This is a genomic window from Aeromonas sp. V90_14 (assembly GCF_029967615.1).
Lineage (GTDB): Bacteria > Pseudomonadota > Gammaproteobacteria > Enterobacterales > Aeromonadaceae > Aeromonas > Aeromonas hydrophila.
The window spans coordinates 1-57,056 of the sequence record NZ_JASCAS010000004.1 but is presented as its reverse complement, the minus strand read 5'-3'; the positions used below and the strand labels follow the sequence as shown (position 1 = coordinate 57,056).

The window sequence follows — 57,056 nt, the reverse complement described above, 5'->3', positions numbered from 1 at the left end:
ACATCCGCAGCAGGGTGGGCGCCAGACGGTTGGCGAGCCGGTCGCGCAGGCCATGGGGCACCAGCGCCAGCAGACAGAGCAGACCGAGCGCCAGCCAGCTGCCCCACCAGCGCGGATGCAGCAGACGGGGATGAAATGAGGTGTCAAAAACCGGATCGTGTGAGGACATGGCCGCCATCAAGTCATAGAAAATAAACGGTTATTTTAATTATCCTGACAAATTTTTCCACTTTGGCGGCCACGCCCCCCGTCTACCGGGCTGGCAGGCAAGGAAGCCCTCCCCCCATGACGGGTCACCATCGCCAATAAGAATGGCCCCGCAGGGCCATATGACATAAAGGCGTGTCGCCTCAGGGCAGCGGCTGCAAGCCACTGCGGATGCGCTGGATCCCCGCCTCGTAGCGACCATCCAGGCCCACCTGATCTTCGCGGGTATCGAAGATCTTGAGGAACCACATGTACTGACCTGGGTCGCGGCAGAGCTGCTGCTGCACCATGTCGTTCATCCGGCAGGTGTCGGCCATCACGTCCTCGGTGGGATAGTTGTCAAACGGCGCGTCGATCTCCAGCCGGTAGCAGTGCTTGGCCTCGTCATAGCAAGCCAGCAGCGGCACCGCCTTGGCCCCGCTCACCTGCACCAGGCGTGGCAACGCCGGCAGCGTCGCCTTGGGGTGCCCGAAGAAGGGGGCAAAGATGCTCTTCTCGCGGCCATGATCCTGATCCGGCAGATAGAAGAAGCTGCGACCACCCTTGATGGTACGGATCACCGCCTTGATGCCGGCACTGCGCTCATAGACCCGGCAGCCGTTGCGGGCCCGGGCCCGATTGAGGTGCCAGTCAAAGACCGGGTTGCGTGCCCGCTTCATCATGGTGCACATGGGCACCCCGCGCCGGGTGAAATAGTAACCGGCCGCATCCACCGGCCAGCTGTGGGGCACCACCAGGATCACCGGTCGGCCGGCGGCCTGCTCCGCCTCGATATGTTCCCAGCCGCTGACCTGCATCCGGCTCATCAGATAGGCGGGGCTGCGCACGGAGAACTCGCCAAAGCCGAGCAGACTCTTGAGACCGACCCGGATCGAGGTCATCAGGATGGCGTCGCGTTCGGCCTCGCTCTTTTGCGGAAAACAGAGTGCCAGGTTGGTTCTGGCGATATAGATCTGCTTTTTCGAGATACGGAACACCAGCGGTGCCAGGGCGGCGGCGAGACGGTCGCGCAGACGGACCGGCACGAAGGCCAGCAGCATCAGTACGCCAAGCGCCAGCCAGCTGAGCCAATAGCGTGGATGCAGGAATCTGGCCTCGAAGCGGGTGTCAAACACGGGATCATGGGAAGACATGGATGGGGATCAAGCTAAGAAAATGGAGCTGCATTGTATTCGTCCTGACAGGTAATACCAGTGAAATTCATCATTGTCCCCCCAGGCTGGGCGCTGGCGCAAAAAACGGGGCACCAATGGGCATGAATGGCACCTTTTGCTGCCAGAACCGGTACAAAAAGCGCTTCACCCGAGGGTAAAGCGCTTGGTCATTATCCGGTTGATGGCCCCTGTCTGCCGCAAGGTTGCTCATCAACACCCCGTATCCCGGCTCTCGCCGTCTTTTTCTTAGCGACGAACCATGCCGTGCGCCACCTCGTCGCTGCCGCCAAGCGGCAGGAAGAACATCAGGTAGCGCAGGGCCACATAGCCGACGATCAGAGTGGCGGCGCCCAGTTCGAAGTGGGCCAGCAGCCGGATCTGTTCGACATACTCGGCCGCCTGGGGCCACTGCTCGACCAGGTGGCTCACCTTGAACAGGGCGGTGGCGCCGATCACTAGCGGGAAGGTGAAGGCGGCGTAGCCCGGTGAGAACGGCAGACGCAGCAGCTTGATGAAGGCCAGATAGATGATGCAGGTCATCAGTACCGCAATCCCCAGCAGCACGGCCACCAGCAGCAGGGAGGGTTCCTCGCTCACGGTCAGGTAACCGGCCAGTGACAGGCTGGCGGGGGCCGCCAGGATGGCGATGGTCGGTTTGGCGGCATCCGGCACTTCATGGCTGAAGATGAGGCGATAGAGCATCAGCGGCAGCATCAGACCATAGCAGAGCATGCCGAACCAGAGCAGGCCGTTGGCCAGCGCCGCAAACTGGCCGCCCGGGAAGGCGACGTCCGCGACGATGATCCCCACCGGCGGCACGAACCAGCTCGGCACCATGTGGTGGATTTCAAACTGTTTGGCCCGATGCCAGACGAAAGTGGCCAGGAACGCCAGGTGCAGCAGCACGGCAAACAGCCAGAGCCCCTCGCCCAGACCGGCGTCGAGCATGCCGACCGCCTTGGAAACCACCATGGTGCCCATGGCATAGGTGGGCACCACGCTGCCGACCACGGGGTGGGCCAGATCCTGCCACAGCAGGCGCGGGTGCAGCAGAAACTTGAAGGTCAGGATCACCAGCAGCACGGCGGCAATGGCGGCCCCCAGCAACTGCAGGCGGCCATCGAAGTGACCGGCATTTTCCCAGCACCAACCGAGACTGGCGATCCCGAGCGCCAGCCCTGCCATGGGAGTCGGGGCTTTGCCTAAGGATTGACGGGTTCTTGCGATCATGTCTGAAACCTCTGATGAGAGACGATGGGCATAGGATAATGGCCCCGTATCGTTTACGATATCTAAATGAATTAAATCAATCGTTCAGGATATCCAAACATGAAGCTGACCCTGCAACAACTCAAGGTCTTTGCCACCATCGCCCGTTACGGCAATCTGGGGCTGGCCGCCAATGAACTGTGCCTGAGCAAGGGCGCCGTCTCCCAGTCGTTGCAGGAGCTGGAGCGCCAGCTCGCCACCCCGCTGTTCGATCGCATTCACCCCAGATTGCAGCTCAACAACGAGGGGCGCCTGCTGCAACCGGCGGCCGAGGAGCTGCTGACCCGGATGCAGGACATCGAGACCCTGTTCAGCCCGGATGCCGAACCGAGCGGCCAGCTGCGCCTCGGCGCCAGTCAGACCATCGGCAACTACCTGCTGCCGGCCCTGCTCGCCACCAGCAAGCAGGAGCTGGGGCAACCGCCCCGGGTCACCATCACCAATACCCACCAGCTCTGCCACCTGCTGGCCAACTTCGAGCTGGATCTGGCGCTGATCGAGGGGGAGAACCACCACCCGGATCTGGTCAGCGAGCCCTGGCTCCACGACGAGATGCTGATCGTGGCCCAGCCCGCTCACCCCCTCGCCGGCCGCAGCCGTCTCTCCCTCGCCCAGCTGAGCGATGAGACCTGGGTGCTGCGCGAGCCCCAGTCCGGCAGCCGCGAGCAGTTCGAGCAGCAGATCCAGTCCGAACTGCCCCGTTGGCAGGCGGGGCTCGAGCTCAACACCCTGGAGGCGGTAATGCTGGCGGTCGAGAAGGGGCTCGGCATCTCCTTCATCTCCCACCTGGCGGTGTCGGATCGGTTGCAGGCTTGTCGTCTGGTGGCCCTGCCCCTGACCCGTCGCTTCCCCCGTCAGCTCTCCCTCATCTGGCACCGGCAGAAGTATCACTCCGCCACCCTGCGCCGCTTTCTGCAATTTTGCCGCGCCCAGGAGGATGTGCTCTCCAGCGAGGCCAGCAGCACCTGAGCCAATGGGATGATCGGGCAGCCTATTGTCCGGCACTACCCTTGCCACCAGGATATCGGTTGCAATAGAAGAGGGAGAGCCCAGGCTCTCCCTCTTTGTCATTCAGCCTTGTGACTCAGCGTTTCGCGGGCTGCAATCCCCGCTCGACCCAGCCCAGCACTTGTCTGCTCAGCGCCTGCGGCACCCAGGGCGAGTCGCTCAATCCTTGTCTGACGCAGGCGGCAAAGTGATCCGCCTCGTGCTGCATGCCGCCGCCCCCGACCGGCAGCGCGATGTCGTGTGGCCAGGCAGGCAGAGGATCGCCGCCACGCCACGCTATCTGCTGGGGATTCCACCACTTGCCCACCAGCTCCAGCGCCCAGCCGGGCCCGGACAGCCAGGCCGACTTGTCGAGGTCCGCCACGATGGAGGCGGTGAGTTCGGCCTTGAGCGGGCCGGAAAAATCAAAGCGGGCGGCTTCGTCCACCTCGCTCTCCTGGCGAGACAGCGTGACCTCGGGCTCACCCGCCGCCAGCCCGAGCTGGTGACACAGGGCGGCATAGAGCCAGAGCGGATAAACCCCCACATCCCAGGCGGCGCCGCCGGCCAGCGCCGGGTCGAACAGCTTGCCGTCCCGCGCCTGCACCGAACCAAAGGCGGCCCGCAGCCTGTCGGGGGCCGGCAGGGCGGCAAGCCGCCCCAGCAATTCACGCATGGCGGGGAAGCACATCACCTTCATCGCCTCCATCAACAGCAGGCCCCGCTCGGCGGCGAGCCGCACCAGCCGATCCCAGTCCGCCACCCGGGTCACCGCCGGTTTTTCCACCAGCACGTGCTTGCCCGCCAGCAGCATGAGTTCGATCAGGGCGGCGTGCTCCGGGTGGATCACCGCCACATAGACCGCCTCCACCTGGGGGCTGGCCGCCAGCGCCTGATAGCTGCCGTGGGCGTGGGGCAAGCCCTGCTCGTCGGCAAAGGCCTGCGCCCGCGCTTGATCACGGGCGGCGATCGCCACCACCCGGCCGCCACTGGCGTGCCCATTCACATCCTGACAAAAACGGCGGGCAATGGCCCCCGCCCCGGCAATGCCCCAGCGCAGCGGCTGGTCGCTTGATCTCTGCTGCATCCCTGTTTCCTTATGCTGTCTGCCGGTAGGTCATCATGCCTTTGCCAGGCTGCGCAACCAGCGGATCTCGTCGCCCCAGATGGACTCGTCAATGGTCTCCAGGATCAGCGGAATGCCATCGAAGCGATGGTCATTCATGATGTGATGGAACACCGCCTCCCCCAGGTTCCCCTCGCGCAGGCTGTGGTGACGATCAACCCGGCTGCCGAAGGTGCACTTGGCGCCGTTGATGTGCATCCCCTTCAGATAGTTGAAGCCCACCGTCTGTTCGAACTCGGCAAAGACGGCGGCGCAAGCCTCTGCGGTGCGCAGGTCATAACCGGCGGCAAAGGCGTGGCAGGTGTCAAAGCAGATGCCGACCCGGCTCTTGTCTTCCACCCCGTCGATGATGGTGGCCAGATGCTCGAACGACCAGCCGAGGTTGGTGCCCTGGCCGGCGGTGTTTTCGATCACCGCCGTCACCCCCTGGCTGCGCTCCAGCGCCCAGTTGATGGATTCGCTCACCAGCTTGAGGCTGGCCGCCTCCGGGATCTGCTTCAGGTGGCTGCCCGGATGAAAATTGAGGTAGCAGAGTCCCAGCTGTTCGCAGCGCTTCATTTCGTCCAGAAAGGCATCGCGAGACTTGGCGAGGCCGTCGGGGTCGGGATGACCCAGATTGATGAGGTAGCTGTCGTGGGGCAGGATCTGCTCGGGGCGAAAGCCCCCCTTCTTGCAGGCCAGCTTGAAGGCGCGGATGCTGGCCTCGGAGAGCGGCGCCGCCTGCCACTGGCGCTGGTTCTTGGTAAACAGGGCGAAGGCGTTGGCGCCGATGGCCTGGGCACGGGCGATGGTATTCTCCACCCCGCCGGCCGCACTGACGTGGGCTCCGATAAATTTCATCTCATCTCCTCTGCACTGTTGCTGGGTCTGGCCGCGCAGCAAAGAGGCGGCCAACATGGGGCGCCATTATGCCAAGCTGCCCTCCTTGCGCCAAACCGGGATTGTCGATGGCAACCATAGAGAGGCCCGCAGCACTGGCCGCCGATGAGAGTAACGTCAACGAGTTAATCGGCCGCGTCGCTCCCGACGCTTTGCTGCCCGCCATCGCACAGTCCGCCAGGCTCCAGTGCCGACGCCAGAATGCCGCTCAGCCAATGGATGAACGCCTGCACCCGGGGGGCCAGCTGACGGCGATGGGCATAGAGGGCGTGAATGGGCAGCGGCGGCGCCTGCCACTTTGGCAGGATGGCCACCAGCTCGCCGCTGGCCAGCAGTGGCTCCACCCCGACTCGCGGCAGCTGGATGATGCCAAGCCCGGCCAGCGCCGCCGCCAGATAGGATTCGCTGTCGTTCACCGTGAGCGCCCCGCTCATCGTCAACACGGCGCGCGAGCCATCCGCCTGCAGATACTCGAAACCGCTCTCTCTGGGCCCGCTGCCGCCACCGTAGTGCACCAGCCGATGGTCGCTCAGCTCGCTCAGGTTGCGTGGTGTCCCATGGTGGGCCAAGTAGGCAGCGCTGGCACAGTTGATCTGACGGTAGTGACCGAGGGGGCGTGCCACCAGGCTGGAGGGCTCGAGTGCCCCGACCCGGATCACGCAGTCAAAGCCCTCCCGCACCAGATCGACCCGCCGGTCCGTGCTGCTCAGCAGCAGTTGCAGGTCGGGGTGGGCCGCAAGCCAGGCGGGCAGCGCCGGGATCACCAGATGGCGGGCCATCCGGCTCGGCATGTCCACCCGCAGCTGGCCGCTCAGCTGCCCCTGCTGGCGAAACAGCGCGTTGAACTCCTCCATGTCCGCCAGCAGATCCTGGCAGCGGGCGTAACAGAGCTTGCCATCCGGGGTCAGTTGCACCCGCCGGGTGGTGCGTTGCAGCAAGCGGGTGCCCATCTGCTCCTCCAGCCGCCGAATGGTCGCCGAGAGCGTCGCCTTGGGGACTCCTAGCTGTTCGGCACTGCGGGTAAAGCTCTCCAGCTCCGCCACCCGCACAAACATCCTCATCGCATCCAGTTGATCCATGCCGCCATTGTCTCACCAATTGGAACAGTGCATTCATTATCACCTTATTTATCCAATCAACAACGGACAATAGAGTGATCACACCGGCTCATCCCGAGCGCATTACCCACAGACAGGAGTCCCCTCATGGCCCACCCCATCGCACTCATCACCGGCGCCAGCCGCGGCCTTGGCAAACAGGCGGCGCTGGCCCTCGCCGCCCGCGGCGTCGACCTCATCATCACCTATCGCAGTCAGGCCGATGACGCGGCCGCCGTGGTGGCCGAGGCGACCGCACTCGGCGTCAAGGCCCGTGCCCTGCCCCTCGATGTGACCGACAGCAGCAGCTTTGCCGCCTTCGCCAGCCAGGTGCAGGAGCAGCTGGGCGCATGGCAGCGCCAGCAGATCGATTTTCTGGTCAACAACGCCGGCATCGGCATTCACGCAGCCATAGAACAGACCACCGAACAGCAGTTCGATACCCTGTTCAACATTCACCTGAAGGGGGTGTTCTTTCTGACGCAACAGTTGCTGCCGCTGATCCGCGATGGCGGGCGCATCCTCAACCTGTCAAGCGGGCTCACCCGCTTTGCGCTGCCCGGTTATGCCGCCTATGCGGCCATGAAGGGGGGTGTCGAAGTGCTGACCCGCTATTTGGCCAAGGAGCTGGGGCCGCGCGGCATCGCCGTCAACGTGGTGGCGCCGGGGGCCATCGAGACCGACTTTGGCGGGGGTGTGGTGCGAGACAATCAGGCCGTCAACGACTTCATCGCCAGTCAGACCGCCCTGGGACGGGTGGGCCAACCGGAAGACATCGGCGGCGTGATTGCCGCCCTGCTCTCCCCTGACAGCCGCTGGATCAATGCCCAGCGCATCGAAGCCTCGGGCGGCATGTTTCTATAGGTCTATCCCCGCAGAGGATACGGCGCTGTCAACAGCGGCAGCCCGTCAGTGGCTTGAGCTGACGTCAGGCGCCTGTCCGCAGGCGGCACACAGCGCCTGCGGCAGATGGGCGGCCAGGGTCGCAACCACTTCCACATCGACCCGGCGCTGGCTGGCCAGTTGCTGCAAAAAGCCGAGCGCCTGCCCGGCGCTCAACCCCTCCCGGTAGGGTCTGTTCTGCACCATGGCCTGGAAGATGTCGGCCACCCGCAGGATCCTCGCCTCCAGCGGCATCGCTTCGGCGGTCAGGTGGAAAGGGTAACCGCAGCCATTGGGCTCTTCATGGTGATAGGAGGCCCACAGGGCGATGGCCTCAAAGCCGTCGATATGGCGCAGGATCTGATAAGTCTCGAAACTGTGGGTATTGATGATGGCCCGCTCCCGTTCATCGAGTGACCCCGGCTTGTCGAGGATTTCGTCAGGCACCCGCAGCTTGCCGAGATCGTGCAGCAACCCGGCAATCTCCAGCTGCTCGCAGTGCCCCTCTTCAATGCCCATCAGCTCGGCCAGCAGCCGGGCCAGTCTGGCCACGCCGAGGGAGTGGGCCACGGTGAAGGGACTCTTGGCATCGACGATGGCCGAGAAGATCCGCGCCAGCTGCTTGAGCTCGCCGTTGCTGGTGAGACAGGGTTCCCGCTCGCTCAGCATGTCGTGCATGTAGTCGCTGATGGCACGCCCCTCCAGTTGCAGCCAGAACGCCTCCGAGCGGGACGCCAAGAGGAAGGCCGCCACCAGCTCGGGATCGAAAAACTCACCGGCACACGCCTCGATCCGTTGCCGGATCTCGTGGGTGTGCATCAACAGGGAGCCGTCGCCGTAATGAGGTGCCGCCAGTGCATCCACCCGGTCCACCAGAAAAATGAGATTGGCCTGGCGCATCACGCCCGCCGCCAGTCCAGGGGTTTGTACCAACCGGTGCCAGTGGGTGTGGTGATAACGGATGGGGTCGGCCAGGGGCGCCAGCGGTGGAAAGTCCTTGAGCAGGTCATGACCGACCTCGCAGTGGAACTGGGAGGACTCCCAGTCAAACTCGCTGACCAGATGGCTGTGGATGAAGGTGGAGGAGACGCCGATGTCGTGCAGCACCCCCAGCTCGAACAGGCAGGCTCGCTCGCTGGCATTGGCTCCCAGCGCCTTGCCGCACTCGGCGGCCATGATGCCGACCCGCTTGCCGTGCGCCACATCGCCGATGCCGACCAGATCCAGCGACGCCGACAAGGCGTATACCACCTGGCGCAAATCAACCTGCTGGGAAACGTGCTCACCGCTGCGGGTATGAGGGGTGTTGCTGTTCATGATGCGCATCCACATCTGCCAACGTGAAACATCCCGTGTCTGGGGCCGAGTTAACACATTGAATCTAAATCAGGAAACAGGGTCTCGACGGGCGCGGCTCTCTCTGCACCCACGCTAATTGACAAAAAGATGAGTTGGATCAATCGGGCAATATGTGTGCCCGTTGTGCGAACAATGTCGTCACTCCAGAGCGTCGCCAAATGCCGGAAATCCATGGGTAATAGTCATTCGGAAATGGTCTATGGTTAGAGCGCAACGGCCTCAACAGGCTGGATATCAATGAGTTTCCCATAAGGAACCCACCATGAAAGCGCTAACCTTACCCCTGTTTTACCTCTTGTCTTTACTCTTCTGCGGCCAGGCCTACAGTGCCGATGAAGTCATCCTCAGCGTCGCCGCCAAGGGTTGCTGCAACAACGCCGACAAGAAGGAGTACAGCCGTGCCCAGCTGCAGGCGCTGCCGCAAGCCAGCGTCACCACTACCACTCCCTGGACCAAGGGCTCCCATGTCTATCGCGGCGTCTTGCTCAAGACGGTGCTCGATACCCTCGGCGTCACTGCCGACAAGATAAAAGTGATGGCCCAGAACGACTACTTCGCGGTGATCCCGCGGCAAGATGTCGAGAAATACCCCGTGCTGCTGGCCATCGAGGAAGATGGCAAGGCTCTGACCCTGCGCAACAAGGGCCCAGTCTGGGTCATCTACCCCCTGTCGGACCACCCCGAGCTCAATATCGAGCAATATCACAGCCTGATGGTGTGGCAAGTGCTCAAGCTTGAAGGGATGTAACGATGATCAAGGGCAAGTTCCTCTCCCTTGCCTTTATCATGGTCTCCTTTCTGGGGGTGACCATCTGGTCACTCTTCAATTACGATCGCACCTTCAATGACATGGTCAAATACAACCAGCTCTCCGCCTGGTCTCTGGCCCAGCTGGAACTGGAGCTGCACGGTTTTGACGAGCAGCTGTCGCTCTATCGCAGCGGTCAGACCGATGCCGGGCAGTTGAACAAGGCCTATGACATCGCCTGGAACCGGCTGGACATCTTCCTGACCGGACAAGAGACCGCGCTTATTCGTTCCCGCTACCAGGCCAGCGAGAGAGTCGGCGCCTTCTTTGAGGTGCTCAAGGAGTATGAGCAGGACGTGGTCAACCCCACCCCCGATTCAGCCCGGCTGGCCGAGATGGAAACTAGGCTAAGCAAGCTGTTGCCTTCCATCCGGGACCTGATGGTGATGAACTTCACCGGCCCCTCCGCCATCAAGCAGCGTCAGGAGCTGCAGCAGTCCAAGGAAGGGCACGTACTGGTGCTGGTCGTCCTGCTGGCCATCGGCCTGCTCATCCTGTTCGTGGTCTCCCGGGAGATGAAGCTGCAATACTTCCTGGCCTGGAACGACCCACTGACCCTGCTGCCCAACCGGGCCGCCTTCATGACCCGGCTGGAGCGACTGGCCAAGGGCAAGCAGCCCGCCGACGCTACCCTGACCATCTGCCTGGTCGAGTTGAACAACTTCAAGGAGGTCAACGACAGCCTGGGCTATGCCGCCGGGGATGAACTGCTCACCATGGTGGCCAACCAGATCAGAGAGTATGCCCATGACCAGGCCTTCATCGCCCGCATGGGCGGCGATGAATTTGCCCTCTTCATCTATGGCGCCATGCCCATCGAGCACCGTGTTCCCTACCTTGTCCGGCTGCTGGATGAATTGAGGCCCACCGTCTTTCAGGCCGATCCGGCGCACCGGGTGCGCGTCAGCATGGGAATAAGCCAGCACCCCATCACGGCCCACAAGATCGAGGAGCTGATCCTGTTCGCCGACATTGCCCTCGCCAATGCCAAAAAGCTCAAGGAGAACCACCTGCAAGTGTTCAACCACCGGATGTTCGAGCACTACAGTCGCAACCGGAAATTGGCTGCCGAGCTGCGTGAACATCTGAATATCATCTCCAACAGCACCCTCTATCTGCACTATCAGCCGGTGATAAAACCGGGCAATGCCTACAACATGGGAGCCGAGGTGCTGATCCGCTGGCATCACCCCGAATACGGCTTCATCAACCCGCTGGACATCATCGCCATGGCGGAGGAGAACGGCCTCGGCGAGCTGCTCGGCAAATGGATCTTCAGCCGGGTCAACCACGACATGTCGCAGCTGCCGGCCAGCTTCGTGGACAAGCTGGAGCTGGCCATCAACCTCTCCAACTCCATGTTCACCCCGGCCCTGTTCCACCAGGTGAACGAGATGCTGCAACAGAGCCCGCTGCGCGCCGAACAGCTCATTCTGGAGCTGACCGAGACCATCGCCCTCGACGATCTGCCGCTCAGCCAGCGCATCTTCAAGGAGCTCAAACACATCCACGTGCGCATCGCACTGGATGATTTCGGCACCGGCTGGTCCTCCTTCTCCTATCTGATGTCCCTGAGCTTTGACAAGCTCAAGATTGACAAGTCCTTCGTCAGCAACATCGAGACCGACCCGCGGCAATTCATGTTCGTCGAGTCCATCACCAAGCTATCCCATCAGCTGGGGCTGGTAGTGGTGGCCGAGGGGGTGGAGAGCCTGCATGAACTGCAGCAGCTGGCCCATATCGGGGTGGACGAGATCCAGGGCTACTACTACTCCAAGCCGCTCTCCCCTGCCGAATTTTTCATCTATGCCATGACCCATCTGGCCCACAGCGCCGAGGAGAGCGTGGACGTCAGCTATCACTGACCTCACATCCCATTGCGGGCCACCCCCTCTTTCGCCTCACCGTCTCGTTCCCACCAAAAACAACAAGCCCCGCCGGTGGGCGGAGCCTGTCAAAGTACTGCTGCTCAGTTTGTCTAGAGCGTTTTGCCGCCCGAGCTTATTACCGTCTGGTACCAGTAGAAGCTGTCCTTCTTGAGCCGGCGTAGGGAGCCGCCCTGCTCGTCACGCTCCACAAAGACGAAGCCGTAGCGCTTCTGGTAGCCGTTAAGCCAGCTCAGGATGTCGGTGAACGACCAGGCGCAATAGCCCAGCAGTTCCACCCCGTCCTGCAGCGCCTCCTGGCACGCCTTGACGTGGCTGCGCAGATAGTCGATGCGGTAGTCGTCGTGCACCCGATCTCCCTCTGCCAGCTTGTCAAACTCGCCGAGGCCGTTCTCGGTGATCATCAGCGGCAGACCGTAGCGGGAAGAAAGCCGGCGCAGGGCGATGCGCATCCCGGTCGGGTCGATGGCCCAGTCCCAGTTGCTGGTCTCCAAGTGCGGGTTGGGGGCCGTCTTGTAGAGGCCGGGAATGCCGCTCGAGGGGGTGGTACCCTTCTGCCCCGTGGTGTTGATGCGCTGCAGGGTCTGGCCGCCGAGCGGGTTGTCGGTGAAGGTCAGGGTGTAGTAGTAGTTGACCCCGATGTAGTCGGGCGTCCCTTCCCGCAGCAGCTCGAGATCGCCGGGCAGGATATCCGGCGCCTCGCCGGTTTCCCGCAGGTAGGCAAGCGCCGCCTGCGGATAGCGGCCAAAGCAGTAGGCATCCAGCCACCAGAGGTTGGTGAACTCCTCGGCGTTTTCAAACGCCAGCATGTCTTTCGGGTCGCACGACGCCGGATAGGCGGGCGAGTAGGCAAAGCTTGGGCCGATCAGCCCCCCCGGCACATGCTGGCGGAACGCCTTGATGACCCGGGCGTTGGCCAGAAACGCGATGTGGTTGGCGGCAAAGAAGCGCTTGCGATCCTGCGCTGCGGGCGGGTGGGTACCGAGCTGATAGGCGTTGGTCAGGTTGTAGTTCTGCTCGTTGAGCGACACCCAATATTTCACCTTGCCGGCAAAACGTTGATACAGGGTCACGCAGTAGCGCTCGAAATCCTCGATGATGCGTCGGTCTTCCCAACCACCGTACTCATCCTGCAGCGCCTGGGGCAAGTCCCAGTGATAGAGGGTGAGCACCGGCTCTATCTGGTGAGCCAGCAGGGTATCGATGAGTTTCTCGTAAAAGGCCAGCCCCGCCTCGTTCACCTCGCCGCGGCCAGTGGGATAGATGCGCGGCCAGCTCACCGAGAAGCGGTAGGCCTTGAGCCCCATTTCCGCCATCAGCGCCACGTCCTCCTCCATGCGGTGATAGTGATCCACCGCCACGTCGCCGTTGCTGCCTTCAAAGGTCTTGCCCGGCAGCTTGGTGAACAGATCCCACACCGAGGGACCCTTGCCATCGGCGTTCCAGGCCCCTTCCACCTGGTAGGCGGCGGAGGCGGCGCCCCATAGAAAATCGGCGGGGAAGTCGTTGAACTTGTGGTGATGCATCTGGGGTTGCTCCTTCTACGGCGGTGGCACCTGCCACCTTTATCGCGCCGACTGGCGGCGCCCAATGGAATTGGCATAAGCATCGAACAGTTATAAAATTCCGTCCAATGACAAATCAAACCATTCAACATTCCAAACAGGAATCATAGGGGCCGGAATGGAGTTACGGGATCTGAAAGCCTTCGTCACCCTGGGAGAAGTGCTGCACTTCGGTCAGGCAGCGGTACGCCAGCACGTCACCCAGTCGGCCCTGAGCAAGCAAATACGGCGGCTGGAAGAGGAGCTGGGCGGCGAGCTGTTCGAGCGCAATGCCAGCAGTACCCGCCTCACCGTGCTGGGGCGGGCTCTTTACCAGGATGCCAGCGCCTTGGTGGCGGCCAGCGAGCAGCTCGGTCGCACCGCCCGTGACGTGCTGGCGGGCAACAGCGGCACCCTGCGCATCGGCTTCGGGGTTGCCACCAAGATCCTGGTACCCGCCGCCATCGCCCGTTTTCGCACCGAACGCCCGCAGGTCACCATAGAGCTCAACGATCTCTCTACTCACCACCAGTTGCTGGCCTTGAGCGAGGGCAAGCTGGACCTCGGTTTTTGCCGCCTGCCCGCTCCCAAGGGGTGGCACTGCCTGCCGGTGGTGCGGGCACACTTTGTCGCCGTGCTGCCGGCCAGCTACGCCGGCGCGAGCGAACTGGCGGATCTGGTGGACAAGCCGCTGGCTATCTTGCGCCGGGACAAGGCCCCCTCGTTTTATGATCACCTGATGAACTATCTGGCCCAGAGCGGGCTGCGCTTTCGCGATATCCAGTACGTCAACGACTTCGCCGCCGGCGTCGCCACCGCCGCAGCCGACATCGCCTGGACCCTGGTGCCCTCCTCCACCACCATAGAGCACCCGGATGTGCTGACCCTGCAGCTGCATGATACCGAAGCGAGCTGGATCATCGGCCTCATCCGCCCGCCCCACAGCAAGGGCCCGCTCATCGACGCCTTCTGGCAGATTGTCGCCGACCTGAGTGAGCCAGCTCCCACGCTGCAAGCGGGGCCTTCTCCAGAGCAGCCATGAGCCTGCTCGGCGCCTCTGCCTTCCCCCCTCCTGGCAGGCGGCCGCTTGGTGATAGCGCTGACATCCCTTTGCCGATCAAGTGATTATGGTGAAGAAGGGGGTTGGATAGTGATAGCTTTTCGGCAGTTGGCTCCATTAGAATCAATCGTTTTACGATCACTCACCCTCATCGCGGATGCCACACTGCCATGCTGCTTCACCGGTTATTGAAAATTGATCTGCGTCGTCTGATCCTGGCGCTGGCCGTCGTCGGCGTCATGGCGACCCTGAGCAACAGTTTCTATGCCACCTACGAGGCGCAACGGGAGCTGTTGATCTCCAATACCCTGGATGCCAACCGCGTCTACGCCGCCAAGCTGGCCGACATGACCAATACCATGATCCAGTCCAGCCAGAGCCAGCTGGCCTACAGCGCCACCCTGCTCGCCCCTGCCATGGCCGATGACGAGGTCCTGCTGGGTGAAGTCCGACGCTTGCAACAGCAGACCGCGACGTTCAACTCGGTGGCCGTGGTCAATGCCGACGCCGTGGTGGTGAGCGTCTATCCGGATACCCTCAAGATCAAGGGCGCCAAGCTCACCTCCGCCGGTTCCAGAGCCGCCATCACGACCCGGCGGCCGGTGATCACGGATCCCTTTATCTCGCTCTCCGGCAACTATCTCATCAGCCTCTCCAGCCCCATCTTCGACAAGGAGAAGAATTATCTCGGCTATGTGGCGGGCACCATCTATCTCCAGTCACCCAATCTGCTCTCCGGCATGCTGGGCCAGCACTACTACCAGGATGGCTCCTCCCTCTATGTGGTCGATCGCAACAGAACCCGCATCTATCACCCGGACCGTGCCAGGGTAGGTGAAAAAATCCGTGACAACGGGGTGGTCGATCGGGTGTTGAACGGCGAAGAGGGGGCGCTCGAGCTGACCGACGAGACAGGCACCGAGATGCTGGCCGGCTTTGCCCCCATCCGCCAGACCCACTGGGGAGTGGTGGCGCAGCGTCCCCGCGCCGCCACCCTGACCGGGCTGGATCAGCAGATGATGCGGGTGCTGCTCAAGATCATTCCCATCAACCTGCTGATCCTGCTGTTCATCTGGATTTCCGCCATCTTCATCTCCAGGCCGCTGTGGCAGCTGGCCCACAAGGCCAAGCTGATGGATCAGCAGGAGTCGCTCAAGAACATCGCCAGGATCCGGGTCTGGTACTTCGAGGCGGCGCAGCTCAAGCAGGCCATGCTCAAGGGGCTGGGGCTGCTCAATACCCGGATCACCCAGCTGCACAATGACAGCCATACCGACGCCATGACCGGTCTGTTCAACCGCCGGGGCATGCAGCAGGTGCTCGACAGCTATCAGGCGCTGAGCCAACCCCTCGCCGTGATTGCACTGGATATCGACCATTTCAAGCAGATCAATGACGGCTTCGGTCATGATGTCGGGGATCAGGTGCTGGCCACCCTCGCCACCCTGATGCAGCAAGGCGCCAGGCAGGCCGATGCCGTGTGCCGCAGCGGCGGTGAAGAGTTTCTGATCTTGCTGCCCGGGCTGTCGCTCCCTCTCGCCTTCGAGATCGCCGAGCGGCTGCGCCAGCGGGTTGCCGCGCACCCCATGCCCGGCGCAGGCCACATCACCATCTCGCTCGGGGTCGCCCATTGGCCAGGCAGCGATGACGATCTCAACGCCGTCCTGAAGCAGGCCGACCAGGCACTTTATGAAGCCAAGCGACGGGGACGCAATCGTACCGTGCAGGCCGGTCGTGACCAGCAGATCCCATCTGATGGCGCCCTGCCACCGCCCGAAGATGCCCCCGAACGCGTGCAGCACGGCTAGACAACGTCAGCTGGGCAACCAGGTGTACAGATCCGGGGTCATGGGCGTCTGCTGCGGCAAGCGGCTTGATGCGACAGGCGGTTCGCCGTCAGCCAGCGCATGGCCCGACTCGATGGCTCATTGACCCGATCAGACGTCGAGCCTGCGCTGAGTCAGCCACTCCACCATGGCCGGATCGCGGTGCGAGAAGAAGGCGCTGACCGCCATATCGAGCGCCGCTATCTGTACCATCTCCTCATGACTGAGTTCAAAGTCGAAGATAGCGAGATTCTCCTCCATCCGCTCCTTGCGCACAGACTTGGCCAGCGCCGCTATGCCTCGCTGGTACAGCCAGCGCAGCACTACCTGCCCCACACTTTTCCCGTGTCTCGCCCCGATGGCGGTTAGCTGCGGATGCTGGAACAGTCCGTTTCTGCCCTCTGCGAAAGGAGCCCACGCCTGCGGCTGTATGTGTCTGCTCTGTATCCAGGGCACGGCATGCAGCTGCTGATTGAAGGGGTTCACCTCTATCTGGTTGATGGCAGGCGCCACCTTGTTGAAGGCCATGAGATCCGCCAGCCGGTCCGGGTGGAAGTTGCTGACGCCAATCTCCCGGATCTTGCCGGCTTGCTGCAACTCCGCCATCGCCCGCCAGGCGCCGTGGACATCCCCGTAAGGCTGGTGGATGAGATAAAGATCCACATAATCGAGCTGCAGGCGGTTCAAGGAACGCTCGAATTGCGCCTTGGCCCCCTCATAGTTGGCATCTTGCAACCAGAGTTTGGTGGTGATGAACAGCTCGCCGCGCTCGATGCCACTCAACCTTATCCCGTTGCCGACCTGGGTTTCATTCTGATAAGAGGCCGCGGTATCGATCAGCCGGTAACCTGCATCGATGGCCTCGATGACGGCACGTTCACACTCTGCCGCCGCCATCTGGAAGACCCCAAAGCCCAGCAGGGGCATCTCGATGTCATTGTTCAGCTTTACTGCTTGCATGATCTGCTCCTTGTGTTGTTTGTCATTGGCATGACATCAGCCGCCACCATGCCAGATCCAGTCAGCCTGGTTGCGGTTAACCGCATCTTGGTGACCTTCAAGATGGCAACGCCGCTCAATCCCGCTACCAGATTGTGAAACCGGCCCGCCCGATACTGAGCGGAATCCTGGTGTTCGGGCAGCCCCGATTGCACTACAGGCGAGATGATACCGGCCATCGCGGCTCCTGTGAGTCATAACAACAGAACGGCCCCGGCGAATCGGGGCGACGCGAACCAGCGTCTCGACACGCGGCAGTGGCCGGGCTCGCTTTCCAGCAGGGAGCCTCAGCGCCCCACCAGTTTTCCCAGGTGCGCCGGATAGCGCCCCCCTTCCAGCTCGATGCCTGCCACGGCGGCGTCAATATCGGCCAGTTCGCGGCTGCCGAGCCTGATGGCAGCCGCCCCCAGGTTCTCTTCCAGCCGGTGCAGCTTGGTGGTGCCCGGAATGGGCACGATCCAGGACCGCTGGGCCAGCAACCAGGCAAGCGCAATCTGGGCTGGCGTCACCCCCTTGCTGGCGGCCAGATCCCCCAGCACCTCCACCAGGCGCAGGTTGGCCGCGCGGGCGCCTTCGGCAAAGCGCGGCACTATGCTGCGAAAATCGTTCGCCTCGAACCGGGTATCAGCCTTGATGGCTCCCGTCAGAAAGCCCTTGCCGAGCGGGCTGAACGGCACGAAACCTATCCCCAGCTCGTCAAGCAGCGGCAGGATCCCCTGCTCCGGCTCCCGCCACCAGAGGGAGTATTCGCTCTGCAGCGCCGCTACCGGTTGCACCTTGTGGGCACGGCGGATGGAATCGACGCCGGCCTCGGACAGGCCGAAGTGACGCACCTTGCCCTCCTGAATAAGATCGCGCACCGTCCCTGCAACGTCCTCCATCGGCACATCGGGATCGACGCGGTGCTGGTAGAAGAGATCGATGACATCGGTATTGAGGCGGCGCAGCGATGCTTCCGCCACGGCGCGGATATTCTCCGGCCGGCTGTCCAGCCCATCAGGCACCTTGCCATTTTTGAAGCCGAACTTGGTGGCGATCACCACCTTGTCGCGAAATGGGGCCAGCGCCTCCCCCAGCAACAACTCGTTGTCGCCCGGGCCATAGGCCTCGGCGGTATCGAAAAAGGTGACCCCGAGCTCAAAGGCACGCCGGATCAGGGCGATCGCCTCTGCCTTGTCGGTCGCGGGGCCATAGCCAAAGCTCAAGCCCATGCAACCCAGACCGATGGCGGACACCGTCAGCCCGCTGTTACCCAATTGACGTATTTGCATGTTTGCTCCTGTTCTCACAATGCAGCCGGAACTGCCCTGATAACCATGGATGCTCAGCCTCTTGTCTCAACCCAACCGAGGGGAGACAAGCGTTAAAGGCTGGCACGTTGGATGGACGAACTATAGAGATGGGATAAACATCGAACTAGACGGTAAATAGCGGAATCAGTTACAACCAAATGATGTAAATCCATGAGCAAGACCATGATCAACGAATTGCGATCCATCACCACCTTCGTCCATACGGCCAAGCTGGGCAGTCTCAGCAAGGCGGCCGAGGCTCAGCAGATCTCCCCTCAGGCCGCCAGCAAGGCGCTCGGCCAGCTGGAAGCGTATCTGGGGGTGCGCCTGTTTCATCGCACCACCCGCAGCATGTCGCTGACCGAAGAGGGACAACGGTTTCTGGAGGCGTCGCAGCCTGCCCTGCTCGGCCTGCAGCAAGCCCTGACGGCTGCGCGCCAGACCCGTGAGGAGTTCGCCGGTCCGCTGCGGATCGTGGGCCCGCGCTCCGTGGTGCAAACCATCATAGGGCCGGTGCTGGAGGAGTACTGCCGGCGCTATCCCGATGTGCAACCGGATATCCAGCTCGATGACAGGGTCGGCAACTGGGTGGAGGAGCGGGTCGATGTGGGACTGCGTATCGGCATCTCTCCCCAGGAGGGGCTGATCGCGCGCCGCCTGTTCCCCATGCAGCTCATCATCTGCGCCGCCCCCGCTTATCTGCGCAAATATGGCGTCCCCCTCACCCTGCATGATCTCGGCCTGCACCGCTGCAGTGCCTTTCGCCACGCGGGCAACGGTCGCTTGGTGCCCTGGCATGTCAAGATAGGGGACGAACTGCAGGAACATCCGGTACGCCCGGCACTCTCCACCAACGATGAGATGGTGGAGCTGGGGGCCGTGCTGGCTGGCGACGTCATCGGCCAGCTGGCCGGGCCGACGGCAGCGGCGTATATCCGCGCCGGCCGCCTGGTGCCCCTGCTGCTCGAGCACATGACCCAGATGCACGGCCTGTTTCTCTACTATGGCAGTCGCGCCGCCCAGCCCGCCCGGGTACGCCACTTCATCGATCTCGCGATAGCCTGCCTCGCGGACAAGCGCGACTATGTGCTCGACATGGATGAACTGGCGCAGGCCCATCTGGCCGGCACGGGGTCACTGCAACCGACATAACGTCCCAGATAAGCGCTCTGGGTTACTGATTGCCGGGTGCTTTCCGGGCTTGGGCGTTGGTGCACGGCAAGCACTTCTCTTGTGAAAAGGGGTCGTAAAGGGGTGAGAATAAAGAGGATGAAATGGCAATAGAGGCCACGGAAAGAGACTGAAGGGAAAATGATCGCAAGGGGACTGCCCTGAAGATCAAGGGGGAGTTTGTGCCGGGCTCCAGGGTCACCTTGCGGTCGAACCTGACACTTTGCTGCAGAGAGCCGGAGATTCACAGAGAAGACTCCTGATTCATCCACACAAAGTGGATTACCAAGCGGTCTAAAGGGGGTATTAGCTGTAACTTATTGATTTACAAAAACAAGTGGTGGCCCTACCAGCCACATCCCGGCACTCGAGTCCCCCACCTTGGCTGCTACCTTCCGGTCCTGACCAGGTCGACGGGTTATCAATGCGAGAGGACCAATAGGACCACCGGCGAGGAGAATAGGCAAACTGGCCTCTAAATGCAACGGCTTTCTGCCCTCGCTCGTGCTGTTCGCCTTATTTTTCAACAATCTGGCCAAGGGTTCAGCTAAACAGCATGAATTTGGCGCCCACCAGCAGCATCAACAGGGCGAACGCCTGCTTGAGCCGCTGGGGAGAGAGCCGGTGCGCCAGCTTGGCCCCGACCCGGGCAAACTGGGTACTGGTGAGCACGATGCCGAGCAGCGCCGGCAGGTAGATGAACCCCAGGCTCCACTCTGGCAGGTCTGGATTGTTCCAGCCGGCGTAGAGGTAGCTGAGGCTGCCCGCCAGGGCGATGGGCATGCTGCAAGCGGCGGAGGCCGCCACGGCGTTGCGCATCGGCACGCTGTTCCAGCTCAGATAAGGCACGGTCAGCGAGCCGCCACCGATACCGAACAAGGCCGACATCCAGCCGATGACGGTGCCGGCGATGCCGGTGCCGAGCGCCCCCGGCAGATGACGCTCCGCCTTGGGCTTGAGGTTGAGCCCCATCTGCAGCGCCATGGTCCAGGCGAAGCAGCCGATGATGATGTTGAGGGTGCTGGCACTGAGCAGGTTGGCGGTCATGCCGCCGAGCCAGGCCCCGACCAACATGCCGGCGCCGAGCCGGCGGATCATCACCCAGTCGACCGCACCCGCCTCCTGGTGGGCACGCAGCGAGCTGAAGCCGGTGAAGATCATGGTGGGTAGCGAGGTACCGAGTGCCAGATGGGTAATGATGTCGGGCGCAACGCCCTGGGCGTGAAAGCTCAGCACCAGCACGGGCACTATGATGAGACCGCCGCCGATGCCGAACAATCCCGCCAGCATGCCGGCGAACGCCCCCAGCAGCAGATAACCCATAAACAGCATAAAAATTCCTTCCGAGGCGGTGCAGCGAACAAATAGAGCGCTGCACATAAAAAAAGAGATGGCCCTTGGGCCATCTCTTTATTGTGCCGGTTAACTCAAGGGAATGGTACCGTCCATCACCTTGTAGAAGGCCAGCACCGCACAACCGAGCAGGGCCGCCGTCATCCCCTGCTCCAGCCGGTTGAGGCCGCGCAGCCCGTGGTGCTGGCGCGCCTTCCAGTAGATGAAGATACCGGGGCTGTAGAGCAGCGCCACCAGCAGCAGGTACTCGACCCCGGCGGCATAGACCAGCCAGCAGCCGTAGCCGGTGGCCACCAGCGCCAGGAACAGGTCGCGCTTGCGCTGATGGGGCTGGCCTGCGTAGGTCTCCCCTTTCAGCGCCAGCTTCAGCCCGTAGGCACCGGAGAAGACGTAGGGCACCAGCGCCGCCGAGGTGGCGATGTTGACCAGCGCCAGATAGGTGCTGCTCTGGAAGTAGATGATGATGAGGAAGGTCTGCACCAGGCAGGTGGAGCACCAGAGCGACACCTGCGGCGAGCCGTTCTTGTTCTCCTTGGCAAACCAGCCAGGGAACACACCGGTCTTGCCCGCGATGTAGGGCACTTCCGCCGCCAGCACAGTCCAGCTCAGCAGGGCCCCCATCACCGAGATCACCAGACCGATGTTGATGAGCCAGGCACCCCAGGGGCCGACCACGGCTTCTAGGATCATGGCGGTGGAGGGGTTCTTGAGGGCCGCCAGTTGCGGCTGGTTCATGACCCCCAGCGAGAACAGGGTCACCATCACGTAGAGCGCCAGGGCACCCAGCAGCGCCAGCACGGTGGCACGGCCTACATCCTTGCGATGACGGGCACGGGCGGAGACCACCACGGCCCCCTCGATGCCGATGAAGACCCAGAGCGTCACCTTCATGGTGGACTTGACCTGATCCATCACCGAACCCAGTTCAGGGGTGCCCTGACCCCAGATATCCAGGGTGAAGGTATCCATGTTGAAGGCGAGCAGGATGGCCACGCAGAACACGATGAGCGGCACCATCTTGGCGATGGTGGTGACGATGTTCACCAGCGCCGCCACCTGAATGCCGCGCAGCACCAGGGCGTGCACCGACCAGATGAGCAGGGAGGCGAGCGTGATGGCCACCGGCGTGTTGCCGTCACCGAAGATGACCTTGTCCGGCGTGTCGAAGAAGTAGCTCAGCGCACTGAACACCACGATGGCGTAGGAGACGTTGGCCAGCAGCTGACAGAGCCAGTAGCCCCAGGCGGCGTTGAAGCCGATGAAATCGCCGAAACCGGCCTTGGCATAGCTGAAGATGCCGCCATCGAGATCCGGGCGACGCATGGAGAGGTTCTGATACACCAGCGCGAGGCAGATCATGCCGATACCGGTAATGGCCCATCCCAGCGCGACGGCCCCGGCACTGGCATGAGCGGCAATGTTTTGCGGCAGACTGAAGACTCCGGCACCGACCATGGAGCCGATCACCAGCGAGATGAGGGCACCAAGCCCCAGTTTCTTGTCCATCTCAATCCTGTTTAATTAGGCGGCGGCAGAGCGTCCGTATTCATACTGCGCGCAATATGGGAGGGGCTAGAAATCCGTACCCCGTGAAAAAGGCGGCAACTATATTGCATGACTATTCCGACCGCAATCCCTCGTACCGTCAATCATGCACCGTCTTGACCGCGCGCAATTTTACAGCACTGACCCCGGGGGCCTGTGAGCTGGTTCAAATTAAGAAAGACCCGTTGATATTTCACATTTTTCCATGACCTGAGCCCCGTTTTTACGGATCAGACCTGCATGAGAATGCAGCTTGCCGCCGAGGTCGACAAACCCGGCTGCTGACAAACGTTTCAATAAAAATGCCCCTGCGCCGAGGGCCAGGGGCATCTGCAACAGAGCGCCGATATTCAGAGGCGCAGGCCGCCGTCCAGCTCGATCATCCGCCCCGACAGATAGTCATTGGCGAGAATAAAATGCACCGTCTGGGCCAGCTGCGCCGCCTGCCCGAGGGTGCCTACCGGGATGGCCTGCTGCATGCGGGCCATCGCCTCCGGCTTCATCGCCGCCGTCATGTCGGTGGCAAACACCCCGGGAGCGATGCCCATCACCCGAATGCCGTGGCGGGCCAGCTCCTTCCCCCAGGTGACCACCAGCGAGGCCACCCCCGCCTTGCTGGCGGCATAGTTGCTCTGGCCGATGTTGCCGGCGCGGGCGATGGAGGAGATGTTGATGATGACGCCCCCCTCCCCGCCGGTGGCCATCAGCGTCGCCCCCTCGCGCCCGCACAGGAAGGTGCCGGTGAGATTGACGTCGATGACGCTCTGCCACTGGGCCAGGCTCATCTTCTCCGTCAGCGCCCCCTCCTTCACCTTGATCAGCATGCCGTCGCGCAGAATGCCGGCACAGTTGATGAGGCCGTGCAGAGCACCGAACTGCCCCTTGATGGCGGCGAAGGTCGCCTCGACCTCCGGCTCGCTCGCCACGTTGCAGACGAACAGGGCGCACTGGCCGTCACGGCTGCGCACTTCCGCCTCGGTCACCTCCAGATCAGTGCGGTTGACGTCGATGAGCGCAAGTTGCGCCCCCTGCTCCGCCAGACTCAGGGCGATGGCGCGGCCCAGCCCCCTGCCCGCCCCCGTGATGGCGATGACTTTCTGTGTGATATCCATAAATGCTCCTGGTGAGATGGCCGGTGACTGTCGAGTCAAAGACTATCGGGTAAAAAGGTAGATAGCGGCCCTTAACCCGGCGCTGTCTTGTCCCGATAGAGCTCGACGATGCTGGAAAAATCCCGAGCCCCCTGCCCCTTGGTGGCGTGCAGGTTGAACAGGTTGCGGGCCAGCGCCCCCATCGGCACGGCGCTGTGGGCATGCTCGGCCAGGGCCATGGCGAGCCCCAAATCTTTGACCATCAACCGGGTCATGAAGCCCCCCTGATAGTTGCGCGACGCCGGTACGTTTTCCATCACCCCGGGCCAGGGGTTGTAGCGCTCGAGACTCCAGTTGTTGCCCGAGCTCTTGCCCATGATGGTGGAGAGCACGCCCGGATCCAGCCCCTCCTTGACCCCGAGCGCCAGCGCTTCCGCAGTGCCCGCCATGTGGATGGCAAGCAGCATGTTGTTGCACATCTTGGCGATCTGGCCAGCGCCGAGCGCCCCGGCGTGAAACAGGTTCTGCCCCATGCAGGCGAGCACAGGTTTGGCCGCCTCAAAATCCGCTTGTTCGCCGCCAACGATGAAGGTGAGCGTGCCCGCCGCCGCGCCGGCCACGCCCCCCGAGACGGGGGCATCGAGAAAACGGATGCCGCGCGCCTGCGCCGCCGCCCCCACCTGGCGGGCCGAAGCCACGTCAATGGTGGAGCAGTCGATGACCAGGGCGCCGAGCGGCAGGGCCGCCAGCAGATCCTGCCCGCCTCGCTCACCGGCCCCCTCGCCCAGCCAGAGGCTGCGCACATGCTCGCCCGCCGGCAGCATGCTGATCACCAACTCGCAGCTGCTCACCGCCTCGCGGGCATCGCCGGCGGCGATACAGCCGGCCTCGATGGCGCGGGTCAGGCTCTCGGCCACCAGATCAAACACCTGTACCGTGTGCCCCGCCCTGGCTAGGTTGGCGGCCATGGGGCCACCCATGTTGCCAAGCCCGATAAATCCAATCCTTGTCATGGTCTGTTCCTTGTGTGTGATCGCCCGTCAGCAGGGACGCAGGGGGTTATTCCCCTCGGGCCAACGATAGAAGTCATCCAGCCAGGCCTCGCCCGCCTGCGGGGCCTGCCAGCGGGGTGATTTGTCCTTGTCGATGAGCAGCGCCCGTACCCCTTCCACGAAATCCCCTTTGAGCACGCAGTTGACCGAGAGGGCCAGCTCGTCGGCAAACACCTCGGCCAGCGACTGGCGCCGTGCCTGCCAGAACTGGCGCCAGAGGATGGCGCGGCTGATAGGGCTGCCGCTCTGGCAGGTCTCCCGCGCCTGGGCCAGCGCCGGTTCGGTCAGCTCGGCCCCCTCGAGGCGAGCCAACACCCCTTGCAGGGAGCGGCCGGCCAACAGCGCATCGATGCGGGCCTGATGGGGCAAGAGCACGGGAGCTGGCAGCGTCTGGCCAAGGGATCGCTGCAAACCGGCCAGCAGCCCCTCGATCTGCTCGCCAGTATTGGCAGAGTCAGACCAGTCGAGGGCGGCGAGGCGCGCCGGCAGCTCCGCCCGCTCGCGGCTCGCCATGGCGTGATCCGCCAGACCCAGGCCGATGGCATCCGCCCCGTTGAAGCGGGCCCCGGTGAGGCCGAGCCAGAGCCCGAGCCGCCCCGGCATGCGGCTCAAAAACCAGCTGCCCCCCACATCCGGATAGAGGCCTATGGTCACCTCCGGCATGGCGAACAGGCTCTTTTCGGTCACCACCCGGAACCCGGCCCCGGCAAAGAGACCGATGCCACCGCCCATGCAGATGCCGTCCGCCACGCAGATGAGGGGCTTGCTGTAGCAGTGGATGTGGTGATCGAACCGGTACTCCTGCTCGAAGAAGTCGCGGGCATAACCAAACAGTGCCGACTCGCTCGCCTCCTGCTTGCGGTAGTAGAAGGAGCGGATGTCGCCGCCGGCGCAAAACGCCTTCTCGCCGCCCCCCTGCAGCAGCACGCAGACGATGGCCGGATCCCGCTCCCAGCGAGTCAGCGCCGCCTGCAGCAACTGGATCATCTCAAGGCTCAGGGCGTTGAGGGAGGCGGGGCTGTCCAGGGTCAGCATGCCGATGTGACGACCATCCGCCGTGGGGTGGGTCTCGATGCGCACAGGCTCACTCATGGCGAGCCCCCGCAGACAGGATATCAGCCCCTGCGACATGGCGGGCCGCCATCATTACCTCATTCATCCTTCACTCCCTCACTCTTCACCGGCTTGGATTGGTCGTAATGCCAGCGCGGAGCTCGCTTCTCGAGGAAGGCGGCCACCCCTTCACGCTGGTTGGCATCGTCAAACAGGGTGAGGAACAGGCTGCGCTCGAGCGGCAGTGCCGCGTCCCGATGGCCGCTGCGCCCCTGGTTGATGAGCTGCTTGCAAGCGCGCAGGGCGCTCGGACTCTGACGCTCCACCAGCTGGGCCATCTGGTGCGCCGCCTCCCAGGCGTGGCCCTCCTTCACCACCTCCTCCACCAACCCCATCTCGTAGGCCAGGGTGGCACTCACCTTCTCGCCGCACAGGATCATCCGCTTGGCCCAGCCCGGCCCCACCAGTTCGGTCAGGCGCTGGGTGCCGCCGGCGCAAGGCAGCAAGCCCACCGAGGCCTCCGGCAGGCCCAGCTTGGCCTGCTGCTCGGCGATGCGGATGTCGCAGGCCAGTGCCACCTCGAGGCCCCCTCCCATGGCATAGCCATTGATGGCAGCGATGCTGACCCCGTGAAAGCGGGCCAGCGCCTCGAAGGCGCGGCCAAAGGCCTCGGCCACTTCGCGGGCGTGCTCCAGGTTGCCGTCGGCAAACATGTTGAGATCGGCGCCGGCACAGAAGAATTTGTCCCCGGCACCGCGGATCACCAGCGCCACCACGTCGGGACGGCTGTCGAGCTCCACCATCATCTGCAAGAAGGCCTGCAGGCTGGCGAGAGTCCAGGTGTTGGCGGGAGGATGGTCGAGGGTGATGTAGGCCACGTGACCGTGATATTCGAGCCTGATCCTTGTCATTGCGTTGTCCTTGTCAAAAAACCTGCCCCATGATGACAGGGTTGAATGGAGCCGACCTGTGGCTGGCTCACAAAGCCTGACGACGAGTCACGCCAGCCGCGTCGTCAGGGTGGGCTGCCGGGCACGGCGGCTCCACCTCGCTACTCCAGCGCCAGCCCGGGCTCGGCCAGCAGGCGGCGGGCGATGATGAGCCGCATCACTTCATTCGTCCCTTCCAGAATGCGGTGGACCCGGGTATCGCGCAGGTAGCGCTCGAGCGGGTACTCGCGGATATAACCATAGCCGCCAAAGAGTTGCAGGGCGTCGTCGCAGACGCGGTGCCCCACGTCGGTGGCAAAACGCTTGGCCATGGCGCACCAGGCGCTCTTGTCCGGCGCTCCGGCATCGAGCCTGGCCGCCGCCTGACGCACCAGCAACCGGGCGGCAGCGAGCTCGGTGGCCATGTCGGCCAGGCGAAACTGCACGCTCTGAAATTCGCTGATCGGGTGGCCAAATTGCTGGCGCTGCTGCACATGGGCCAGGGCGTCGTCGAGGGCCTGCTGGGCAGTGCCGACCGAGCAGGTGGCGATGTTGATGCGCCCGCCATCGAGCGCCTGCATGGCGAACTTGAACCCTTCCCCCTCCTGCCCCAGCCGGTAACGGGCGGGAATGCGCACGGCGCTGAAGTTCACCTCCCGGGTCGGCTGGCTGTTCCAGCCCATCTTCTCCTCCGCCTTGCCATAACTCACGCCGGGCGTCTGGGCCGGTACCATGAAGGCGGAGATCCCCTTCGCCCCCTCGCCACCGGTGCGGGCCATCACCACCAGCACGTCAGTGCTGCCGGCGCCCGAGATGAACACCTTGCTGCCGTCGAGGAGGTAATCCTCGCCATCGCGCACCGCGCGGGTCTTGAGGGCCGCGGCATCGGATCCGGCCCCCGGCTCGGTGAGGCAGTAGGAGCCCAGCAGCTCGCCGCCGGCAAGCCTCGGCACCCACTCCTCGGCCACCTCGGGAGGCAGCCAGCTGCCCAGCATCCAGCTCACCATGTTGTGGATGGTCAGATAGGCGGTGGTGGAGGTGCAGCCCATGGCGAGGCGCTCGAAGATGAGGCTGGCATCGAGCCTCGGCAGACCGAGGCCGCCGTACTGCTCCGGGGTGTAGAGGCCACAGAAGCCAAGCGCCGCCGCCTGCTTGATGGTAGGGATGGGGAACTCATGCTCCTTGTCCCAGCGCGCGGCGTGGGGTTTGAGCGCCTCCTCGGCAAAAGCGCTGGCGGCCTCCACATAGGCCTGCTGATCAGGGGTCAACGTAAAATCCATCTTGTTCGCTTCCTTGTACTTGTTCGATCCGTTTCTGTCAGTCGGTGCGCCCGGGCAACCGGCCATCAGCGCAGCTGAATGGTCATGTTGGGGCCGCTGGGAATGTCTTCGTCGAACCAGCGTTCGGTGACCGTCTTGGTCTCGGTGTAAAAACGCACCGCCTGCTTGCCGTAGGCGTGCAGATCCCCGTAGAAGGAGCCGCGCCAGCCGGTGAAGGAGAAAAACGGCAGCGGCACCGGGATGGGCACGTTGATCCCCACCTGGCCCACCGCCACCTCGTGACGAAACTTGCGGGCGGCAGCGCCGCAGCCGGTGAAGATGGAGGTGCCGTTGCCGTAGGGGTTGTCGTTGATGAGGGCGAGCGCCTCGTCGAGGCTCGCCACCTCGAGACAGGCCAGCACGGGCCCGAAGATCTCCTCCTGGTAGATGCGCATCTCGGGGGTCACGCCGCGAAACAGGGTCGGCCCCACCCAGTTGCCCACCGGGTAGCCGGGCACGTCGCAAAAACGGCCGTCCAGCAGGCACTCGGCGCCCTCGGCGATCCCCGCCTCGATGAGCCCCTCCACCCTGACTTTCGCCTCCGGGCTGATAAGCGGGCCGTAGGCCGCTTCAGGATCGTGCCAGACGCCGGGCTTCACCTTGGCGAACTCGGCGGCGAGCTCGGGGATCCACTCCCGGGCGCTACCCACAAACACCGCCACGCTGATGGCCATGCAGCGCTGACCGGCGGCGCCGACCCCGGCCCCCACCAGGTTGCTGAGCACCTGCGCCTTGTTGGCATCCGGCATGATCACCATGTGGTTCTTGGCACCGACAAAGCACTGGGCCCGTTTGAGCTGCGAAGTAGCGCTGCGATAGACGTGACCGCCAACCCGGGCCGAGCCGACGAAACTGACCGCCTTGATGTCGGGATGGGCCAGCAGCGCATCCACCTGCTCGGCACCGCCGTGCACTACCGACAGAATGCCCTTGGGGGCCCCCGCCTCGGCAAACAGCTCGGCCAGCCGCATGGGGGTGAGCGGATCCTGCTCGGAGGGCTTGAGCACGAAGCCGTTGCCGCAGGCCACCGCCAGCGGGAACATCCAGAGCGGGATCATGGCCGGAAAGTTGAAAGGAGTGATGCCAAGGCAGACCCCGAGCGGCTGCACCCAGGAGTGACCGTCGACCCGCCGCGCCACGTTGCCCATGGTCTCCCCCAGGGTCTGGCTGGCGATGGCGCAGGCCTGCTCCACCACCTCGATGCCGCGCCACACATCCCCTTTGGCATCCGCCAGATTCTTGCCGGTCTCCTGCGCCAGCAGAGCCGCCAGCTCGTCGTGATGCGTCTTCAAGAGATGCTGGTAGTTGAACATCACCCGGGCCCGCTCGGAGGCCGGCACCTCCCGCCACAGCAGATAGGCGTCGTGAGCGGTGCGCACCGCCAGTTCAATTTCCGCCGAGGTGGCTTTCGGCACCCGTGCCAGCAGGCTCTGATCCGCCGGGTCGGTCACCTCGATCCACTGCTCGCTCGCGGAAGGGTACGCCTCCCCGCCGATGTGTAGCGGCACGTCACCGAACCGGGTCAGATGGTTGTTCATGGGCACTCTCTCCTTGCTGGCACATCATGGGCCGCTTGCGAACGGACCATGGGCATTCCTGTGACGGGGGCCATCACGACCGGGCAATCGCCCTTGCCGTCATGGCGCAACAAATTTACCTTAGACTAACAATCAATTTACGTTTACGCTAACGTAAACTTAAATCACAAATGGACTGACCAGTTTGGCCCCCTGTTTCAGCTTGGGCCGCCAAGCTGTCACCCCCTTCATATGAGGAGAGCAAGGATGCATGCAGTGATGGACGAGACCCTGTGCGCCCTGACCGAGCAGGTCGAGGCCTTCTGCCAGAAAGTGATCGCGCCGCGCGCCAGCGAGATTGATCAAAGCAACGTCTTCCCCCGCGATCTCTGGCCCCGCATGGGGGAGCTGGGTCTGCACGGCATCACGGTGGCGGAGGAGTATGCCGGGGTGAATCTCGGCTATCTGGCCCACGTGCTGGTGATGGAGCAGGTGAGCCGCGCCAGCGCCTCGGTCGGCCTCTCCTACGGCGCCCACTCCAACCTCTGCATCAACCAGATCCACCGCCACGGCACGGCGGAGCAGAAAGCGCGCTACCTGCCCCCGCTGGTGAGCGGCGAGCATGTGGGGGCGCTGGCCATGAGCGAGCCGGGCGCCGGCTCCGACGTGGTGAGCATGCGCCTCAGCGCGGTGCGCGAGGGGGATAACTTCGTGCTGAACGGCAACAAGATGTGGATCACCAACGGCCCGGATGCCGACACCTTCGTCATCTATGCCAAGACAGATGCCGCTGCCGGCCCCAAAGGGATTTCCGCCTTTATCGTCGAGGCGGGGACTCCTGGTTTCTCCATCGCCCAGAAACTCGACAAGCTCGGCATGCGCGGCTCCAGTACCTGCGAGCTGGTGTTTGACAACTGCCGGGTGCCGCAGGAGAACCTGCTGGGCCCCTTGCATGGCGGGGTCAAGGTGCTGATGAGCGGGCTGGATTACGAGCGGGTGGTGCTGGCGGCCGGTCCCCTTGGCATCATGCAGGCCTGCATGGATGTGGTGCTGCCCTATGTGCGCGAGCGCAAGCAGTTTGGCCAGCCCATCGGCGAGTTCCAGCTGGTGCAGGGCAAGCTTGCCGACATGTATACCCGCCTCGCCAGCAGCCGGGCGCTGGTCTACTCGGTGGCGAGCGCCTGCGATCAGGGCCTCACCAGCCGCAAGGATTGCGCCGCCGCCATTTTGTTTGCCGCCGAGAACGCCACCCAGATGGCGCTCGATGCCATCCAGCTGCTCGGCGGCAACGGCTACATCAACGAATACCCCACCGGCCGCCTGCTGCGGGACGCCAAGCTCTACGAGATCGGCGCCGGCACCTCGGAGATCCGCCGCTGGCTCATCGGCCGCGAGCTGATGGGGGATAATGCATGAGCAGGCTCCACTCCCACCTCGACACCGCCAGTCCCGACTATGAGGCCAATCGGGCCGCCATGCAGGCCCTGGTCGACGATCTCAATGCCTGCCTGGAAGAGATAGCCTTGGGCGGCGGCGCTGCCAACAACGCCCGCCATCAGGCTCGCGGCAAGCTGCTGCCCCGCGAGCGCATCAACCAGCTGCTGGACCCGGGCTCCCCCTTTCTCGAGCTCTCGGCGCTGGCCGGCTGGCAGGTCTATGACGAGCCGGTGCCCGCCGCCGGCATCATCACCGGCATCGGTCGGGTCTCTGGACGCCTGTGCATGCTGGTGGTGAATGACGCCACCGTGAAGGGCGGCACCTACTACCCGCTCACGGTGAAAAAGCACCTGCGCGCCCAGGCCATCGCCGAGCGGCTGCGCCTTCCCTGCCTCTATCTGGTGGATTCCGGCGGTGCCTTCCTGCCGATGCAGGACGAGGTGTTCCCCGACCGGGATCATTTTGGCCGCATCTTCTACAACCAGGCCCGCATGTCGGCCCAGAACATCCCCCAGCTGGCGGTGGTGATGGGGCTCTGCACTGCCGGCGGCGCCTACGTGCCCGCCATGGCGGACGAGTCGATCATGGTCAGAGAGCAGGCCACCATCTTTCTGGCGGGCCCGCCGCTGGTCAAGGCCGCCACCGGCGAGGAGATCAGCGCAGAAGCCCTGGGCGGCGCCGAAGTGCACTGCACCCACTCAGGGGTGGCAGATCACATGGCTCGCGACGATGGCCACGCCCTGGCCATTGCCCGTACTCTGGTGACCCACCTGGGGAGCGAACCGGTAGAGACCAGCCCCGGCTATGAGCCCCCCTGCTACCCCATCGAGGATCTCTACGGCCTGGTGGGCACCAGCCTCAAGCGCCCCTATGACGCACGGGAGCTGATCGCCCGGTTGGTGGATGGCTCGGACTTTGACGAATTCAAGGCGCTGTTCGGCACCACATTGGTGACCGGCTTTGCCCGGATCTGCGGCATGCCGGTGGGGATCCTCGCCAACAATGGCGTGCTGCACAGCGACAGTGCCCAGAAAGGGGCCCACTTCATCCAGCTTTGCAACCGGCGCGCCATCCCGCTGATCTTTTTGCAGAACATCACCGGCTTTATGGTGGGAAGCCAAGCCGAGCGCGAAGGGATCGCCAAGCATGGCGCCAAGCTGGTCACCGCCGTGGCCTGCAGCCGGGTGCCCAAGATCACCCTGATCGTCGGCGGCAGCTTCGGTGCCGGCAACTACGGCATGTGCGGGCGCGCCTACGACCCCGATTTTCTGTTCAGCTGGCCCAACAGCCGCATCTCCGTCATGGGCGGCGAGCAGGCAGCCGGGGTGCTGGTGCAGGTGCGCCGGGACAAGCTGGCGGCCGAGGGCAAACCATTGAGCGAGCAGGAGGCAACCGCCATCCGCGCCCCGGTGATCGAGCAGTATGAGCGCCAGGGCCACCCCTACTACGCCAGCGCTCGCCTGTGGGATGACGGCGTCATCGACCCGGCCCAGAGTCGCACCGTGCTGGCGCTGGCACTGGCGGCCTGTCAGGGGGCCGAGACCGGCCCGGAACAGTACGGCATCTTCCGGATGTAAGGAGTTCACATGTCCGATCCACTCAGTCACGCTCTCCAGCCCGGTTTTCGGCTGGAGCGACACGGCCCGCTGGCCGAGCTGGTGCTCGACCGCCCAGCCCGCCACAATGCCTTTGACGCCGACCTGATGCTGGGGCTGCTCGACTGCCTCGACGAGCTGGCCCACACCCACGGCCAGGCCCTCACCGATCGCCCCCACGCATTGCTGCTGCGGGCCGAAGGCAAGCATTTTTGCGCCGGCGCCGATCTCAACTGGATGCGCAACCTGGCCCATGCCGATTTCGAGCACAACCGGGAAGACGCCCGGGTGCTGGCCCGGCTGATGCAAACCCTGGACGAGCTCCCCTTCCCCACGGTGGCGCTGGTACAGGGCGCCGCCTACGGCGGAGCGCTGGGCCTCATCTGCGCCTGCGATCTGGTGCTGGCCGCCGATGACGCCCGCTTCTGCCTCTCCGAGGTGAGCCTCGGGCTGGTGCCCGCAGTGATCAGCCCCTACGTGGTGCGCGCCATGGGGATGCGCCAGGCCCGCGCCCTGATGCTCTGCGCCGAACCGTTCGATGCGGTAACCGCCTGCCGCCTAAACGTGGCGCACCGGCGCTGCCCGCCGGATCAGCTGCTGGCCGAAGGACGCGCGCAGGCCCTGCGCCTGTGCCGCAACGGGCCAGAGGCGATGAAAGAAACCAAGCGGCTGCTGGCCGCCCTCGAGAGCCACGGCGCCAGCCTGCACGAAGAGAAAACCGTCGAGACCATCGCCCGGGTACGGGTCGGTCTCGAAGCCCAGGAGGGGATGCAAGCCTTCTTCGACAAACGCCCCCCCGCCTGGCGCCCCCGTTTCAAGGACGAAGCATGACTCAATACCACCCCATCAAGCCCCTGCTGATCGCCAACTGTGCTCAATATAACTGGCGTGTGGATCAACACGCTCCGCACTTGTGCGCCTTGAACGACAGGGAGCCAGCATGACCAACCACACTCCAATCAAGCGCCTGCTGATCGCCAATCGCGGCGAAATCGCCGTGCGCATCATCAAGACCGCCCGGCGCCTCGGCATTCACACCATCGCCCTCTACTCGGACGCCGACGCCCACGCCATGCATGTGCGGGAAGCCGACGAAGCCTGGCATCTGGGGCCGGCCCCCGCCCGGGAGAGCTACCTCGACACCGGCAAGGTGCTGCGCATCGCCCAGCGGGCCAACGCCGACGCCATCCACCCGGGCTACGGTTTTCTGTCCGAAAACAGCGACTTTGCCACCGCCTGCGAGCAGCGGGGTATGCGCTTCATCGGGCCAAGCGGCGCCGCCATTCTCGCCATGGGCGACAAGTCGGGCGCCAAGGCGCTGATGCAGGCAGCCGGCGTGCCGGTGCTGCCCGGTTATCACGGCGCGGATCAGCATCCCGACTTTTTGCGCGATCAGGCGACCCAGGTGGGCTTTCCGCTCCTAATCAAGGCGGCCAGTGGCGGCGGTGGCAAGGGAATGCGCCGGGTCGATCAGCTGGCCGACTTTGACGATGCCCTGGCGGCGGTCAAGCGGGAGGCAAGTTCTGCCTTCGGTGACGACCACGTGCTGCTGGAGCGCTATCTCGCCCGTGCCCGCCACGTGGAGGTGCAGGTGTTTGCCGATACCCTTGGCAACGCCATCTATCTGGGGGATCGGGACTGCTCGTTGCAGCGCCGCCACCAGAAGGTGATCGAGGAGGCCCCCGCCCCCGACATCGCACCGGCGCTGCGCCGCGCCATGGGCGAGGCCGCCGTCGCCGCCGCCCGGGCCATCACATATCGGGGGGCCGGCACCATCGAGTTTCTGCTGTGCGGGGAGGAGTTCTTCTTCATGGAGATGAACACCCGGCTGCAGGTGGAGCACCCGGTCACCGAGGCCGTCACCGGCCAGGATCTGGTGGCCTGGCAGTTGGCGGTGGCCGAAGGCAAGCCGCTGCCGCTCACCCAGGAGGAAGTGGTGCTGCGCGGCCACGCGGTGGAGGCGCGTCTCTACGCCGAGGACGTGGCCGCCGGTTTTCTGCCCGCCAGCGGCCCCATCAATTGGCTCCACTGGCCGGCTGGCGTGCGCATCGACACCGGCGTCGGCGCTGGCGATGCGGTGAGCCCCTATTACGACCCCATGATCGCCAAGCTGATCGCCCACGCACCGAGCCGCAGCGAGGCCTTTGCCAGCTTGGCCGACGCGCTGGCGGCGCTGGAACTCGGCCCCCTGGTGCACAATGGCCCGCTGCTGCTGCGCCTGTGCGAAGAGCCCGCAGTACTGGCCATGGGCCACCACACCCAGTGGCCCATTCCCACCGATACCCTGCCCGTCCCGGCGCTCGCCTGGCCGCTCGCCGCCCTCTGGCTCGCCAGTCGCGAGCACGGCGCCTCCCCCTGGCAGCAGGCAGCAGGCTTTCGGCTGGGCCCCACCCGCAGCTTTAGCGCGGCGGTGCGCATCGGCGAGGAGGCCCGCGCGCTGACCCTCGCCGAGCGGGCAGGCAGCCTGCTCTGGCAGGGCGAGCAGATCCCGTTCGAGCTCGGGGCGGATCAGATCCGCCTGCAGCAGGCCGGCAGCTGGCAGCGCTACCCGCTGCACACCCTCGGCGAGGGCGACTATCTGCTGCACCTGGCGGGCAGGCGCATCCGCTTCTCGGCCGATGATCAGCATCATCAACTGCACCATGATCACGAGGCAAGCGATGCCCCCGGCATCCTGGCCCCCATGCACGGCATCGTCGTGGCATTGCAGGTCGAGGCCGGCCAGCCAGTCAGCAAGGGGCAACCCCTGCTGGTGCTGGAGGCGATGAAGATGGAGCACGTCCTCAAGGCCGATCGGGATGGGGTGATCGAGGCGCTGCAGTGCCGCCAGGGCGAACAGGTGAGTCAGGGCGCCCTGCTGGTGCGCTTTGCCGAGCAGCATACCACTCAGGAGGAGCGCTCATGAGCCGAGCACAGGAGAGCCGGGACGACAAGGTCAGCCTGGTGGAGATGGGGCCGCGGGACGGCCTGCAAAATGAGGCCGCGACCCTCTCGCTGGTGCAGCGGCTGGAGCTCATCGCCCGCCTGGCCGAGAGCGGGCTGCAGCGCATCGAGGTGGGCGCCTTCGTGTCGCCCAGGAAGGTGCCGCAGATGGCGGATTCCGCCGCACTGTTCAATGCCCTGCCGCGCAGGGGGCCGACCCGCTATGGCGCCCTGGTGCCCAATCTGCAGGGTCTGCAGGCCGCCATTGCCGCCCGCGCCGACGAGATAGGTCTCTTCACCGCCTGCTCCGACGGCTTTACCCGGGCCAACATCGGCATCAGCGTGGAGGAGTCGCTGGTGCGCTTCGCCCCGCTGGTGAAAGAGGCGCGTAGCCTCGGCATCAAGGTGCGCGGCTACCTCTCCACCGTCATCGCCTGCCCGTTCGATGGCCCGACCCGGCCCAAGCGGGTTGCCGCCATGGCCGAGCGGCTGCTGGATCTGGGTTGCCACGAGATATCGCTCGGCGACACCATCGGCGTCGGCACCCCGGGCACGGTGGCGCCCATGCTGAATGCGGTGCTGCACGAGATCCCGGCTGGCCGGCTCGCAGTCCATTTTCACGACACCTATGGCCAGGGGCTGGCCAACCTGCTGCCGGCGCTGGAGCGCGGCATCCGCACCATCGACAGCTCGGTGGCCGGGCTTGGCGGCTGTCCCTATGCCCCCGGCGCCTCCGGCAACGTCGCCTCGGAGGAGGTGGTCTACCTGCTGCACGGCCTTGGCATGAGCACCGGCGTCGATCTCGACCAGCTGGCTGCCACCGGCCAGTGGGTGAGCGAGCAGCTCGGCCGCTCCAACGGCTCGCGGGTCGGCCGGGCCCTGCACGCCAATGCCGAGCGGCTGCGCACCCGGCTGTGCCAGCCATCCCCGCAATAAGGAGCCCCGCCATGTCCAATACCCTCGCCCACGGGCTCGCCGGCAAGGAGGTGACCTACAGCATCTCCGAGCTGGCCCACGAGTTCGACATCACGCCGCGCACCATCCGCTACTACGAGGACGAGGGACTCATCACCCCGACCCGGGAGGGGCAGACCCGCATCTACAGCCACAAGGACAAGATCCGGCTCAAGCTGACCCTGCGCGGCAAGCGGCTCGGCTTCAGCCTGGCGGAGATCCGCGAACTGTTCGACATGTATGACACCGACCGCTCCAGCAAGACCCAGCTCAACTCCATGATCCAGCTCATCGAGGCCAAGCGTCACTCCCTGCGCCAGCAGCTGGAGGATATCCAGATGGTGATGGCCGAGCTGGAGGCGGCCGAGCAGCGCTGTGTTAATTCCCTTAACAGCTTGAAAACCAGCGCAGATTAACCGAATCTGGGATCATCTCTGCCTGCTGGGAGACCCCATGAAACGCTGGTGCTGGTTGTTGCTGCTGCTCTGCTGTACGGCATGGGGCCACCCGCTGATCCGGGTCGGTGGCTACCCCTATGCCCCCTTCGTCGTCAAGGACGACAGCGGCCACTATCGCGGGCTGACCCTGGATCTCATCGCCCTGCTCAACGACATCCAGCAGGATGTGCACTTCGTGTTCGTGCCCACCTCGGCCCCCCACCGCTACAAGGCGCTGGCCCTCGGCCGCTTCTCGCTGATGCTGTTCGAAGATATCCGCTGGGACTGGAATGCCGATCAGGTGCGCATCAGCCGTCCGCTGCTGCTGGGCGGTGAGCGTTATGTCGCCCTCAAGGCGCCGGGGCGGGATCAATCCTTCTTTGACAACCTGGCGCAGCGCCAGTTGATCGGGGTCAGCGGCTATCACTACGGCATCGCCGATTTCGACGCCACCGCGAGCACCCTGAAGCAGCGTTTCAATATCACCCTGGTCAAGGACAACATCAGCGCCCTGCAGGGGCTGTTCAAGGGGCGCGGCGAGGCGGCCATCCTCAACCTCTCCTACCTCAACCAGTTCGACAAGGAGTACCCCGAGCAGGCCGACCAGCTGCTGCTCTCCAACCGGTGGGATCAGCAGTATGAGCTGCGAGCCCTGCTCAGCCCGGACGCCGGGATCTCGGTACAGCAGCTGGAACAGTGGCTGGCCCAACTGAAAGAGAGCGGGAAATTGGCAAGCCTTTGGACAAAGTACGGCGTACAGCATCAAGTGGCACCATGATCATGCCCTGAAAGTTTGTTACCCTATGCGCATCAATTGGAGACCCTCATGCCCAAGCCTCTGCGTGCCCGTCTACTGCGCTACGCCCTCTACCTCTGCGCCGCCCTGCTGATCTCCCTGCTTATTCTGTTATGGCAAGCCCCCACGCTGACCCAGCGCCACCTGCCAAGCTGGCTGGCCAAACACTACGGCCTGCACCTGAGCCTGGGGGAGATCGACGTCGGCCTGCGCCACCCCTCCCTCGCCATCGGCCCCACCACCCTGTTCGATGACCAGCAGCAGCCCCTCATCGCCTTCGAGCGCCTGCAGCTCACCCCCTTGCTAGGGGAAAGCTGGCGCCAGCGCGCCCTGATCCTCGACGAGGCGCGCCTCGTCAAGCCAACCGTCAATCTGGTGCGGCTGGCGGATCAAGGCAAAACCGTTCGCTTCAATCTGACCGAGGCGCTGGCCAGCCAGCTCACCCCGAGTGAAACCACGGACACCGACAGCAGTGCCCCCTTGCTGGTGCAGATCAACCAACTGGCGGCAGAGCAGGGCCACATCGCCTATCAAGACAGCCGCAAGCAGAGCAGCCTCGGCTGGGTGCCCACCCTGACCCTGAGCGGGCTCGACCTGCAACTGCCGACCTTCTCCACCGCCCCTGGTCGCGCCAACCCCTTCGCGCTCGCCGCCACCCTCAACCAGCAGAGCCCGCTCAAGGCAAGCGGTGAGCTCGACATCATGAGCGGCGCCGGCAAGGGTAAGATCAGCCTCGGCAAGCTGGCGCTCGCCCCCTTCGCCCCGCTCTGGGCCCCTTATCTCGACGTCAAGCTGGCCAAGGGCGAGGCCAACGCCGAGCTGGCCTACCAGATAGCCGAGGGCAAGCAGGGGCTGAGCTGGCAGCTTTCCAAGGGCAAGTTGACCCTCAATGACTGGCAGCTCCAGCGTCGCAAGAGCGGCGAATTTGCCCGCTTCAAGCAGTTGGCGCTGACCGGCATCGCGCTCGACGGCAACAAGCAGGCGCTGCAGATAGACCGGCTGGCGCTCAAGGCGCCGGCCGTCAGTGCGGTGCTCGATGCCAACCAGCAGCTGGATCTGGCGACCCTGCTGCTCCCCCAGCCGCCGGTCAACACCAGTAAAGCCGCCAAACCGGCGGCGCCGGGCCAGCCCTGGCGCTGGAGCCTCAAGCAGACCCGTATCGAGCAGGGCCAGCTCAAGCTGACCGAATCGAGCAGCGGCAAACCGCTGCTGCGCGAGCTCTCCGCCCTGACGCTGGCGCTGGGTCCGCTGGGCAGCCAGAGCGGACAGAGCTCCCCGCTCACCTTGAGCGGGGCGCTCAACAACCAGGCGAAACTGGACTTTGACGGCGACTTCACCCTCGTCCCCTTCAGCCTCAACGGAGAAATCAAGCAACAGGGCCTGCCGCTCAGCTGGGCCCAGCCCTATCTGCAGGATCTGCTGCGCATCAGCGTGCGCGACGGCCAGCTTGCCAGTCGCACCAAGCTGGCGCTGGCCACCGATGCCAAGGGGGCATTGAGCAAGCTGGAGTTGAGCAGTGGGCTCGATATCGAGCGGCTCAACGTGCTGGATCGGGCCGACAACCAACGCCTGCTGCAAATTGAGCAACTGCAACTGAGCGGCCTGCACTACGACGGCATCAGCCAGCAGGTGAAGATCGACGACATCCTGCTGCGCAAACCCTTCGCCCGCATCGAGATCAACGAAGACAGGGTCACCAACGTGCAGCAACTGCTGCTGCCGCAACCCGCCACGGCCAAGTCCGCCAGCAGCGGGCCGGCCCCTCGCGTCAGCATCGCCCAGGTCCGCACCGAGCAGGGCAACCTGCGCTTTGCCGATCGCAGTCTGAGCCCGGAATTCGTGGTGGACATCGCAGCCCTCAGCGGCCAGAGCCGCCACATCAGCAACATCCCGGGCCAGCGCTCCGAGCTGGCCTTCAACGGCAAGGTGGACCGCTACGCCCCGGTAACCATCCGTGGCGGCACCAACCTGCTGATCGAGCAGCCGGTGCTGGACGTGGCCGTCACCTTCAACAATCTGGAGCTCACCACCTTCACCCCCTACTCCAGTACCTACGCCGGTTATGCCATCGACAAGGGCCAGCTCTCCATGAAGCTCAACTACCAGTTGCAGGGCAACCGGCTGGAGGGAGACAACGACATCACCATCAAGAAGCTGCAGCTGGGGGAAAAGGTCAAAAGCGAGCAGGCCAAGGATCTGCCGCTGGGGCTGGCGGTCGCCCTGCTGAGCGATGCCAACGGCGTCATCCAGATGAATCTGAAGGTGAAGGGCAATCTGGATCAGCCGGACTTCAGTCTCGGCAACATCTTCTGGGACGTGCTAGGCAACACCCTGCGCAAGGCGGTCACCTCCCCCTTCTCGCTGCTCGCCTCCCTGGCGGGCGGCAGCGAGGATCTCGATGAGCTGCCCTTCCTGCCCGGGGAGCCGGATCTCACCCCCACCCAGCAGGAGAAGCTGGCCAAACTGGCGCAGGCCCTCAAGGACAGGCCCAAGCTCAGCATGAACATTCGCGGCAAGGTCAACTTCAACGAGGAGCGCCCCATCCTGCAACGCCAGAAGCTGGAGCGAGCGTTGGCCAAGATCACCGGCGGCCCGGTGGACCTCGAGCTGCTGGAGCAGGACCCCGCCATGCAATCGGCCCTGGCACAAGCTTATGAGGCCCGTTTCAACGAAGATCTCGGGGATCTGGCCGATCGGCTGAAGCTCGATGAAGAGAGCCCGGCCCTGCGCGCCCAGGCGGTGCTCCTGCTGCGGGATCAGCAGCTCATCACCGCCAAGTCTCTGCGCAATCTGGCCATGCGCCGCGCCCAGAACACCAAGGAGTTTCTGGTGGACCGCCAGGGGATCGCACCGGAGCGGCTGTTCGTGCTGGACAGCCAGGTCAAGGAGGCCGACAAGGAGGCCAAGGTGGTGCTGACCCTGGACGATTGAGCCGCTGACATCTGCAGGATGAGGGGCCCCTCATCCTGCAGATGTCACGCTCGTCTCCTCCTGGCACCCACCGCCAAATCCATCGTCTCGCCGCCTTGCTTTACCCTTGCTGCAGCCAGCCACTGGCTCTCTCGGCAATTCAGCCACCGCACGGGCACGTCTGTGCGCGATGGCACAGCCGCAGCTACAGCCACTCATCGGCCCAGGATTTTCTCACCCAGCCCCCTAGCCTTCGGTCGTTTAAGCCCTCAACCTTCTCAGCTAACAAGTCCGGCGCCTAACAACTCCGGCAAAAAGGCCTCTGCTCGACCTTGTCGATGCTGCGAGCAGACAGCTTTGCCGTTTGCCTTAATCAAGTAATGAACGCCTCTTGTCTGATGGCATATGAGGGTGTTTTTTAGCCTCAAATGTACTCGTGCTTGGCAATGGGCATCCCGTTGACGGCACTGCTCAGCCCATCGGCCCGAATTGTATGAAACTTTCAGAATCGTGCTGCTCAATACAATTTTTCAACCTTGTCCGTACCATTCATTCACCTGCCATCTACCTGGATCGCACGAATGGTCAGTTGGGTAAAAAATCCCGTTATTTTTTTACCGTTTCAGCCATTCCCCCCCTTGCCCAGCGCCCAGAGCCTGCCTAAAATCGCGCGTCTTTTATCAACCCCCACCTCTATTTTTGGAGAACGCCACGTGAGCGAAAAATTGGCCAACCCTGCCCCTCTGGGTCTGATGGGTTTCGGTATGACCACCATTCTGCTGAACATCCATAACGCAGGTTTCTTCCCCATCAGCGCCATGATCTTGGCCATGGGCCTGTGCTATGGCGGTCTGGCCCAGATCATCGCCGGTATCATGGAGTACAAGCGCGGCAACACCTTCGGTGTGACTGCCTTCATCTCCTACGGCACCTTCTGGTGGAGCCTGGTGTTCCTGCTGGTGATGCCGACCATGGGTCTGGCCGAAGCCACCCCGCACGCCTACATGGGCTGGTACCTGCTGATGTGGGGCATGTTCACCCTGTTCATGCTGATCGGGACCGTCAACTACCCGCGCGTGAAGCAGTTCGTGTTCGCCTCCCTGACCGTGCTGTTCTTCCTGCTGGCCGCCCGTGACTTCACCGGCAGCACCCTGATCGGCACCATCGCCGGTTTCGAAGGCATCATCTGCGGCGCCAGCGCCATCTATCTGGCCATGGCCACCGTGATCAACGAACAGTTCGGCCGCACCGTGATGCCGATCGGCGATCACAAGAAAGCTGCCGCCGTTCAGCTCAAAGCCGCTGCCTAAGCACCCGGCCGACACAGCTGTCACGAAAAAGGCACCCCGTGGGGTGCCTTTTTGTTGGGTGCAATTTGCCAGGATCGCCCGGCTAGCCGTGATGCTCGGGCTCCCCCGCCAGCAACCTGGTGGCCGGAAAACGCGCTGCCGGTTGCTGGCCGAAGAAGCGGCTGAACTGCAGGTACACCGCCGGATAGGTGTCGCGCAGGCGCAGCGGATCGGTGAAAAAGCACTCGCTGCACACCGCAAAAAACTCGGCCGGGTGCGAGGCGGCGTAAGGATCGATGGCAGTAGGCTCGTGGTGATCCAGCTGCGCCTGCATGGCATCGAATGCCACCTGCAGCGCATCGGTCCACTGGCGCGGATCCATGCCCGCCGGCAGTGGCGGCGCCCCGTCGGCCTCCCCTCCCAACATGTCGAGCTTGTGGGTCAGCTCGTGGATCACCAGATTGAAGCCGTCCCAATCCCCGTCCTGCTGCAGCTCACTCCAGGCCAGCACCAGCGGCCCCTGCGGCCAGGATTCGCCGGCGTTCTCCTCTTCAACCTCGCTCACCAGCCCGAACTCGTCCTGCACCTGCTGGCGGCGCACCACCGGCTCGGGGATCAGGATGATCTCGTGAAAGCCCCGGTACCAGTCGAGCCCCAGGTGCAGAATGGGCAGCGCCGCCTGCAACGCCAGCACCGCCTGCTGACGGGGAGTGAGCGACACCCCGAGCTGGGTCAGGGTCTTGCGGGCCAGCAGCTGTTGCGCCAACCCGATCAGGGTCTGCTCCTCCTCCCGGGAAAAACCCTGCAAAATGGGCACCGCAGCCAGGGCCTGCTGCCACTCCAGCGCGCCAGGCCCATTGTCATCTTGCCGGGACGCACCACCAAACACACTTCGTAAGCGGGACCAGAACACGCAGACTCCTCTTGCTGATCAGACTGTTTTCACAAACCGTTTCGGACGCTCGACATACCCCTGCGCCAGATAGAAGCGATGGGCCCCTTCCCGCTTGAGGCTGCTGGAGAGCTCCAGCTGGCTGCAACCCTGCACTCGCGCCCGCTCCTCTGCCGCCACCAGCAGGTCAGTGCCAACGCCGCGTCCCCTTGCACCCTCATCGACAACCAGCGCCGAGATCAGGCCCCACGCTGGTGCAACGTGCAGCGGGCTCAGCCAGTGCCACACCAGCACGCCCGCTATCTCCTCCCCCAGGCAGGCCACCAGCACCTCGCGAGCCGGATCTTGAGCCAGCCACCGCTCGCCCAGCACCTGCGGGCTGACCGGGTAACCCAGCTGGCCGAACAGGTCGGCCATGGCGGCCGTATCCTCGGCACATGCCGGGCGGATCATCGCTATTTCTTGCTCCATCTTCATCCTTGGCCTTGATTTTGCTCTCCCTCTTCCGCCGCAGAGCGCCGACGAAAGAGGAGATGATACCGGGCCGGCACCGCATTCTGTCCAGTTGCACCGGCCATTTGTTAATGTCAATTCACAAATTAACAATATAACAACATATTTCGCTGGGAAGCCCCAACACAAATCGATATGTTAAAACCCGCGGACTGGCCAGTGGAAACATCCACCGACCCGTCCCACACCATAACGAGTGACCCCAGGGTCACCACCTATTTGAGGGAGCGGAGCACAGACCCCGCCAACAAGACAGCACAACAAAGGAGTTGTTGTACATGAATGAGATCGTCAATGCCATCAATGGTGTGATTTGGAGCCCGGCGCTCATCTATCTGTGTCTGGGGGTAGGCCTCTACTTCTCCCTGCGCAGCCGCTTCCTGCAACTGCGTCACATCAAGGAGATGATCCGGCTGATGTTTGATGGCAAGAGCACGGATGCGGGCGTCTCCTCCTTCCAGGCGCTGGCCATGACCCTGGCCGGCCGGGTGGGTACCGGCAACATCGCCGGCGTCGCCACCGCCATCACCTTTGGCGGCCCGGGTGCCATGTTCTGGATGTGGATGGTGGCCTTCCTCGGCTCCAGCTCCGCCTTCGTGGAGTCCACCCTGGGTCAGGTCTACAAGGAGAAGATCAACGGCGAATACCGCGGCGGCCCGGCCTTCTACATCGAGAAAGGGCTCGGCATGAAGTGGTACGCCTGGACGTTCGCCATCGCCACCATCTTTGCCTGCGGCGTGCTGCTGCCGGGGGTGCAGGCCAATTCCATCGGCGCCAGTCTGCAGACTGCGTTTGATATCGATCCGAACGTCACCGCCGCCGGTCTGGCTCTGCTGCTCGGCTTCATCATCTTCGGCGGCGTCAAGCGCATCGCCAACTTCGCCAGTACCGTGGTGCCCTTCATGGCGCTCGGCTACATCATCGTCGCCTGCGTCATCATCGCCCTCAACATCCACGCCCTGCCCGGCGTGATCCTGCTGATCTGGAAGAGTGCCTTCGGCTTTGATGCCGGCTTCGGCGCCATTCTGGGTCTGGCCATCATGTGGGGGGTCAAGCGCGGGGTCTACTCCAACGAAGCGGGTCAGGGTACCGGGCCGCACGCCTCCTCCGCCGCTGCGGTGAGCCACCCGGCCAAACAGGGCCTGGTGCAGGCGTTCTCGGTCTATATCGACACCCTGTTCGTCTGCTCCGCCACCGGCTTTATGCTGCTCATCACCGGCCTCTACAACGTGCAGGGACCGGACGGTGCCGCCCTCTACACCGGCATCGCCGGCGTAGCCGCCGGCCCGGGCTACGTGCAGACCGCCATGGAGAGCATGATGCCTGGCTTTGGCAGCATGTTCGTAGCCATCGCGCTGTTCTTCTTCGCCTTCACCACCATTGTTGCCTACTACTACATCGCCGAGACCAACATCGCCTACATCAACCGCAAGGTGAACCGTCCCTGGCTGACCTTCGTGCTGAAATTGACCCTGATGGCCTCCACCGTCTATGGCACCGTCAAGACCGCCGAGCTCGCCTGGGGCATGGGTGACATCGGCGTCGGGCTGATGGCCTGGCTCAACATCATAGCCATCCTGCTGCTGCAAAAGACCGCCTTTGCCTGCCTGCGCGACTATGAAGCGCAGCAAGCCAAGGGGCTGGATCCGGTGTTCCATCCGGAGAAACTCGGCATCAAGAACGCCGACTACTGGGCCGGCCACCGCTCCGAAGACAACCTGGAGCAGGAGAAATCCGGTCACCCCTTCGAACCGGACCAGGATCGCAAGATCTCCTGATCGCGCACCACTCCCCAATAAAAATGGCAGCCTCGGCTGCCATTTTTATTTCTTTAAATTCAAAACGTTGCATTAACTCAATTAGTTGAGTGCCAAAAGCATCGACGGCGCCTACCTGAACGATGGCGAAGAGGTGGCACCGCCGCCGATGAGGGCGCACTGTATGCCGTCGCCTGGGCCAGTTGGTGGGGCATTCGTACCTTCCAGCAAATCGGGGGCCCCAGTCGAAGTCTGGCGCGAGCTGCGCTGCAGCAGCAACGCCAAGAAGAATGCCGAATTGGTTGGCCCACCCAAGCCCGTGCTGCAAGACCCGCGCTTTGAGGCGGCCCGCTTTCCGCGGATAACGGCATTTTTCGCTGCTACCTGCACGCCTTGGGCGGTGCACTGGCCATCCGTGCCTAACACCCCATCAAACTGGCCCACCTCATCGAGGAGCAGGCCAACAGCCATGGCGAAGACATCAAGCGCCTGATGGGCATTACCTGCGCTCGCCTTGGCATCAAGACTCGCCTGCAAGGTTGGGAAATTGTGCCTGCCGGCACCCATGAAGCCAGGAAAACCGCCGAGGCTGCAGCGAGGGGAGTTGGGGTTAAGACGGGCGACAGCCCGGCACCTTGGAGCTCTGACAATAACTGTACGCGGCCAGATCCTGATGCCTTCGCAGACCAGATCATGAGGGAACAATGGGGGCTATCACCCTTCTCCATCGGCCGTTTACGGGCCGGCGCCAATGTCACAGCGGACGGTTTCACCCTCCGGTTGGAGAACAGACAGGTGCAGTCGAGCCGAACGCTCCCGAGCGAGCCGGATTGGCAGCCTGAGGGCCAGCTGACAGCCGAACAAGGCCAGCCGGATGAGAACGCGGTACCGGAAGGCGATGAGGACTGGCCGATGCTGGTTGAGCTGTGCAGCAAGGTCTACCAGGCGCAGGGCCACACCGGGGCACACCGCTGGATAGAGATGCTGCCGCAGCCCTATCAGTCCGAGATGTGGCGCGTGCTGGAAGGGCTGGATACGCCGGAGTGGATACAGGAACAGGACGACTACAGCGAGGAGTGGGTATGAACAACAAACAGACCGTCAGCCGCGAAGAGTACCGCAGCCTGGATAATCGGGTGACCTGCATTCTCCAGCAGCGCTGGCCAGCCAATGAGATCAGCCAGTGGGTGGGGATGCTCAAGGGCAAACAGCAGGCTGTTGCGTCTGCCATTCTGCGCCGTCGCCACCCTCGCCCCTTATCGCTGGCCCTGCTGACCATCGCCGTCGAGGTGCCGACCCCTTGCAGGCCAAGCCCTGCCGTCCCATGGTGCCGGTGCTCTCTGCCGATGGCCATGCAGTAGGCAGACGCCATGTTGTGGAGGGCAAGACGCCGGTGACCATCGACCAGATCGGCACCATTCATTGTACCAGCACCGGCCGCACCCTCTTTATCGCACTGGGCAGCATCACCGATCGCGCCAACTCGGGCGCCGCCGACCGACTCTACCCACAGTACCAACCCGCCCGCCACCAAGTAGTGGCCGACCACAGATAAATCAGTGCAGGTTATAAGTCATAAGGAGCCTACGCTGGCGAGGCTGGATCGCTTCAGAGGATGGTGCCGATCATCTGATCAAGAGTATCGAGGATGAGGATTTAGTTGATAACGTCTCAAGCATTGGCACAGATTTGCTGCGACCTATACCTTGATTTGTTATGGTTTGTTCGCCTCGCTAGCCAGTTTCGCCAATTTTCTTTTAGCATCTTCAATTTTTTCTTTCTTTTTGAGTTCATCGAGTTTCTCATCAAGAATGATTTCGATACCAACTCTAAGTGTGTCGAAATGAGATAAGCAAGTGTTTTCATCTAGCTCATGTATTCCAACACTCAATACGGAATACATAGACCTATTTTCGACTAAAAATACTGGTAAGTGAGCTGAAAGTAAGTTTATTTTCTGATCCATTCTGGATCTACTGTATTGTTCTTCAGTGACTAAATTCTCAGCGAGACACTGTACATATGCCTCCGCTATTAAGTGTTCGAATATACGGCGCAAATAAACAAAAGAACCTATCCCAACGCCATTAGCGGCTAAACCAATTGCTCGAGAAAATTCTTTAAGTTTCTCATTAGGAAGTAGTTTTTTATATTTTTTAATCTCAGACATATGAAAATCAGCAACTGATGGGTATTGCCCTGTTTTCATTAATGAAGGTATATTGGCATCACCAATCACGTAAAAGACAAAAACCTCATCAGTTCGCTTGCATTTGATTTGAATCCTCCCATGGCCGTGGAAATTATCATTATATGGAATCAAATTAGTTTGAACCACAAAGGTAGACTCAATTTTCCTCCATGGGTTGTAGCCTTCAAACTCTTCTCTTTTAGAGTAATCAAGTATTTTTCTGTATACATCCATAGTTCCCTCATCAAAATTGACAGGGGTATAAATTGGCAAATCAAAAAAGAACTCACTTACTGTCATTTCCATTACTTATCTCATATTTTTGGTTGATCTATAACGCCCGATGTTGGGACTAGCTTTTAGCCGCGCGGCGGTGGAAAGGCCGCCTCAACCGAGCAGAGCGACAACAGCCGCTTCTAAAACGGTGTGCTCACTTTTGCATGTAGTCTTTGAGTTATTGCATGCTAATTGCATTTTTCATAACCGCCTTTAGTGCCATATCGATGGCTGCAAAATATAACATCTCACCTTCGACGTAATCATCATTGTTTTATGATAACAAAAAAATTATTAAATGATTCAATATCCACTCTGCCCTTTCAGCACCGTTTCATTGCTTTGTTAAATTTTATTCTTAGAAAACCAAGACTTAGTTTCATTAATTGTTTTCTGCATAATTTTAAAAGCTTCACTAGAGCTATTTAATGAGTAAGCAGAGTTATTTTTTGCCCTTTCAGTAATATGTACAGTGTTTCTTACCAATCGCATTTTATTTAATGAACTTGCTAGTGGCGGCGTAATTATTTTTTCTTCTTCCGCGACTAAAATAAGCCATGCAAATGATTGCTTTTCGATCGCAGCTCTAATGTTTGTAACCTTTGTCCATTTAATTTTATTTTTGGGATTCATGTATAAATCTTTAAATTTCCAATGCTCTCCAGTTAATTTATTCTTGTTTTTTGCATGGAGCACCATTTCATTGAGCAGTGTTTCAGAAACCGAAATGTAGTCAATGACTTGCGCTCTAACATGTGCATATAATTCTTTATTATCTACTTGAAGCGCCAAACCAATTTTGTAAAGCCAACGAGCACCATATAATGTATCGCAAAGAGCATCTCTCACTGTTTGTTCTTGAACATGATCAAACCATGTCGCATCCAATTTGTTGGTATCTGGTATTCCTGTTTTTGCAAATTCGCCAAATCCATCAATGATCAGCTGGCCGAATTTTTCCTGTATGGAACTCATGCATCACCCTTATAAACAGAAGTATTTATTATACGGAAAATTTCTACATAGTAAAATATTTCCGTTCCGAATATACCCAGTAAAATTTTTGAATCATTGAAAACATCAGTGATATTTTAATGCCCTACGCCAACTTACCTGACCCACACTGTGGATATATAACCGGTCCTCACTATCTGACCACCGGGTTCACTGGTCTCCATTTCTTTTCCCGTTTCTCAGAAAACAACATGGCTACCGCACGGGTTTCAGCTCCCAGCTTGCTGCTTTAAACCGGACTGAAGATTGTACAACCATCGGATACACCTCGGTTGCCTTTGACACAGTGAGGGGCCGGATGAGTAAGGTATCAAACGATAACCATCCTAGTGAATAAAAAATTACCTATCTCGCTGATTTTTGTTTGATTTTTGACGAAGGTCAGTATTGTTGGACAAAGAAGAGGCGATCTATGTTGCTTTCAGTAGAGCTAGCGGGTATTCGTGGTTATCGCACAAAATGCTGGGGGCGCTATTGCGCCCCCAGTCCTTTCAGTACCAACTGCCGGCCCTCTGGCGTCAGCGAGCCCATCAAGCTCAGCACCAGCTGGTTCGCGGTCTTGGCCGAGGGGCTTAGGGTGTGGGCGAACGACAAGGTCGCCACCCAACTGTGGCCACATTCTGCATCGGTGCACTGGCAATAGAGATCCGAGACATCATCACTCAGTCGGTTGGTCTTGGTAATGCGGCCATGCTGGCCACGCACTTTGCAACAAACCCGCATTGCCCCCTTTTCTATCCAAATCAACAGCCTGTCTTGCCACAGCAAACGCTGATACCTACCATCCGACCTATTACACCGCCGTCATCTGACCCGATCACAATCGCGGGTCCGGCTATGGCACGGTGTAGGTGCTCAAGACCGAAGAGGTCAATGACCAGCTCAATCTGTTTGCCATCCTCTGCCCGAATCGGGATCTCATTTACTACAACCAGAGCGGCCTGTATCAGTTCTGCTCCATCGAGCCGATCGAGCAATTCGCCGATCTGGGACACACCTACCTGTTGGGCCTCGGCGTCACCGATAAGCCCAACCCGAGGATAAGGAAATGAAACCAGAACGGTTCGATCAGATGCTGGGGGCCCTCAATGGCCTTGGCACCAGATCGATACCATTTCTTGTTTATCCCTGCCTGTCAGAGCGCATTGCGGCGCGGCCCGAACGGCAGACGCCAGCGAAACAGGCTGTTGAGGGTGGCGCGCCACTGGTTGGGGCGCCCCAGGATCTGCTTTTGCAGCCGGGTCTCTTCTTTCAGCATCGCCTCGTCGCTGCGGGCCCAGGCCTGGTTGTAGAGCTGCTTGATCCCCGCCAACGCGTCCGGCGACTTGGTGATGAGGGTCTTCGCGAACTCCCGCGCCTCGGCCAGCGGATCGTCGCAGACCCGGCTCACCAGCCCGAGGGACTTGGCCTCCGGCGCCGGCAGCTCGCGCCCGCTCATGGCCAGCTCCATGGCGGTATCCACCCCCATCAGGTTGCGCATGGTGACGCTGCCGCTCATGTCGGGGATGATGCCCCACTTGATCTCCATCACCGAGAAGCGGCAATCGGGGGTGCTGAAGCGAAAGTCGGCGCCGAGCGCAATCTGCAACCCGCCGCCAAAGCAGACCCCCTGGGTCACAGCGATCACCGGCACCGGCAGCTGATGCCAGCCATAAGCCACCCGCTGGGCCAGGTTGGTGGCTTCATCCGCCTCGCGTTTTAAAATCTCGAGCGCCGCCACCGGCTGCTTGAGCATGGATTTCACATCCAGCCCGGCACAAAAGGCCCGCCCCTCCCCGTGCAGGATCACCGCCCGCAGCCCCTTGTGCTGGCGCAGCTGGTCGAGTACCCCGTCGATGGCGCTGAACATGGCTCTGTCCAGCGCATTGAGCTTGTCGCCCCGCGCCAGCATCACCTCGGCGATGCCGTCCCGGATCTCGCATTTGACCCTTGGTTTTTCCATTTTCCCCTGTCCTCTCCTGAGTTCACACTGGTCATACCACCACGTTATCAGAGTGTTATCGCCAGGTACAGCGAGGAGCCCGGTTTCTCACTGCCGCGGCGCGTGCGACTAAAGTCGGCTGGCTGGCCAGACGCCGCTTTGTCAGACTGGCTTGACGCCACCGGCCAAGGATTGCCATGACCAGCCTGTTCAACTTTGCCCGTCCGCCGTTTGACTGCCTGACCGCAGAGGAGCGTCAACGGCTCGAGCAGCACCTCTCCATCTGCTACTTTCGCGTCGGCCAGCCAGTGCTCAAGGCCGGTGATGCCCCCCCCGGCCTCTATCTCGTCCTCAAGGGGGCGGTGGAAGAGTCGAGCCCTCATCATCAGTTTGGCGACTATGGCGAAGGGGACCTGTTCGACGTGCGCGCCCAGTTCGACGGCCACTGCCGCCACCAGTTCAGTGCGCTGGAAGATCTGCTCTGCCAGCTGATCCCCAGAGCCACCTTCATCGAGCTGTGCGAGGGCAATCCCGCCTTCGCCCGCTACTTCACCGCCAGCCTGGCACAGCGGCAACAGCAGCAGGAGCAGCGCGCCCAGCTGGGGCAGAAGAATCTGGCGGAGTTCATCCTGACCCGCATCGAGCCCGGCCATCTGCAGCCGGCACTCATCGTCGACAGCCGCCTGTCGCTCTTGGCCGCCACCGAGGCCATGGTGGCCAAGGGCACCGACTGCCTGCTCTACCCGGCCACGGATGGCAGCCTGAGTCTGGCGACCCGCAAGACCCTGCTGCACGCCCTGACCCTCAAGGGCCTGCCACTGACGACGCCGCTGGCGGTGCTGGATCCGACCCCGCTCATCGGCCTGCCGCTGGACAGCTATCTGTTCGACGCCCTGTTGCTGATGACCCGCCATCGCATCAAGCGGCTGGTGGTCTGGCAAGGGCAGGAGGTGGCGGGGATCCTGCACCTGACCCAGGTGCTCGGCCTCTTCTCCACCCACTCCCATGTGCTGACCCTGCGCATCGCCCGCGCCGACACCCTGCCGGCACTGGAAGCGGTGGCCCGGGAGCAGCAACAGCTGACCCGCTCCCTATTCGGCCAGGGGATCCACACCGCCTTTTTGATGAAGCTCATCGCCACCATCAACGAGCAGCTGATCGCCAAGGCCTTTGCGCTGGTGATCCCGCCCGCGGTGCAGGAGCGTGTCTGCCTGCTGATGCTGGGCTCGGAGGGGCGCGGCGAGCAGATCCTCAAAACCGATCAGGACAATGCACTGATCCTGCCCGCCGACCTGCACTGGCCGACCCAGCAGGCCGACCTGGCCGCCTTCAGCGAGCTGCTGGCCCGGCTCGGCTACCCGCCCTGCCCCGGCCGGGTGATGGTCAACAATCCGGCCTGGGTGAAGCCCCTGGCGCTCTGGCAGCAGGAGACCGAGCGGGCCTGTGTCGAGGCCAGTGAAGCAGACTTGCTCTGGCTCGCTACCCTGGCCGACGCCCACCCCATCGCCGGCGATCGCGCCCTGCTTCCCCCTCTCGCCCGCAAGTTGCGCGAGCAGCTGGCCGAGCGGGGAGATCTGCTGGCGGAGATGGTGCGACCGGCGGTGGCGTTTCATGCGCCGCTTACCCTGTTTGGCCGGCTGGAGCGGGCGCCGGAGGGACTGGATCTGAAACGTGGCGGCCTCTTTCCGCTGGTACACGGCATTCGCATGCTGGCGCTGGAAGCCGCCATTCTGGAGACCTCGACCCTGGCACGGATCGAGGCACTGGTGACGGCCGGGCGACTCAGCGCCGGCTTTGGCGACAATCTGGCGGAGGCATTCAGGCTGTTCGTCCGCTTGCGGCTGCGCAGCCAACTCAAGGAGGGGGAGAGCCGGGTACAGGTCAATGATCTTAGCCACGGCGAGCGGGATCTGCTGCGCCAGGCACTGCATCAGGTGAAGAAGTTCCAGCAGTGGCTCACCTTGCACTTTCGTCTGAGGCAGTAGCCATGTTGAGCCGCCTGCGCCGTCATTGGCATGGCCGCCGCGTTCAAGATCCGGCATTTGCCCCGCTCTATGCCGACCCGCCCGCCGACGAGTGGGTGGCCCTCGACTTCGAGACCACCAGCCTGGATCCCGCCCAGGCCGAGATCGTCGCCATCGGCGCGGTGCGCATTCAGGGCAACCGGGTGCTGACCGGCGAGGCACTGTCCATCCGGGTGCAAGCGCCGGCCAGCCTGAGCGAACATTCGGTGGTGATCCACGGCCTGCGCCATCAGGATCTGCAACAGGGCATGACGCTGGAGGCCGCGCTGCGCCTGCTGCTCGCCTTTATCGGCCCGCGCGAACTGGTGGGGTATCACATCGCCTACGACCTGCGCATCCTCAACCTCGCCTGCCAGCGATGCTGGGGGCTGACCCTGGCGCAGCGGGGGATAGAGGTGAGCCGGCTCTACCACGATCACCTCTATCGCCGCTATCCCGATGCCGCCATCGATCTGCATCTGGCCGCCATCAGCAGCCACCTGGGCCTGCCGGCCCTGCCCGCCCACGACGCCCTGAGCGATGCCATCACCGCCGCCCTCATCTTCTTGCGCCTCACTCGGGGCGGGCCACTGGCTTATCCCAAAGTCTAATTGTCCGGAAATAACATTTGATTCACATTTTGCTTACATGAGCAGCCCTGCTGCTCGGTAGGGACCTCCCTTCATTCACCGCCGACACTCAATGTCATGGAGCACTGCAATGGAACAGCAACCGTATCTTCGGATCCAGCAAGATCCTAACTTCCAGGAGCTGGTCGCCAAGCGCCAGCGCTTTGCCTGGTCCCTCTCCATCCTGATGCTGGGGCTCTATCTGGCCTTCATCATGCTCATCGCCTTCGCCCCCGGCTGGCTTGGCACCCCCTTGAGCGAAGGGTCCACCATTACCCGCGGCATCCCGGTCGGAGTGGGGCTGATCCTCTCCTCCTTCGTGTTGACCGGCATCTATGTGTTTCGGGCCAACGGCGAGTTTGACGAACTGAACCAGAAGATCCTCAAGGGAGCCCAATCATGAAAGGCAAGTCTCTGCTGTTGCTGGCCACGCTGGCCTCCTCCCCCCTGCTGGCTGCCGATGCGCTGACCGGCGAGGTGCATCGCCAACCGCTCAATATCTCGGCCATCGTGATGTTCGTGATCTTCGTGGCGGCCACCCTGTTCATCACCTACTGGGCCTCCAAGCGCAACCGCTCGGCCTCCGACTACTACGCCGCCGGCGGGCGCATCACCGGCTTCCAGAATGGCCTGGCCATCGCCGGTGACTACATGTCCGCCGCCTCTTTCCTCGGCATCTCCGCGCTGGTCTACACCTCCGGCTACGATGGCCTGATTTACTCCATCGGTTTTCTGGTTGGCTGGCCCATCATCCTGTTCCTGATCGCGGAGCGGCTGCGCAACCTCGGCAAGTACACCTTTGCCGACGTGGCCTCCTACCGCCTCAAGCAGACCGAGGTGCGCACCCTCTCCGCCAGCGGCTCGCTGGTGGTGGTCGCCCTCTACCTGATCGCCCAGATGGTGGGCGCAGGCAAGCTGATCGAGCTGCTGTTCGGCCTGCAATACCATGTGGCCGTGGTGCTGGTCGGCATTCTGATGGTGCTCTACGTGCTGTTCGGCGGCATGCTGGCCACCACTTGGGTGCAGATCATCAAGGCGGTGATGCTGCTCTCCGGTGCCAGCTTCATGGCCATCATGGTGATGAAGTCGGTCAACTTCGACATCGGCACCCTGTTCAGTGAAGCGGTCAAGGTGCACGAGAAGGGCATCGCCATCATGAGCCCGGGTGGCCTGGTCGCCGATCCCATCTCCGCCATCTCGCTGGGTCTGGCCCTGATGTTCGGTACCGCCGGCCTGCCCCACATCCTGATGCGTTTCTTCACCGTGAGTGACGCCAAGGAAGCGCGCAAGAGCGTGTTCTATGCCACCGGCTTTATCGGCTACTTCTACATCCTGACCTTCATCATCGGCTTTGGCGCCATCCTGCTGGTCAGCACCAACCCGGACTTCAAGGACGCCACCGGCGCCCTGCTGGGCGGCACCAACATGGCTGCCATCCACCTGGCCGATGCGGTGGGCGGCAGCCTGTTCCTCGGCTTCATCTCCGCCGTGGCGTTTGCCACCATCCTGGCGGTGGTGGCCGGGCTGACCCTGGCCGGTGCCTCGGCGGTCTCCCATGATCTCTATGCCAGCGTCATCAAGAAGGGCAAGGCCAACGAAGCCGACGAGCTGCGCGTCTCCAAGTACACCACTGTGGTGCTGGGTGTGGTGGCCATCGGTCTCGGCATCCTGTTCGAGAAGCAGAACATCGCCTTCATGGTGGGGCTCGCCTTCTCCATCGCTGCCAGCTGCAACTTCCCGGTGCTGTTCCTCTCCATGTTCTGGTCTCGCCTGACCACTCGCGGCGCCGTCTACGGCGGCTGGCTGGGGCTGGTGAGCGCGGTCAGCCTGATGATCCTGGGCCCGACCGTGTGGGTGAAAGTGCTGGGCCATGCTCAGGCCATCTTCCCCTACGAGTACCCCGCCCTCTTCTCCATGGCGGTGGCCTTCGTCGGGATCTGGCTGTTCTCGGTGACCGACAAGTCGCAAAATGCGCTCGACGAGCACGCCAAGTTCTTCCCGCAGTTCGTCCGCTCCCAGACCGGACTGGGGGCAGCCAGCGCCAGCTCCCACTGAACCTTCGATTGACGGTTGCAAGCCGGCCCCAGGGCCGGCTTTTTTCATGCCGAGAGGCAGCGGTTAGCGCCCGTTGCTATCCGAGCGACGCGGCCATGGCCGCCAGGGTGCGCGAGCACACAGCACCACCCTCTCTATCCCCTCTGCAATAGGCCCGGATCACAGTTCTTGCTAAAACTTTCCGGGGATCTGTGCCATAATGCGCGCCATTTGACAGACCAACCGGGACATTCCAGTGCTTTCGAGTAACAACATCACCATGCAGTTCGGCGCCAAGCCGCTGTTTGAGAACATCAGCGTCAAGTTTGGCGGCGGCAACCGCTACGGCCTTATCGGTGCCAACGGCTGTGGCAAGTCCACCTTTATGAAGATCCTCGGCGGCGATCTGGAGCCCACTGGCGGTAATGTGAGCCTGGACGTCAACGAGCGTATCGGTAAGCTGCGTCAGGATCAGTTCGCCTACGAAGAGATGCGCGTACTGGACGTGGTCATGATGGGTCACACCGAGCTGTGGGCCGCCATCGCCGAGCGCGATGCCATCTACGCCAACCTGGAAGCGACCGACGATGACTACATGAAGGCCGCCGAGCTGGAAGGCCTGGTCGCCGAGTATGACGGCTATACCGCCGAATCCCGCGCGGGCGAGCTGCTGCTGGGTGCCGGCATCCCCATCGAGCAGCACAACGGCCCGATGAGCGAAGTGGCGCCGGGCTGGAAACTGCGGGTGCTGCTGGCACAGGCGCTGTTCTCCAACCCCGACATCCTGTTGCTGGACGAACCGACCAACAACCTGGACATCAACACCATTCGCTGGCTGGAACAGGTGCTCAACGATCGCGAGAGCACCATGATCATCATCTCTCACGACCGTCACTTTCTGAACTCCGTCTGCACCCACATGGCGGATCTGGACTACGGCGAGCTGCGCGTCTACCCGGGCAACTACGACGAGTACATGACGGCCGCCACCCAGGCCCGTGAACGCCTGCTGGCCGACAACGCCAAGAAGAAGGCCCAGATCGCCGATCTGCAATCCTTCGTGTCGCGTTTCAGCGCCAACGCCTCCAAGTCCAGCCAGGCCACCTCCCGCCTCAAGCAGATCGACAAGATCAAGATTGAGGAAGTGAAGGTCTCCAGCCGGCAGAACCCCTTCATCCGCTTCGAGCAGGAGAAGAAGCTCTACCGCAACATCCTGGAGATCGAAGGCGTATCGAAAGGCTATGGCGAGGCTCCGCTGTTCAAGGGCCTCAATATGATGCTGGAAGTGGGCGAGAAGGTCGCCATTCTGGGTACCAACGGGATCGGTAAATCCACCCTGATCAAAACCCTGGTGGGCGCGCTGGCACCGGACACCGGCACCATCAAGTGGTCCGAAAACGCCCAGATCGGTTACTACGCCCAGGATCACGCCGAGGACTTCGACACCGATCTCAACGTGTTCGACTGGATGGCCCAGTGGAAACAGGAGAACGAAGACGAGCAGGCGGTACGCTCCGTACTGGGCCGTCTGCTGTTCTCCCAGGACGACATCAAGAAGCCGGTCAAGGTGCTGTCCGGTGGCGAGCAGGGCCGTATGCTGTTCGGCAAGCTGATGATGCAGCGCCCCAACATCCTGATCATGGATGAGCCGACCAACCACCTGGACATGGAATCCATCGAATCCTTGAACCTGGCGCTGGAGATGTACAAGGGCACCCTGATCTTCGTCTCCCACGACCGTGAGTTCGTCTCCTCCCTGGCGACCCGCATCCTGGAGCTGACTGAAGATGGCATCCGCGACTTCGGTGGCACCTACGAGGATTACCTGCGTACCCAGGGCGTGGTGTAACCCCCTCCTGCCCGCATATCCCGTCAATGAAAACCGGCACCTGAGTGCCGGTTTTTTTTATGCCTGTGATATCTACCGGACGATGCGGATCATCCCGTGCGTCATATCCCCTTCCCCCTGCCAGGGCAGGGTAGTCATCCCGCCAGAAAGAAGACCAAACGGCGCCTTGCGGATAAAGAAGGCTCTGTCCCAGTTATGTGTTGAAAGGCTAATCTTGAAGTAGGTCATCACCT

General features: G+C 62.5%; 49 protein-coding genes, 1 other RNA gene and 1 pseudogene (1 of these 51 running past the window's edge). 26 read left to right on the top strand and 25 right to left on the bottom strand.

Features of this window, described 5'->3' with window-relative positions; genetic code table 11:
* The 3 genes from QLG02_RS05130 to QLG02_RS05120 all read right to left on the bottom strand — a co-directional run.
* Positions 1-178, bottom strand: partial view of a lipid A biosynthesis acyltransferase gene (locus tag QLG02_RS05130; protein WP_026080120.1) — the beginning only. It extends 818 nt beyond the left edge of the window; the window shows 178 of its 996 coding nt (coding positions 1-178); its start codon is at positions 176-178; the stop codon falls past the left edge of the window.
* A gap of 172 nt (positions 179-350) precedes the next feature.
* Complete coding sequence (lpxM, locus tag QLG02_RS05125; protein WP_011705968.1) at positions 351-1,340, bottom strand: lauroyl-Kdo(2)-lipid IV(A) myristoyltransferase; 990 nt, start codon at positions 1,338-1,340, stop codon at positions 351-353.
* Positions 1,341-1,607: 267 nt separating this feature from the next.
* Positions 1,608-2,591 carry a TDT family transporter gene (locus QLG02_RS05120; RefSeq protein WP_282464688.1) on the bottom strand — a complete coding sequence of 328 codons (984 nt, stop codon included), beginning with the start codon at positions 2,589-2,591 and terminating at the stop codon, positions 1,608-1,610.
* A 99-nt stretch (positions 2,592-2,690) separates the two neighbouring features.
* Between QLG02_RS05120 and QLG02_RS05115 the strand changes: the two genes are divergently transcribed.
* On the top strand, positions 2,691-3,599 hold the full coding sequence (locus QLG02_RS05115) for a LysR substrate-binding domain-containing protein (RefSeq protein ID WP_282464687.1): 909 nt from the start codon (positions 2,691-2,693) through the stop codon (positions 3,597-3,599).
* A 115-nt stretch (positions 3,600-3,714) separates the two neighbouring features.
* Here QLG02_RS05115 and QLG02_RS05110 read toward each other — a convergent pair whose 3' ends face one another.
* The 3 genes from QLG02_RS05110 to QLG02_RS05100 form a co-directional block, all read right to left on the bottom strand.
* On the bottom strand, positions 3,715-4,704 hold the full coding sequence (locus QLG02_RS05110) for a Gfo/Idh/MocA family oxidoreductase (RefSeq protein WP_282464686.1): 990 nt from the start codon (positions 4,702-4,704) through the stop codon (positions 3,715-3,717).
* Between the two features lie 33 nt (positions 4,705-4,737).
* Positions 4,738-5,583 carry a deoxyribonuclease IV gene (nfo, locus tag QLG02_RS05105; protein ID WP_282464685.1) on the bottom strand — a complete coding sequence of 282 codons (846 nt, stop codon included), beginning with the start codon at positions 5,581-5,583 and terminating at the stop codon, positions 4,738-4,740.
* 164 nt (positions 5,584-5,747) lie between these two features.
* The gene (locus QLG02_RS05100; RefSeq protein WP_282464684.1) at positions 5,748-6,701 is read right to left on the bottom strand and encodes a LysR family transcriptional regulator; all 954 of its coding nucleotides are present in this window, start codon (positions 6,699-6,701) and stop codon (positions 5,748-5,750) included.
* Between the two features lie 126 nt (positions 6,702-6,827).
* Between QLG02_RS05100 and QLG02_RS05095 the strand changes: the two genes are divergently transcribed.
* A complete protein-coding gene (locus QLG02_RS05095) occupies positions 6,828-7,583 on the top strand; it encodes an SDR family oxidoreductase (protein ID WP_282464683.1) in 756 nt (251 codons plus the stop codon).
* A 45-nt stretch (positions 7,584-7,628) separates the two neighbouring features.
* On the opposite strand, the gene QLG02_RS05090 is transcribed toward QLG02_RS05095, so the two are convergent.
* Positions 7,629-8,918, bottom strand: a complete 1,290-nt coding sequence (locus tag QLG02_RS05090) for an HD domain-containing phosphohydrolase (protein WP_043119658.1) — start codon at positions 8,916-8,918, stop codon at positions 7,629-7,631.
* Between the two features lie 304 nt (positions 8,919-9,222).
* Between QLG02_RS05090 and QLG02_RS05085 the strand changes: the two genes are divergently transcribed.
* Both QLG02_RS05085 and QLG02_RS05080 read left to right on the top strand, forming a co-directional pair.
* Complete coding sequence (locus QLG02_RS05085) at positions 9,223-9,708, top strand: molybdopterin-dependent oxidoreductase (RefSeq protein ID WP_077095518.1); 486 nt, start codon at positions 9,223-9,225, stop codon at positions 9,706-9,708.
* Between the two features lie 2 nt (positions 9,709-9,710).
* Positions 9,711-11,633 carry a bifunctional diguanylate cyclase/phosphodiesterase gene (locus tag QLG02_RS05080; RefSeq protein ID WP_041217986.1) on the top strand — a complete coding sequence of 641 codons (1,923 nt, stop codon included), beginning with the start codon at positions 9,711-9,713 and terminating at the stop codon, positions 11,631-11,633.
* A 113-nt stretch (positions 11,634-11,746) separates the two neighbouring features.
* On the opposite strand, the gene QLG02_RS05075 is transcribed toward QLG02_RS05080, so the two are convergent.
* On the bottom strand, positions 11,747-13,180 hold the full coding sequence (locus QLG02_RS05075) for a glycoside hydrolase family 1 protein (protein ID WP_282464682.1): 1,434 nt from the start codon (positions 13,178-13,180) through the stop codon (positions 11,747-11,749).
* A 157-nt stretch (positions 13,181-13,337) separates the two neighbouring features.
* Between QLG02_RS05075 and QLG02_RS05070 the strand changes: the two genes are divergently transcribed.
* Together QLG02_RS05070 and QLG02_RS05065 are read left to right on the top strand one after the other, a co-directional pair.
* The gene (locus tag QLG02_RS05070; protein WP_257684964.1) at positions 13,338-14,240 is read left to right on the top strand and encodes a LysR family transcriptional regulator; all 903 of its coding nucleotides are present in this window, start codon (positions 13,338-13,340) and stop codon (positions 14,238-14,240) included.
* Between the two features lie 188 nt (positions 14,241-14,428).
* A complete protein-coding gene (locus tag QLG02_RS05065; protein ID WP_282464681.1) occupies positions 14,429-16,066 on the top strand; it encodes a GGDEF domain-containing protein in 1,638 nt (545 codons plus the stop codon).
* Positions 16,067-16,195: 129 nt separating this feature from the next.
* On the opposite strand, the gene QLG02_RS05060 is transcribed toward QLG02_RS05065, so the two are convergent.
* Together QLG02_RS05060 and QLG02_RS05055 are read right to left on the bottom strand one after the other, a co-directional pair.
* Positions 16,196-17,044: an aldo/keto reductase gene (locus tag QLG02_RS05060; RefSeq protein ID WP_282464680.1), complete on the bottom strand. Its 849-nt coding sequence runs from the start codon at positions 17,042-17,044 to the stop codon at positions 16,196-16,198.
* A gap of 326 nt (positions 17,045-17,370) precedes the next feature.
* Positions 17,371-18,354, bottom strand: a complete 984-nt coding sequence (locus tag QLG02_RS05055) for an aldo/keto reductase (protein WP_215782954.1) — start codon at positions 18,352-18,354, stop codon at positions 17,371-17,373.
* 192 nt (positions 18,355-18,546) lie between these two features.
* On the opposite strand from QLG02_RS05055, the gene QLG02_RS05050 reads away from it, so the two are divergent.
* Complete coding sequence (locus tag QLG02_RS05050) at positions 18,547-19,527, top strand: LysR family transcriptional regulator (protein WP_282464679.1); 981 nt, start codon at positions 18,547-18,549, stop codon at positions 19,525-19,527.
* Positions 19,528-19,889: 362 nt separating this feature from the next.
* Here the strand turns inward: QLG02_RS05050 and ffs are convergent.
* The 9 genes from ffs to QLG02_RS05005 form a co-directional block, all read right to left on the bottom strand.
* An RNA gene (gene ffs, locus QLG02_RS05045) (signal recognition particle sRNA small type) lies at positions 19,890-19,986 on the bottom strand.
* A gap of 102 nt (positions 19,987-20,088) precedes the next feature.
* Positions 20,089-20,877: a sulfite exporter TauE/SafE family protein gene (locus QLG02_RS05040; RefSeq protein WP_011705953.1), complete on the bottom strand. Its 789-nt coding sequence runs from the start codon at positions 20,875-20,877 to the stop codon at positions 20,089-20,091.
* Positions 20,878-20,967: 90 nt separating this feature from the next.
* Entirely contained in the window at positions 20,968-22,404 is a 1,437-nt protein-coding gene (arcD, locus tag QLG02_RS05035) for an arginine-ornithine antiporter (RefSeq protein WP_139392184.1), read from the bottom strand.
* A 389-nt stretch (positions 22,405-22,793) separates the two neighbouring features.
* Positions 22,794-23,555 (bottom strand): SDR family oxidoreductase, encoded by a 762-nt coding sequence (locus QLG02_RS05030; protein ID WP_282464678.1) that lies wholly within the window; start codon positions 23,553-23,555, stop codon positions 22,794-22,796.
* 71 nt (positions 23,556-23,626) lie between these two features.
* Complete coding sequence (gene mmsB / locus QLG02_RS05025) at positions 23,627-24,547, bottom strand: 3-hydroxyisobutyrate dehydrogenase (protein WP_282464677.1); 921 nt, start codon at positions 24,545-24,547, stop codon at positions 23,627-23,629.
* Between the two features lie 27 nt (positions 24,548-24,574).
* On the bottom strand, positions 24,575-25,678 hold the full coding sequence (locus QLG02_RS05020) for an enoyl-CoA hydratase/isomerase family protein (RefSeq protein WP_282464676.1): 1,104 nt from the start codon (positions 25,676-25,678) through the stop codon (positions 24,575-24,577).
* 59 nt (positions 25,679-25,737) lie between these two features.
* Positions 25,738-26,550, bottom strand: a complete 813-nt coding sequence (locus tag QLG02_RS05015; RefSeq protein WP_039214369.1) for an enoyl-CoA hydratase — start codon at positions 26,548-26,550, stop codon at positions 25,738-25,740.
* 140 nt (positions 26,551-26,690) lie between these two features.
* Positions 26,691-27,848 (bottom strand): acyl-CoA dehydrogenase family protein, encoded by a 1,158-nt coding sequence (locus QLG02_RS05010; protein WP_029302905.1) that lies wholly within the window; start codon positions 27,846-27,848, stop codon positions 26,691-26,693.
* 65 nt (positions 27,849-27,913) lie between these two features.
* The gene (locus QLG02_RS05005; protein WP_282464675.1) at positions 27,914-29,425 is read right to left on the bottom strand and encodes a CoA-acylating methylmalonate-semialdehyde dehydrogenase; all 1,512 of its coding nucleotides are present in this window, start codon (positions 29,423-29,425) and stop codon (positions 27,914-27,916) included.
* A 246-nt stretch (positions 29,426-29,671) separates the two neighbouring features.
* Between QLG02_RS05005 and QLG02_RS05000 the strand changes: the two genes are divergently transcribed.
* The 9 genes from QLG02_RS05000 to QLG02_RS04960 all read left to right on the top strand — a co-directional run bounded on the left by QLG02_RS05000 (position 29,672) and on the right by QLG02_RS04960 (position 41,765).
* On the top strand, positions 29,672-30,820 hold the full coding sequence (locus tag QLG02_RS05000) for an isovaleryl-CoA dehydrogenase (RefSeq protein WP_282464674.1): 1,149 nt from the start codon (positions 29,672-29,674) through the stop codon (positions 30,818-30,820).
* Positions 30,817-32,418 (top strand): carboxyl transferase domain-containing protein, encoded by a 1,602-nt coding sequence (locus tag QLG02_RS04995; RefSeq protein ID WP_282464673.1) that lies wholly within the window; start codon positions 30,817-30,819, stop codon positions 32,416-32,418. The genes QLG02_RS05000 and QLG02_RS04995 overlap by 4 nt, the downstream gene beginning before the upstream one ends.
* Positions 32,419-32,427: 9 nt before the next feature.
* A complete protein-coding gene (locus QLG02_RS04990; protein WP_282464672.1) occupies positions 32,428-33,267 on the top strand; it encodes an enoyl-CoA hydratase-related protein in 840 nt (279 codons plus the stop codon).
* A 109-nt stretch (positions 33,268-33,376) separates the two neighbouring features.
* Positions 33,377-35,341: a biotin carboxylase N-terminal domain-containing protein gene (locus QLG02_RS04985; RefSeq protein ID WP_282464671.1), complete on the top strand. Its 1,965-nt coding sequence runs from the start codon at positions 33,377-33,379 to the stop codon at positions 35,339-35,341.
* Complete coding sequence (locus QLG02_RS04980; RefSeq protein ID WP_282464670.1) at positions 35,338-36,294, top strand: hydroxymethylglutaryl-CoA lyase; 957 nt, start codon at positions 35,338-35,340, stop codon at positions 36,292-36,294. Before QLG02_RS04985 ends, QLG02_RS04980 begins: the two co-directional genes overlap by 4 nt.
* An 11-nt stretch (positions 36,295-36,305) precedes the next feature.
* Positions 36,306-36,728: a MerR family DNA-binding transcriptional regulator gene (locus tag QLG02_RS04975; RefSeq protein ID WP_016350898.1), complete on the top strand. Its 423-nt coding sequence runs from the start codon at positions 36,306-36,308 to the stop codon at positions 36,726-36,728.
* 37 nt (positions 36,729-36,765) lie between these two features.
* Complete coding sequence (locus QLG02_RS04970) at positions 36,766-37,527, top strand: transporter substrate-binding domain-containing protein (protein ID WP_282464669.1); 762 nt, start codon at positions 36,766-36,768, stop codon at positions 37,525-37,527.
* Positions 37,528-37,575: 48 nt separating this feature from the next.
* Positions 37,576-40,476, top strand: a complete 2,901-nt coding sequence (locus QLG02_RS04965; RefSeq protein ID WP_282464668.1) for a DUF748 domain-containing protein — start codon at positions 37,576-37,578, stop codon at positions 40,474-40,476.
* Between the two features lie 692 nt (positions 40,477-41,168).
* Positions 41,169-41,765: a GPR1/FUN34/YaaH family transporter gene (locus QLG02_RS04960; RefSeq protein ID WP_011705937.1), complete on the top strand. Its 597-nt coding sequence runs from the start codon at positions 41,169-41,171 to the stop codon at positions 41,763-41,765.
* 82 nt (positions 41,766-41,847) lie between these two features.
* Here QLG02_RS04960 and QLG02_RS04955 read toward each other — a convergent pair whose 3' ends face one another.
* A complete protein-coding gene (locus tag QLG02_RS04955) occupies positions 41,848-42,657 on the bottom strand; it encodes a M90 family metallopeptidase (protein ID WP_282464667.1) in 810 nt (269 codons plus the stop codon).
* Positions 42,658-42,675: 18 nt separating this feature from the next.
* The gene (locus QLG02_RS04950; protein ID WP_282464666.1) at positions 42,676-43,113 is read right to left on the bottom strand and encodes a GNAT family N-acetyltransferase; all 438 of its coding nucleotides are present in this window, start codon (positions 43,111-43,113) and stop codon (positions 42,676-42,678) included.
* Positions 43,114-43,427: 314 nt separating this feature from the next.
* Here QLG02_RS04950 and QLG02_RS04945 point away from each other — a divergent pair, with 314 nt between their 5' ends.
* The 4 genes and pseudogenes from QLG02_RS04945 (at position 43,428) to QLG02_RS04930 (ending at position 46,461) form a co-directional block, all read left to right on the top strand.
* The gene (locus tag QLG02_RS04945; RefSeq protein WP_011705934.1) at positions 43,428-44,927 is read left to right on the top strand and encodes an alanine/glycine:cation symporter family protein; all 1,500 of its coding nucleotides are present in this window, start codon (positions 43,428-43,430) and stop codon (positions 44,925-44,927) included.
* A 91-nt stretch (positions 44,928-45,018) separates the two neighbouring features.
* A pseudogene (locus QLG02_RS04940) lies at positions 45,019-45,992 on the top strand (replication endonuclease); the annotation flags it as partial.
* The gene (locus tag QLG02_RS04935; protein WP_282464665.1) at positions 45,989-46,267 is read left to right on the top strand and encodes a hypothetical protein; all 279 of its coding nucleotides are present in this window, start codon (positions 45,989-45,991) and stop codon (positions 46,265-46,267) included. The pseudogene QLG02_RS04940 and the gene QLG02_RS04935, both read left to right, overlap by 4 nt.
* Positions 46,207-46,461, top strand: a complete 255-nt coding sequence (locus tag QLG02_RS04930; RefSeq protein WP_282464736.1) for a hypothetical protein — start codon at positions 46,207-46,209, stop codon at positions 46,459-46,461. The genes QLG02_RS04935 and QLG02_RS04930 overlap by 61 nt, the downstream gene beginning before the upstream one ends.
* 159 nt (positions 46,462-46,620) lie before the next feature.
* On the opposite strand, the gene QLG02_RS04925 is transcribed toward QLG02_RS04930, so the two are convergent.
* From QLG02_RS04925 to QLG02_RS04915, 3 genes are all read right to left on the bottom strand, one after another.
* Complete coding sequence (locus QLG02_RS04925) at positions 46,621-47,403, bottom strand: hypothetical protein (RefSeq protein WP_282464664.1); 783 nt, start codon at positions 47,401-47,403, stop codon at positions 46,621-46,623.
* A 315-nt stretch (positions 47,404-47,718) separates the two neighbouring features.
* Positions 47,719-48,348 (bottom strand): hypothetical protein, encoded by a 630-nt coding sequence (locus QLG02_RS04920; protein ID WP_282464663.1) that lies wholly within the window; start codon positions 48,346-48,348, stop codon positions 47,719-47,721.
* A 510-nt stretch (positions 48,349-48,858) separates the two neighbouring features.
* Positions 48,859-49,110 carry an ogr/Delta-like zinc finger family protein gene (locus tag QLG02_RS04915; protein ID WP_282464662.1) on the bottom strand — a complete coding sequence of 84 codons (252 nt, stop codon included), beginning with the start codon at positions 49,108-49,110 and terminating at the stop codon, positions 48,859-48,861.
* A 128-nt stretch (positions 49,111-49,238) separates the two neighbouring features.
* Here QLG02_RS04915 and QLG02_RS21800 point away from each other — a divergent pair, with 128 nt between their 5' ends.
* Positions 49,239-49,439: a GPO family capsid scaffolding protein gene (locus QLG02_RS21800; protein WP_348994620.1), complete on the top strand. Its 201-nt coding sequence runs from the start codon at positions 49,239-49,241 to the stop codon at positions 49,437-49,439.
* Positions 49,440-49,522: 83 nt separating this feature from the next.
* On the opposite strand, the gene QLG02_RS04905 is transcribed toward QLG02_RS21800, so the two are convergent.
* A complete protein-coding gene (locus QLG02_RS04905) occupies positions 49,523-50,329 on the bottom strand; it encodes a crotonase/enoyl-CoA hydratase family protein (protein WP_024943958.1) in 807 nt (268 codons plus the stop codon).
* A 176-nt stretch (positions 50,330-50,505) separates the two neighbouring features.
* Between QLG02_RS04905 and QLG02_RS04900 the strand changes: the two genes are divergently transcribed.
* The 5 genes from QLG02_RS04900 (at position 50,506) to QLG02_RS04880 (ending at position 56,823) form a co-directional block, all read left to right on the top strand.
* Positions 50,506-52,293: a putative nucleotidyltransferase substrate binding domain-containing protein gene (locus QLG02_RS04900; protein WP_282464661.1), complete on the top strand. Its 1,788-nt coding sequence runs from the start codon at positions 50,506-50,508 to the stop codon at positions 52,291-52,293.
* Positions 52,294-52,295: 2 nt separating this feature from the next.
* On the top strand, positions 52,296-52,922 hold the full coding sequence (locus tag QLG02_RS04895; protein WP_016350909.1) for a 3'-5' exonuclease: 627 nt from the start codon (positions 52,296-52,298) through the stop codon (positions 52,920-52,922).
* A gap of 109 nt (positions 52,923-53,031) precedes the next feature.
* Complete coding sequence (locus tag QLG02_RS04890) at positions 53,032-53,343, top strand: DUF485 domain-containing protein (protein WP_011705924.1); 312 nt, start codon at positions 53,032-53,034, stop codon at positions 53,341-53,343.
* A complete protein-coding gene (locus QLG02_RS04885) occupies positions 53,340-54,995 on the top strand; it encodes a cation acetate symporter (protein ID WP_017408234.1) in 1,656 nt (551 codons plus the stop codon). The genes QLG02_RS04890 and QLG02_RS04885 overlap by 4 nt, the downstream gene beginning before the upstream one ends.
* Before the next feature lie 235 nt (positions 54,996-55,230).
* Positions 55,231-56,823: an ABC-F family ATPase gene (locus QLG02_RS04880; RefSeq protein WP_011705884.1), complete on the top strand. Its 1,593-nt coding sequence runs from the start codon at positions 55,231-55,233 to the stop codon at positions 56,821-56,823.
* The last annotated feature ends 233 nt before the right edge of the window (positions 56,824-57,056 follow it).

What these genes read in the sequence shown, in the direction of transcription:
- lpxM (WP_011705968.1), bottom strand. Translation starts at nt 1,340, where the DNA reads ATGTCTTCCCATGATCCCGTGTTTGACACCCGCTTCGAGGCCAGATTC.
- QLG02_RS05120 (WP_282464688.1), bottom strand. Translation starts at nt 2,591, where the DNA reads ATGATCGCAAGAACCCGTCAATCCTTAGGCAAAGCCCCGACTCCCATG.
- QLG02_RS05115 (WP_282464687.1), top strand. Translation starts at nt 2,691, where the DNA reads ATGAAGCTGACCCTGCAACAACTCAAGGTCTTTGCCACCATCGCCCGT.
- QLG02_RS05110 (WP_282464686.1), bottom strand. Translation starts at nt 4,704, where the DNA reads ATGCAGCAGAGATCAAGCGACCAGCCGCTGCGCTGGGGCATTGCCGGG.
- nfo (WP_282464685.1), bottom strand. Translation starts at nt 5,583, where the DNA reads ATGAAATTTATCGGAGCCCACGTCAGTGCGGCCGGCGGGGTGGAGAAT.
- QLG02_RS05100 (WP_282464684.1), bottom strand. Translation starts at nt 6,701, where the DNA reads ATGGATCAACTGGATGCGATGAGGATGTTTGTGCGGGTGGCGGAGCTG.
- QLG02_RS05095 (WP_282464683.1), top strand. Translation starts at nt 6,828, where the DNA reads ATGGCCCACCCCATCGCACTCATCACCGGCGCCAGCCGCGGCCTTGGC.
- QLG02_RS05090 (WP_043119658.1), bottom strand. Translation starts at nt 8,918, where the DNA reads ATGAACAGCAACACCCCTCATACCCGCAGCGGTGAGCACGTTTCCCAG.
- QLG02_RS05085 (WP_077095518.1), top strand. Translation starts at nt 9,223, where the DNA reads ATGAAAGCGCTAACCTTACCCCTGTTTTACCTCTTGTCTTTACTCTTC.
- QLG02_RS05080 (WP_041217986.1), top strand. Translation starts at nt 9,711, where the DNA reads ATGATCAAGGGCAAGTTCCTCTCCCTTGCCTTTATCATGGTCTCCTTT.
- QLG02_RS05075 (WP_282464682.1), bottom strand. Translation starts at nt 13,180, where the DNA reads ATGCATCACCACAAGTTCAACGACTTCCCCGCCGATTTTCTATGGGGC.
- QLG02_RS05070 (WP_257684964.1), top strand. Translation starts at nt 13,338, where the DNA reads ATGGAGTTACGGGATCTGAAAGCCTTCGTCACCCTGGGAGAAGTGCTG.
- QLG02_RS05065 (WP_282464681.1), top strand. Translation starts at nt 14,429, where the DNA reads ATGCTGCTTCACCGGTTATTGAAAATTGATCTGCGTCGTCTGATCCTG.
- QLG02_RS05060 (WP_282464680.1), bottom strand. Translation starts at nt 17,044, where the DNA reads ATGCAAGCAGTAAAGCTGAACAATGACATCGAGATGCCCCTGCTGGGC.
- QLG02_RS05055 (WP_215782954.1), bottom strand. Translation starts at nt 18,354, where the DNA reads ATGCAAATACGTCAATTGGGTAACAGCGGGCTGACGGTGTCCGCCATC.
- QLG02_RS05050 (WP_282464679.1), top strand. Translation starts at nt 18,547, where the DNA reads ATGAGCAAGACCATGATCAACGAATTGCGATCCATCACCACCTTCGTC.
- QLG02_RS05040 (WP_011705953.1), bottom strand. Translation starts at nt 20,877, where the DNA reads ATGCTGTTTATGGGTTATCTGCTGCTGGGGGCGTTCGCCGGCATGCTG.
- arcD (WP_139392184.1), bottom strand. Translation starts at nt 22,404, where the DNA reads ATGGACAAGAAACTGGGGCTTGGTGCCCTCATCTCGCTGGTGATCGGC.
- QLG02_RS05030 (WP_282464678.1), bottom strand. Translation starts at nt 23,555, where the DNA reads ATGGATATCACACAGAAAGTCATCGCCATCACGGGGGCGGGCAGGGGG.
- mmsB (WP_282464677.1), bottom strand. Translation starts at nt 24,547, where the DNA reads ATGACAAGGATTGGATTTATCGGGCTTGGCAACATGGGTGGCCCCATG.
- QLG02_RS05020 (WP_282464676.1), bottom strand. Translation starts at nt 25,678, where the DNA reads ATGAGTGAGCCTGTGCGCATCGAGACCCACCCCACGGCGGATGGTCGT.
- QLG02_RS05015 (WP_039214369.1), bottom strand. Translation starts at nt 26,550, where the DNA reads ATGACAAGGATCAGGCTCGAATATCACGGTCACGTGGCCTACATCACC.
- QLG02_RS05010 (WP_029302905.1), bottom strand. Translation starts at nt 27,848, where the DNA reads ATGGATTTTACGTTGACCCCTGATCAGCAGGCCTATGTGGAGGCCGCC.
- QLG02_RS05005 (WP_282464675.1), bottom strand. Translation starts at nt 29,425, where the DNA reads ATGAACAACCATCTGACCCGGTTCGGTGACGTGCCGCTACACATCGGC.
- QLG02_RS05000 (WP_282464674.1), top strand. Translation starts at nt 29,672, where the DNA reads ATGCATGCAGTGATGGACGAGACCCTGTGCGCCCTGACCGAGCAGGTC.
- QLG02_RS04995 (WP_282464673.1), top strand. Translation starts at nt 30,817, where the DNA reads ATGAGCAGGCTCCACTCCCACCTCGACACCGCCAGTCCCGACTATGAG.
- QLG02_RS04990 (WP_282464672.1), top strand. Translation starts at nt 32,428, where the DNA reads ATGTCCGATCCACTCAGTCACGCTCTCCAGCCCGGTTTTCGGCTGGAG.
- QLG02_RS04985 (WP_282464671.1), top strand. Translation starts at nt 33,377, where the DNA reads ATGACCAACCACACTCCAATCAAGCGCCTGCTGATCGCCAATCGCGGC.
- QLG02_RS04980 (WP_282464670.1), top strand. Translation starts at nt 35,338, where the DNA reads ATGAGCCGAGCACAGGAGAGCCGGGACGACAAGGTCAGCCTGGTGGAG.
- QLG02_RS04975 (WP_016350898.1), top strand. Translation starts at nt 36,306, where the DNA reads ATGTCCAATACCCTCGCCCACGGGCTCGCCGGCAAGGAGGTGACCTAC.
- QLG02_RS04970 (WP_282464669.1), top strand. Translation starts at nt 36,766, where the DNA reads ATGAAACGCTGGTGCTGGTTGTTGCTGCTGCTCTGCTGTACGGCATGG.
- QLG02_RS04965 (WP_282464668.1), top strand. Translation starts at nt 37,576, where the DNA reads ATGCCCAAGCCTCTGCGTGCCCGTCTACTGCGCTACGCCCTCTACCTC.
- QLG02_RS04950 (WP_282464666.1), bottom strand. Translation starts at nt 43,113, where the DNA reads ATGAAGATGGAGCAAGAAATAGCGATGATCCGCCCGGCATGTGCCGAG.
- QLG02_RS04945 (WP_011705934.1), top strand. Translation starts at nt 43,428, where the DNA reads ATGAATGAGATCGTCAATGCCATCAATGGTGTGATTTGGAGCCCGGCG.
- QLG02_RS04935 (WP_282464665.1), top strand. Translation starts at nt 45,989, where the DNA reads ATGAACAACAAACAGACCGTCAGCCGCGAAGAGTACCGCAGCCTGGAT.
- QLG02_RS04925 (WP_282464664.1), bottom strand. Translation starts at nt 47,403, where the DNA reads ATGGAAATGACAGTAAGTGAGTTCTTTTTTGATTTGCCAATTTATACC.
- QLG02_RS04920 (WP_282464663.1), bottom strand. Translation starts at nt 48,348, where the DNA reads ATGAGTTCCATACAGGAAAAATTCGGCCAGCTGATCATTGATGGATTT.
- QLG02_RS04915 (WP_282464662.1), bottom strand. Translation starts at nt 49,110, where the DNA reads ATGCGGGTTTGTTGCAAAGTGCGTGGCCAGCATGGCCGCATTACCAAG.
- QLG02_RS04905 (WP_024943958.1), bottom strand. Translation starts at nt 50,329, where the DNA reads ATGGAAAAACCAAGGGTCAAATGCGAGATCCGGGACGGCATCGCCGAG.
- QLG02_RS04900 (WP_282464661.1), top strand. Translation starts at nt 50,506, where the DNA reads ATGACCAGCCTGTTCAACTTTGCCCGTCCGCCGTTTGACTGCCTGACC.
- QLG02_RS04895 (WP_016350909.1), top strand. Translation starts at nt 52,296, where the DNA reads ATGTTGAGCCGCCTGCGCCGTCATTGGCATGGCCGCCGCGTTCAAGAT.
- QLG02_RS04890 (WP_011705924.1), top strand. Translation starts at nt 53,032, where the DNA reads ATGGAACAGCAACCGTATCTTCGGATCCAGCAAGATCCTAACTTCCAG.
- QLG02_RS04885 (WP_017408234.1), top strand. Translation starts at nt 53,340, where the DNA reads ATGAAAGGCAAGTCTCTGCTGTTGCTGGCCACGCTGGCCTCCTCCCCC.